Origin of the sequence: Streptomyces sp. SM10 (genome assembly GCF_002910915.1) — a bacterium.
Classification (GTDB): domain Bacteria; phylum Actinomycetota; class Actinomycetes; order Streptomycetales; family Streptomycetaceae; genus Streptomyces.
Map to the genome: position 1 here is coordinate 1 of NZ_NEUF01000128.1, position 50979 is coordinate 50979.

General features: G+C 71.9%; 49 protein-coding genes and 1 pseudogene. 32 read left to right on the forward strand and 18 right to left on the reverse strand.

What is annotated here, in order from left to right; translation table 11 throughout:
- On the forward strand, positions 1-1241 hold a 1241-nt coding region (locus B9S57_RS20240), incomplete at its 5' end, for an alpha-lytic protease prodomain-containing protein (RefSeq protein WP_103516971.1).
- Positions 1242-1379: 138 nt separating this feature from the next.
- On the opposite strand, the gene B9S57_RS20245 is transcribed toward B9S57_RS20240, so the two are convergent.
- The gene (locus B9S57_RS20245; protein WP_103516972.1) at positions 1380-3086 is read right to left on the reverse strand and encodes a bifunctional 3'-5' exonuclease/DNA polymerase; all 1707 of its coding nucleotides are present in this window, start codon (positions 3084-3086) and stop codon (positions 1380-1382) included.
- Positions 3087-3218: 132 nt separating this feature from the next.
- Here B9S57_RS20245 and B9S57_RS20250 point away from each other — a divergent pair, with 132 nt between their 5' ends.
- The 3 genes from B9S57_RS20250 to B9S57_RS20260 are packed head-to-tail and all read left to right on the forward strand — an operon-like array spanning position 3219 to position 7489.
- On the forward strand, positions 3219-4148 hold the full coding sequence (locus tag B9S57_RS20250) for an NADP-dependent oxidoreductase (protein WP_103516973.1): 930 nt from the start codon (positions 3219-3221) through the stop codon (positions 4146-4148).
- Between the two features lie 28 nt (positions 4149-4176).
- Positions 4177-5352, forward strand: a complete 1176-nt coding sequence (locus tag B9S57_RS20255; RefSeq protein ID WP_103516974.1) for a DUF2786 domain-containing protein — start codon at positions 4177-4179, stop codon at positions 5350-5352.
- A gap of 55 nt (positions 5353-5407) precedes the next feature.
- Positions 5408-7489 carry an FUSC family protein gene (locus B9S57_RS20260; RefSeq protein ID WP_103516975.1) on the forward strand — a complete coding sequence of 694 codons (2082 nt, stop codon included), beginning with the start codon at positions 5408-5410 and terminating at the stop codon, positions 7487-7489.
- A gap of 9 nt (positions 7490-7498) precedes the next feature.
- Here B9S57_RS20260 and B9S57_RS20265 read toward each other — a convergent pair whose 3' ends face one another.
- On the reverse strand, positions 7499-7984 hold the full coding sequence (locus B9S57_RS20265) for a hypothetical protein (protein WP_103516976.1): 486 nt from the start codon (positions 7982-7984) through the stop codon (positions 7499-7501).
- 276 nt (positions 7985-8260) lie between these two features.
- Between B9S57_RS20265 and B9S57_RS20270 the strand changes: the two genes are divergently transcribed.
- On the forward strand, positions 8261-8503 hold the full coding sequence (locus B9S57_RS20270) for a DUF397 domain-containing protein (protein WP_099173559.1): 243 nt from the start codon (positions 8261-8263) through the stop codon (positions 8501-8503).
- Between the two features lie 118 nt (positions 8504-8621).
- Here B9S57_RS20270 and B9S57_RS20275 read toward each other — a convergent pair whose 3' ends face one another.
- Positions 8622-9158, reverse strand: coding sequence for an ATP-binding protein (locus B9S57_RS20275; protein ID WP_103516977.1), 537 nt, complete (start codon positions 9156-9158; stop codon positions 8622-8624).
- Positions 9159-9497: 339 nt separating this feature from the next.
- Between B9S57_RS20275 and B9S57_RS20280 the strand changes: the two genes are divergently transcribed.
- From B9S57_RS20280 to B9S57_RS20305, 6 genes are all read left to right on the forward strand, one after another.
- Entirely contained in the window at positions 9498-10382 is an 885-nt protein-coding gene (locus B9S57_RS20280) for a helix-turn-helix transcriptional regulator (protein WP_103516978.1), read from the forward strand.
- A 54-nt stretch (positions 10383-10436) separates the two neighbouring features.
- The gene (locus B9S57_RS20285; protein WP_103516979.1) at positions 10437-11894 is read left to right on the forward strand and encodes an aldehyde dehydrogenase family protein; all 1458 of its coding nucleotides are present in this window, start codon (positions 10437-10439) and stop codon (positions 11892-11894) included.
- A gap of 96 nt (positions 11895-11990) precedes the next feature.
- Positions 11991-12545 carry a DinB family protein gene (locus B9S57_RS20290; RefSeq protein ID WP_103516980.1) on the forward strand — a complete coding sequence of 185 codons (555 nt, stop codon included), beginning with the start codon at positions 11991-11993 and terminating at the stop codon, positions 12543-12545.
- Positions 12546-12565: 20 nt separating this feature from the next.
- On the forward strand, positions 12566-13207 hold the full coding sequence (locus B9S57_RS20295; protein WP_103516981.1) for a PadR family transcriptional regulator: 642 nt from the start codon (positions 12566-12568) through the stop codon (positions 13205-13207).
- Between the two features lie 107 nt (positions 13208-13314).
- Positions 13315-14277, forward strand: a complete 963-nt coding sequence (locus tag B9S57_RS20300) for an ATP-binding cassette domain-containing protein (RefSeq protein WP_181011415.1) — start codon at positions 13315-13317, stop codon at positions 14275-14277.
- A complete protein-coding gene (locus tag B9S57_RS20305; RefSeq protein WP_103516983.1) occupies positions 14274-15080 on the forward strand; it encodes an ABC transporter permease in 807 nt (268 codons plus the stop codon). Before B9S57_RS20300 ends, B9S57_RS20305 begins: the two co-directional genes overlap by 4 nt.
- Positions 15081-15097: 17 nt before the next feature.
- Here the strand turns inward: B9S57_RS20305 and B9S57_RS20310 are convergent, their stop codons facing one another.
- From B9S57_RS20310 to B9S57_RS20320, 3 genes are read right to left on the reverse strand one after another with little or no spacing between them, the layout of a single operon-like run.
- A complete protein-coding gene (locus B9S57_RS20310; protein ID WP_103516984.1) occupies positions 15098-16522 on the reverse strand; it encodes a glutamate decarboxylase in 1425 nt (474 codons plus the stop codon).
- A 15-nt stretch (positions 16523-16537) separates the two neighbouring features.
- On the reverse strand, positions 16538-17161 hold the full coding sequence (wrbA, locus tag B9S57_RS20315; protein ID WP_103516985.1) for an NAD(P)H:quinone oxidoreductase: 624 nt from the start codon (positions 17159-17161) through the stop codon (positions 16538-16540).
- Between the two features lie 40 nt (positions 17162-17201).
- Complete coding sequence (locus B9S57_RS20320; RefSeq protein ID WP_103516986.1) at positions 17202-17567, reverse strand: YbjQ family protein; 366 nt, start codon at positions 17565-17567, stop codon at positions 17202-17204.
- Positions 17568-17717: 150 nt separating this feature from the next.
- Here B9S57_RS20320 and B9S57_RS20325 point away from each other — a divergent pair, with 150 nt between their 5' ends.
- Positions 17718-19100 (forward strand): DedA family protein, encoded by a 1383-nt coding sequence (locus B9S57_RS20325; protein WP_103516987.1) that lies wholly within the window; start codon positions 17718-17720, stop codon positions 19098-19100.
- Between the two features lie 63 nt (positions 19101-19163).
- Here B9S57_RS20325 and B9S57_RS20330 read toward each other — a convergent pair whose 3' ends face one another.
- Both B9S57_RS20330 and B9S57_RS20340 read right to left on the reverse strand, forming a co-directional pair.
- Positions 19164-20879 (reverse strand): threonine/serine exporter ThrE family protein, encoded by a 1716-nt coding sequence (locus B9S57_RS20330; RefSeq protein ID WP_103516988.1) that lies wholly within the window; start codon positions 20877-20879, stop codon positions 19164-19166.
- A gap of 201 nt (positions 20880-21080) precedes the next feature.
- Entirely contained in the window at positions 21081-21575 is a 495-nt protein-coding gene (locus tag B9S57_RS20340; protein WP_103516989.1) for an inorganic diphosphatase, read from the reverse strand.
- Positions 21576-21631: 56 nt separating this feature from the next.
- Between B9S57_RS20340 and dacB the strand changes: the two genes are divergently transcribed.
- From dacB to B9S57_RS20375, 7 genes are all read left to right on the forward strand, one after another.
- Positions 21632-23146, forward strand: coding sequence for a D-alanyl-D-alanine carboxypeptidase/D-alanyl-D-alanine-endopeptidase (dacB, locus tag B9S57_RS20345; protein ID WP_374935970.1), 1515 nt, complete (start codon positions 21632-21634; stop codon positions 23144-23146).
- A 48-nt stretch (positions 23147-23194) separates the two neighbouring features.
- Positions 23195-24340: a zinc-dependent metalloprotease gene (locus B9S57_RS20350; RefSeq protein WP_103516991.1), complete on the forward strand. Its 1146-nt coding sequence runs from the start codon at positions 23195-23197 to the stop codon at positions 24338-24340.
- Positions 24341-24529: 189 nt separating this feature from the next.
- Entirely contained in the window at positions 24530-25603 is a 1074-nt protein-coding gene (gene tilS / locus B9S57_RS20355; protein ID WP_103516992.1) for a tRNA lysidine(34) synthetase TilS, read from the forward strand.
- A 98-nt stretch (positions 25604-25701) separates the two neighbouring features.
- Positions 25702-26241, forward strand: a complete 540-nt coding sequence (gene hpt / locus B9S57_RS20360; protein ID WP_014155504.1) for a hypoxanthine phosphoribosyltransferase — start codon at positions 25702-25704, stop codon at positions 26239-26241.
- A gap of 201 nt (positions 26242-26442) precedes the next feature.
- Positions 26443-28491 carry an ATP-dependent zinc metalloprotease FtsH gene (gene ftsH, locus B9S57_RS20365; protein ID WP_103516993.1) on the forward strand — a complete coding sequence of 683 codons (2049 nt, stop codon included), beginning with the start codon at positions 26443-26445 and terminating at the stop codon, positions 28489-28491.
- Positions 28492-28675: 184 nt separating this feature from the next.
- The gene (gene folE, locus B9S57_RS20370) at positions 28676-29281 is read left to right on the forward strand and encodes a GTP cyclohydrolase I FolE (RefSeq protein WP_103516994.1); all 606 of its coding nucleotides are present in this window, start codon (positions 28676-28678) and stop codon (positions 29279-29281) included.
- Between the two features lie 107 nt (positions 29282-29388).
- Entirely contained in the window at positions 29389-29739 is a 351-nt protein-coding gene (locus B9S57_RS20375; RefSeq protein WP_103516995.1) for a VOC family protein, read from the forward strand.
- Between the two features lie 67 nt (positions 29740-29806).
- On the opposite strand, the gene B9S57_RS20380 is transcribed toward B9S57_RS20375, so the two are convergent.
- From B9S57_RS20380 to B9S57_RS20405, 6 genes are all read right to left on the reverse strand, one after another.
- Entirely contained in the window at positions 29807-30292 is a 486-nt protein-coding gene (locus tag B9S57_RS20380) for a DUF3180 domain-containing protein (RefSeq protein ID WP_103516996.1), read from the reverse strand.
- A gap of 65 nt (positions 30293-30357) precedes the next feature.
- Positions 30358-30969 carry a 2-amino-4-hydroxy-6-hydroxymethyldihydropteridine diphosphokinase gene (gene folK, locus B9S57_RS20385; protein ID WP_103516997.1) on the reverse strand — a complete coding sequence of 204 codons (612 nt, stop codon included), beginning with the start codon at positions 30967-30969 and terminating at the stop codon, positions 30358-30360.
- Positions 30966-31325 (reverse strand): dihydroneopterin aldolase, encoded by a 360-nt coding sequence (folB, locus tag B9S57_RS20390; protein ID WP_103516998.1) that lies wholly within the window; start codon positions 31323-31325, stop codon positions 30966-30968. The genes folK and folB overlap by 4 nt, the downstream gene beginning before the upstream one ends.
- 192 nt (positions 31326-31517) lie before the next feature.
- Complete coding sequence (locus B9S57_RS20395) at positions 31518-32000, reverse strand: nuclear transport factor 2 family protein (RefSeq protein ID WP_103516999.1); 483 nt, start codon at positions 31998-32000, stop codon at positions 31518-31520.
- Positions 31997-32857 (reverse strand): dihydropteroate synthase, encoded by an 861-nt coding sequence (folP, locus tag B9S57_RS20400; RefSeq protein ID WP_103517000.1) that lies wholly within the window; start codon positions 32855-32857, stop codon positions 31997-31999. The genes B9S57_RS20395 and folP overlap by 4 nt, the downstream gene beginning before the upstream one ends.
- A gap of 236 nt (positions 32858-33093) precedes the next feature.
- A complete protein-coding gene (locus tag B9S57_RS20405) occupies positions 33094-34269 on the reverse strand; it encodes an ABC transporter ATP-binding protein (protein ID WP_103517001.1) in 1176 nt (391 codons plus the stop codon).
- Positions 34270-34410: 141 nt separating this feature from the next.
- Between B9S57_RS20405 and B9S57_RS20410 the strand changes: the two genes are divergently transcribed.
- From B9S57_RS20410 to B9S57_RS20425, 4 genes are all read left to right on the forward strand, one after another.
- Positions 34411-35130 carry an ABC transporter permease gene (locus B9S57_RS20410; protein WP_103517002.1) on the forward strand — a complete coding sequence of 240 codons (720 nt, stop codon included), beginning with the start codon at positions 34411-34413 and terminating at the stop codon, positions 35128-35130.
- 3 nt (positions 35131-35133) lie between these two features.
- Positions 35134-35808, forward strand: coding sequence for an ABC transporter permease (locus B9S57_RS20415; protein WP_103517003.1), 675 nt, complete (start codon positions 35134-35136; stop codon positions 35806-35808).
- 68 nt (positions 35809-35876) lie between these two features.
- Complete coding sequence (locus B9S57_RS20420) at positions 35877-36854, forward strand: ABC transporter substrate-binding protein (RefSeq protein WP_103517004.1); 978 nt, start codon at positions 35877-35879, stop codon at positions 36852-36854.
- 115 nt (positions 36855-36969) lie between these two features.
- The gene (locus B9S57_RS20425; RefSeq protein WP_103517005.1) at positions 36970-37998 is read left to right on the forward strand and encodes a hypothetical protein; all 1029 of its coding nucleotides are present in this window, start codon (positions 36970-36972) and stop codon (positions 37996-37998) included.
- Between the two features lie 46 nt (positions 37999-38044).
- Here B9S57_RS20425 and B9S57_RS20430 read toward each other — a convergent pair whose 3' ends face one another.
- Together B9S57_RS20430 and B9S57_RS20435 are read right to left on the reverse strand one after the other, a co-directional pair.
- A complete protein-coding gene (locus tag B9S57_RS20430; RefSeq protein ID WP_103517006.1) occupies positions 38045-39187 on the reverse strand; it encodes an NADH-quinone oxidoreductase subunit D in 1143 nt (380 codons plus the stop codon).
- Positions 39184-40185 carry an SAM-dependent methyltransferase gene (locus B9S57_RS20435; RefSeq protein WP_103517007.1) on the reverse strand — a complete coding sequence of 334 codons (1002 nt, stop codon included), beginning with the start codon at positions 40183-40185 and terminating at the stop codon, positions 39184-39186. Before B9S57_RS20435 ends, B9S57_RS20430 begins: the two co-directional genes overlap by 4 nt.
- Before the next feature lie 96 nt (positions 40186-40281).
- Here B9S57_RS20435 and B9S57_RS20440 point away from each other — a divergent pair, with 96 nt between their 5' ends.
- Both B9S57_RS20440 and B9S57_RS20445 read left to right on the forward strand, forming a co-directional pair.
- The gene (locus tag B9S57_RS20440; RefSeq protein ID WP_103517008.1) at positions 40282-41490 is read left to right on the forward strand and encodes a sensor histidine kinase; all 1209 of its coding nucleotides are present in this window, start codon (positions 40282-40284) and stop codon (positions 41488-41490) included.
- 20 nt (positions 41491-41510) lie between these two features.
- On the forward strand, positions 41511-42185 hold the full coding sequence (locus B9S57_RS20445) for a response regulator transcription factor (RefSeq protein ID WP_103517009.1): 675 nt from the start codon (positions 41511-41513) through the stop codon (positions 42183-42185).
- A gap of 27 nt (positions 42186-42212) precedes the next feature.
- Here B9S57_RS20445 and B9S57_RS20450 read toward each other — a convergent pair whose 3' ends face one another.
- Positions 42213-43325, reverse strand: a complete 1113-nt coding sequence (locus B9S57_RS20450) for a DUF5937 family protein (protein WP_103517010.1) — start codon at positions 43323-43325, stop codon at positions 42213-42215.
- Between the two features lie 104 nt (positions 43326-43429).
- Between B9S57_RS20450 and B9S57_RS34540 the strand changes: the two genes are divergently transcribed.
- Positions 43430-43588, forward strand: coding sequence for a hypothetical protein (locus B9S57_RS34540; RefSeq protein ID WP_181011416.1), 159 nt, complete (start codon positions 43430-43432; stop codon positions 43586-43588).
- A gap of 8 nt (positions 43589-43596) precedes the next feature.
- On the opposite strand, the gene B9S57_RS20455 is transcribed toward B9S57_RS34540, so the two are convergent.
- Positions 43597-44742 (reverse strand): low specificity L-threonine aldolase, encoded by a 1146-nt coding sequence (locus B9S57_RS20455; protein ID WP_103517011.1) that lies wholly within the window; start codon positions 44740-44742, stop codon positions 43597-43599.
- Positions 44743-44908: 166 nt separating this feature from the next.
- Here B9S57_RS20455 and B9S57_RS20460 point away from each other — a divergent pair, with 166 nt between their 5' ends.
- The 6 genes and pseudogenes from B9S57_RS20460 to B9S57_RS20485 form a co-directional block, all read left to right on the forward strand.
- Positions 44909-45883, forward strand: a complete 975-nt coding sequence (locus tag B9S57_RS20460; RefSeq protein ID WP_103517012.1) for a Rossmann-like and DUF2520 domain-containing protein — start codon at positions 44909-44911, stop codon at positions 45881-45883.
- A complete protein-coding gene (gene panC / locus B9S57_RS20465) occupies positions 45880-46893 on the forward strand; it encodes a pantoate--beta-alanine ligase (protein ID WP_103517013.1) in 1014 nt (337 codons plus the stop codon). Before B9S57_RS20460 ends, panC begins: the two co-directional genes overlap by 4 nt.
- A complete protein-coding gene (locus B9S57_RS20470) occupies positions 46890-48653 on the forward strand; it encodes an L-aspartate oxidase (RefSeq protein ID WP_103517014.1) in 1764 nt (587 codons plus the stop codon). The genes panC and B9S57_RS20470 overlap by 4 nt, the downstream gene beginning before the upstream one ends.
- Before the next feature lie 2 nt (positions 48654-48655).
- A complete protein-coding gene (gene nadC, locus B9S57_RS20475) occupies positions 48656-49699 on the forward strand; it encodes a carboxylating nicotinate-nucleotide diphosphorylase (RefSeq protein ID WP_103517015.1) in 1044 nt (347 codons plus the stop codon).
- Positions 49699-50496 carry a type III pantothenate kinase gene (locus B9S57_RS20480; protein ID WP_103517016.1) on the forward strand — a complete coding sequence of 266 codons (798 nt, stop codon included), beginning with the start codon at positions 49699-49701 and terminating at the stop codon, positions 50494-50496. The genes nadC and B9S57_RS20480 overlap by 1 nt, the downstream gene beginning before the upstream one ends.
- A gap of 140 nt (positions 50497-50636) precedes the next feature.
- Positions 50637-50979, forward strand: a pseudogene (locus tag B9S57_RS20485) (hypothetical protein); the annotation flags it as partial.

Sequence of the window (50979 nt, forward strand, 5' to 3'; positions counted from 1 at the left end):
CCGCGGACCGGCTCTCGCCGGGCCTGGCCGAAGCCATGCGGCGCGACCTCGGCCTCGACGCCGGCGAGGCGAGGGCCCGCATAGCCGGCGAGTACCGGGCGGCGGCCGTGGCGGCGGCGCTGGAGAAGTCGCTCGGCGCGGACTTCGCCAGCGCCCGGCTGAGCGGCCCCGCCGCCGTCCTCACCGTCGCCACCACCGATCGGGCCGACGTCGCCCGGATCACCGCCGCCGGGGCCCGCGCCGAGGTCGTCGGCCACAGCCTGGACCGCCTCGAAGCGGCCAAGGCGGCGCTGGACGAGGTGGCACTGCGCAAGGCGCCGAAGGACGTGCCGTCCTGGTACGTGGACGTCCGCACCAACCGGCTGGTCGTCAACGCCACCCGTACGGAGGCGGCGGACGTCTTCCTCGCCGCCTCGGGCGTCTCCGGTGACCTCGTGCGGATCGACCGCTCGGCCGAACAGCCCCGCGCCTACGCGGATCTGCGCGGCGGCGACGCGTACTACATGAACGGTTCGGGCCGCTGTTCCATCGGCTTCCCCGTCAGGCGCGGCACCCAGAACGGCTTCGTGACCGCCGGGCACTGCGGGACGCCCGGCGTCACCACCAGCGGGGTCAACCAGCAGGCGCAGGGGTCCTTCCAGGGCTCCACCTTCCCCGGCCGCGACTACGCCTGGGTCGCGGTCAACGCCAACTGGACCCCGCGCGCCCTGGTGAACGGATACGGCAACGGCGATGTGACCGTGACCGGATCCACCCAGGCCGTGGCCGGCTCCTCGGTCTGCCGCTCCGGCTCCACCACGGGCTGGCACTGCGGCACGATCCAGCAGCACGGCAGCAGCGTCACCTACCCGGAGGGCACCATCACCGGCGTGACGCGCACCAGTGTCTGTGCCGAACCCGGTGACTCCGGCGGCTCGTTCATCTCCGGCAGCCAGGCGCAGGGCGTCACCTCCGGCGGCTCCGGGAACTGCTCCCAGGGCGGTACGACGTACTACCAGCCGGTGAACCCGGCCCTGGCCGCGTACGGGCTGACCCTCGTCACCAGCGGTACGCCGACCGATCCGCCCACCGATCCCACGGACCCGCCGACCGAGCCGGGCGGCACATGGGCGGCGGGCACGACGTACGCCACCGGCGCGGTGGTGACGTACGGCGGCGCGAGCTACCGCTGCCTTCAGGGACACCGGGCCCAGGCGGGGTGGCAGCCGCCGAACGTGCCCGCGCTCTGGCAGCGGATCTGACGGGCCGCCGCATCCTGTCTTCCCGCCCGGCCCCGTGGTGGCGGCTCCCCGGGCGGGAAGGCCCTTCCGGGCCGGGCGGGGAGACCCTTCCGGCCCGGGCACCCGCCGCCGTCCGGGCCGCCCACCGGTCCGGGCGGGTTACTTGGCGTCCGAGTAGCGCTCCACGACCGCCGTGCTGAACGGGAAGCGCACCGGCGTCTCCCCGAACGCGACCCGTCCGGCCAGCTCCCCGGCCTCACGGATCGCCTCGACCACCGCGGGGGCCTCCTCGGCCGGGCAGTGCACGATCACCTCGTCGTGCTGGAAGAAGACCAGCTCGGCCCGCATCCCGGCGGAGGCGAGCGTCCGCCGCAGCGCCGCCAGGAGCAGCAGGGCCCACTCCGCGGCACTGCCCTGGACGACGAAATTGCGGGTGAAGCGGCCCCGCGCGCGGGCGTTCGAAGAGGCGTAGCCCGGGGTGAAGCCGGAGGTGTCGGCGCTCTCCCCGGCCGTCGGCTCCTCGCTCTCCTGAGGGATGCCCGCCTCGCCGTCCTCGCCCGCCCCGGCGGCCGGCGGGCTCGTGCGGCCCAGCCAGGTGCGGACGAGCCGCCCCTCCTCGCCGGCCCTCGCCGCGTCGTCGACGTACTCCACGGCGCGGGGGAAGCGCCGTCGCAGCGCCGCCAGGTTCTTCAGGCCGTCGCCCGAGGTCTGCCCGTAGACCGCGCCCAGCAGCGCGAGCTTGGCGTGGTCGCGGTCGCCGTGGAACGCCCGGTCGGAGAGAGCCTTGTAGAGGTCGCCCTCGTGTCCGGCCACCTCCATCAGGCCGCGGTCGCGCGAGATCGCGGCCAGCACCCGCGGCTCCATCTGGTCGGCGTCCGCCACGACCAGCCGCCAGCCCTCGTCGGCGACGACCGCCCGGCGGATCACCTTGGGGATCTGCAGGGCCCCGCCGCCGTTGGTCGTCCAGCGCCCGCTGACCGTGCCTCCCGGCTGGTACCCGGGGCGGAAGCGGCCCTCGCGCACCCAGTCCTGGAGCCAGCTCCAGCCGTGTGCCGTCCAGACGCGGTACAGCTTCTTGTAGCGGACGAGCGGTTCCACGGCCGGGTGGTCGAGCTCCTCCAGCTCCCAGCGCCGGGTCGATCTCACCTTGATCCCGGCCTGGGCGAACGCCTTCACGACATCGGCCGGCAGGTCGGGGCGCACGCGTCTGCCGAAGGCCGCCGACACCTCTTCCGCGGCCTCGGCGAGCCGGCGGGGCTCGCCGCCGCCGGCGTAACGCTCGCCGAGCAGCTCGTCCAGCACCGCGCGGTGCACATCGGCCCGCCAGGGGAGTCCGGACCGGTTCATCTCGGCGGCCACCAGCATGCCCGCGGACTCCGCCGCCGTGAGCAGCCGCATCCTGCCGGGGTGCTCCGTCCCCTCGTGGCGGCGCAGCTGATCCGCGTAGACCTCCAGGAGCGCGCCGAACGGCAGGTCGGTGCCGGAGCGGGGCTCGAAGAGGGAGGACTGGTATCCCGGCTCGGCCGACCGCGGCGGCGGATCGGGGGGCACCGGGGCGTTGCGCAGCCGGGCCCAGGCCGCAGCCGCGGAACGGGGCTCCCCGAGCCGACCCTCGTGACCGAGGAGCAGCAGCTCGGCGCACTCGATGTCGTAGCACCGCTCGACCCGCACGCCCGCCGCGAGCAGCCGGGGATAGATCCCGGCGGTCGAACGCCAGACCCAGCGGACCACCTCGGGGCGGGAGCGGACGGACTCGACGAGGTCCGGCTCGGCCAGGACGGGGCCGTCGGGCAGGCCGTCGCGCGCCAGCGGCACGAGGAGTGCGCCGCCGTCCTCCGCGCCGGCGAGTGCCCAACGTTCGGTCATGGGCCGAGTCTTGCATCCGGCACTGACAGCGGGCCCGGCTCGCCGGGCGGGCGCGCCCGTCCGGCGCGAGGATCGAGGTGCGGGGCGCGGCTGCGCGCGCCGGGAACACGGCAGGCGGCGGAGGAGACGGTGATGGAAGCGATCGTGTACGAGGAGTTCGGCGGCCCCGAGGTCCTGCGCCAGGTCCGGGTCGAGGACGTCCACGCCGGCCCCGGTCAGATCCGGGTGGCGGTCAGGGCCGCCGGGGTCAATCCGGTCGATCACAAGATCCGCAACGGCTGGATGGAGGCGGCCTTTCCCACCCCGCTGCCCGCCACACCCGGAGTCGAGTTCGCCGGAGTCGTCGACGAGACGGGAGCGGGCGTCACGGAGTTCGCGGTGGGCGACGAGGTCCTCGGGCGGAGCGCCACCGGGGCGTACGCGGAGTACGTCCTGGCGGACGTGGGCGTGGTGGCCCGCAAACCGGAGGTCCTGGGGTGGGCGGAGGCGGCCGCGCTGCCCCTCGCGACGGCCACCGCGGTCCGGGTGCTGGACGAACTGGAGGTCTCCGAGGGCGAGACCCTGCTGCTGCACGGTGCGTCCGGAGCCGTCGGTTCCGCCGCGGTCCAGCTGGCCGTGGCCCGGGGCGCCACCGTCGTCGGGACCGCTTCACCGGCCAACCACGACTACCTGCGGGTGCTGGGCGCGGTCCCGGTGGCCTACGGGGAGGGGCTGGTGAAGCGGGTGCGGGAGGCCGCGCCCCAGGGCGTGGACGCGGTGTTCGACGTCGTCGGCAAGGGGGCGCTCGCCGACTCGGTGGAGTTGCGCGGGGGCACGGCGGACCGGATCGCCACCATCTCCGACCCGGACGCGGCGCACTTCGGCGTGGCCTTCTCCGCGGGCGGCGGGAACAGTCCCGACGAGGGCAGGCGGCTCGGAGGGTACGCGCAGGCGGCGTCGGTCGGCGGACTGCGTATCCCGGTCGAACGGACCTTCCCGCTCCGTGAGGCGGCGCGCGCCCAGGAGCTGAGCGAGGCCGGGCACGTGCGCGGCAAGCTGGTGCTGCTCCCCGGGGAGCACTGAGCGGCGGGGCGCCGCCTACCCTGGCCGCATGGAATCGGTGATCGACCGGGCGTGCGCCGCGGCCCTCTACTCGGACGGCGACGCGGGCCTGGACACCGGCGCCTCCCTGCTCGCCGCGGATCCGTCCGCCGACGAGGAGCTGCACCGCCGGGGCGAGGAGTTCGTCCGGCGGGCCTGGGCACGGGGCTGGCAGCCCGCCGACGTCGTCCGGGCCGTCCGGCGTGAGCTGGAGGAGCCGGGCGGCGCGCTGGTCTCGGCCCTGATCACGGCGGAGACGGCGGGGTACGGTCAGCTGCCCCCGCGCTGGGCCGACCAGCTCGCCGCGATGCCCGTCCCGGCGCCGCGCAACCGTCCCGACCGCTTCACCTACGCCTCCGCGCTCCTGGAGCTGTACCGGCTGCTGCTGAGGCTGCCGGTGATCGAGCCGGTCGGGCCGCAGCCCGGCACCTCCGCCGCGGGCGCACCGCACGGCCCGCCCGCGCACGGCGAGCCCCGCATGCTCACCCGCATCAGGGCGCTGCTCGCCAAGGCGGAGGCGACCGGTTTCCCCGAGGAGGCCGAGGCGCTGACGACCAAGGCGCAGGAGCTGATGGCCCGGCACAGCATCGACGAGGCGCTCCTCGCGGCCCGTACCCGGAGTGCCGGGACGCCGGGCGCCGTCCGGATCGGGGTCGACGCGCCGTACGAGAGCGCGAAGGCGGTCCTGCTCGACTCGGTCGCGTCGGCGAACCGTTGCCGGGCGGTGTGGAACAGCGACCTCGGCTTCACCACGGTCGTCGGCTTCGAGCCCGACCTGGAGGCCGTGGAGCTGCTCTTCACCTCTCTGCTGGTCCAGGGGACCTCCGCGATGACCAAGGCGGAGGCCGGGCAGCGGGCGGGCGGGCGTAAGCGGACCAAGACCTTCCGGCAGTCCTTCCTGATGGCGTACGCCCAGCGGCTGGGCAGTCGTCTCACGGCGGACACCGCGCGGGTCACCGCCGCGGCGGGATCCGAGGGCTCCGACAGCACCGACGGCGGATCCGGAGCGCTGCTGCCCGTCCTGGCCGCCCGGGACGTCGCTGTGACCGACACCGCGGAGCGGATGTTCCCCCGGACCACCACGACGCGGTTGCGCGGGGCGACGGACGCCGAGGGCTGGAACCACGGAACGGCTGCGGCCGACCGGGCCAGGATGGGCGGAAGCGGGCCCGGAATCCGCCCATAGATCGGGTGGTGCGGCATAAGCCGGAGTTGCAGGGGAATCCGGCTAGGCTCGGTCCATGAGCTGGCTCCGGGCGCTGAGGGAGACCGCCCGCTCGGGGCTGACGATCGAGCGGCGGCGTCTCGAACCGCTCATCGCGCTGCGCGGCGCCGCGGGGCTCGCCCTCGTGATCGGGGTGAGCCTGGCGTTCTTCGGGCCGGTGATCGCCGCCGGCTCCGCCTTCGGCGCGTTCCAGGCGGCCATCGCCACGTTCCAGCGCAGCTGGCGACCCCGGCCCGTGCTCGCCCTGGTCTCCGGAGCCAGCCTGGCCGTGTCGACGTTCGTCGGCTACGTCACCGCCTCGCACATCGTGGTGTTCCTCCCCCTCCTGGTCCTCTGGACGTTCGCCGCCGGGATGACCTGGGCGGCGGGACCGACGGGCGGCATCATCGCCGGATCCAACGTCGCGATCATGCTGGTCACGATCACCCTGCCCACCTCGGTGGCGGACGCCGCCACACACGCCGGGATGATGGCGTTCGGCGGACTGGTGCAGGCGGCGCTGATCGTGCTGTTCCCGGTGCGCAGATGGGGGGCCCAGCGCGACGCGCTCGCCGACGCACTCGAGGGCGAGGCCGACTACGCCCGCAGACTCCGGCACGACCCGGTCGCGCCCTTCGACCCCGTACCGCTGATGACCGCGCGCAACGCCGCAGCCGTCACCCCGCGCCAGGCCCGGCGGCGCCCCGCCGACCTGCACGGAGCGCGCGGGGTCGCCGAACGGCTGCGGCCGGTCCTCGCCTCGCTGGCGGACCCCGCCCTGGGGGTTCCGGCCGAGGGCCCGGAGCGCTACTGGGCGCAGGAGATCCTCGGCGCCGCCGGGTCCCTGCTCGACTCCGCGGCCCGGGCGGTGCGTCACGGCGACCCCGTCCGCCTGGACGAGACGGCGCTCTCGGTGCTGAAGTCCCCCGACACCGAGGTCATCCTCACCGGCCCGCCCAAGCGGGCCGCCGACCGGCTGGCCTCCCTGCTGGGTGACGTCATCGAGATCGCCGAGGGCACCGGTACGGACGACAGGACGCCGGGGGAGCCGCTCGTCCCGCACCGCCGCCGGCCGACCCTGCTGCGGCTGATCCCCGTCGTCTACCGCTCCATGCGCCGCGAACTGCGGCGCGGGTCGATGATCCTGCGCCACGCGATCCGGGTGTCGGCGGTGTCCGGCGCGGGCTACCTCATGGGGGTGGCCCTGCCGTTCGGCCACGGCTACTGGGCGCCGATGACCGCAGTGATGGTGATGCGCCCCGAGTTCACCCAGACGTACTCACGCTCCGTGGCCCGCTTCATGGGCACGGTGATCGGTGTGGCCGTCGCCACCGGGATCGTCCAGGCCGCCCATCCGGGCGTGGCGTTCTCCGCCCTGCTCGCCGTGGTGAGCGCGGGGGTGATGTACCTGCTGATGCGGACGGGATACGCGGTCAGCCAGATCGGTGCCTCGGCCTATGTGGTCTTCCTGCTCGGCATGGCCGGCGACGACTGGTCGCAGACCGTGCCCGAGCGGGTCGTCCTGACCCTCGTCGGGGGGCTCCTCGCGATGATCTCGTACGCGGTCTACCCGGCCTGGGAGACCCCGCGACTGCGCGATCGGCTGGCCGGCTGGGTGACCACGGACGGGCGTTACGCCGCCACGGTCCTCGACCGGTACGCCGATCCCGCGTCCAGGACCCTGGAGGACGTGCGCACCGCCCTGCTCACCACCCGGGAGGCCCGCGTCGCCTGGCAGGAGGCGCTGGACAGGGCCCAGTACGAGCCCGTCCGCCACCGCGGCATCTCCCGGACCTCCGCCGCGGACGCGCAGGACGCGCTCGCCCAGTTCGGCCGGGTCGCGATGCTGATGGAGGCCCACCTGCCCGCCGCGTCCGCCACTCCCGTCCCCGAGGCGGCCGAGCTGGCCGACGTGGTGCGCCGGGTCACCGAGGAGGGTGCGAAGGCGGTACGGGAGCGTCGCGTCCCGGACTGGGAGGAGTTCAGGCAGACGCTGGCGCGCAGGGACGCCGCCCCGGGTCCGCCGCCCGACTCCTTCGTACGCAACGGAGCCACCCTGCTGCTCCGCGCCCTGGAGGACTTCTCGCGGGCGCTGGAGATCAGCAGCGGGCGGGCGTAGGGAGCGGAGTCAGGCCGAGGGCGCCTCGGGCGGGCCGGTCGGCAGCTTGTCGGGATCGGTCCTGGCGAGGGTGTCCTCGGCCCCGGCGCCCCAGGAGACGACGAGCTTGTCGCCGTCGACGGACTCGACGGCCCCCTTCGTCCGGTCGGTGTTCCCGTCGAGGCACTTGAGGGTGAGCGTCACCTCGCCGGTGTCCTTCACCTCGCCCTGGCAGACGTGCTGGTCGGCGACGAGCGCCACCTTGCCGGAGGTGACCGACAGGACGACGGGCGAGCCGTCGGACGTGCTCGTCCAGGTGCCATCGAGGGCCGCGACGCCCGGACCCGGGGTTCCCGTGTCCTGGCCGTCGCCGGTGGGCGGCGCGCTCTGTCCCGTGCGCCGTCCGGCGGCCGGCGCGTCGTCCGGGGCGGGGCCGTCACCACTGCAGGCGGCCAGTACACACATGGCTGCGAGACCGGCTGCGGCGAGAGCGCCGGAGCGCGGAAGCCTGTCCATATGGAGTTCCCCTTGTGGATTCACGGCCGGAAGTCCGCGCCAAACTACCAGGACCGCACAGAACAACTCCGCGAAACGGGAGCCAAATTGGCGTGCCGTTCGTCTGTTCCTCATAGAGGTTGGGGGAAGGGTGGACGGACCGCCCGGGCGGATCAGGGGAAACTGTAATCGCGTGCGCACCCGGCGTGCACGTGCATCTGCTCATGCATTGGCATATGAACACAGCTATGATCCGAGCTAGTTGACACTTGCACCTTGCAACTCGGGGAGCGTCCTGTGCACCACGTGTACAACGGCATGGCGGCCACAGAGCTTCGCGGGGTCGTCTGGCAGAAGAGCAGACACAGCAACTCCCAGGGATCATGCGTGGAGTTCGCGAAACTGCCCGGAGGGAATGTGGCGATGCGGAACTCGCGCCATCCCGACGGGCCCGCACTCGTCTATACGCCGGCCGAGATCGAGGCGTTGCTGCTGGGCGTCAAGGACGGGGAGTTCGACCACCTGGCCGCGGGCGCCTGACCGCGCGTCCGTCTGACCGCGTGTCCTGACCGCGGGACCGCCCGCCCTGGGCACGCGTCCGCCCGGCCGGTCGCACACCGAAGGCGAGCTCCGTACCCGTCCGGTGCCGGGGGCGCGCCTAGAGGCTGTCGGGGAACGCGTCGAGCGGAACGGGCTCCGGGGCCGCGTGGTCCGTCAGCCGGAACAGGGCCCAGACCACCTTGCCGAAGCCTCCGTCGGGTGTCGTGTCACCGACCGGTACGGGGGAGGGGTGCCAGCCCCAGCAGTCGCTGAACGACTCGACGAGGAACAGGCCCCGGCCGGATTCGGCCGAATCCGGAGCCTGGCCCGCCACCGGCCCCTTCTCGCTCGGGTCGCGCACCGCGCACACCAGGCGCGAGGCCCAGCGCATCAGGTGCAGCCGCACGGTGGTGTCCTGCCGCTCCCGCGCGGCATCGGCCGGCAGGGCGTGCCGCAACGCGTTGGTGACCAGCTCCGACACGACCAGGGCGACGTCGTCGAAGTGGTCGCCCAGGTCCCAGGAGGTCAGCGTCGTACGGGTGAACCGCCGTGCCCCGCCCACCGCTTCGTACCGGGCCGGCAGCGCGCAGGTGGCCGAGCCCGCGACCGCCGAGGGGTCGATGGGTGGAAGCCCCTGCCGTAACGGCTCGAGCATCGTCGATCCATTCGTCCCCATGCGAGGCACTCCCGGGATTCGCGGCTGTAGCGGCATTGCTTGATGCGGGCACTGCGGGTACAGCGGCACAACACGAACGAGCACGCAGGTGCGCGAGGACCATGGTTCCCAATGCGCACGGCAGATGCAAGGGCAGATGCACGTGCACGCGCCTGATCTGACCGGTAGCGTGCTGGTTCGGACTCATTTCTTCCGCTTCATAGTTTTGGAGCTTTCGGAAAGTCTTGCCATTTCTGTAATCGAATGAGTACGGGCTGAAGCGTTTTGGTGGCAGAATCCGCCTCCGGGGTTCGGGGGAGCTCCGGAGTACGGGAAGCGATGGGGAGGGCTGGGAAGCCGGTGTCGGCAGGCGAGTCGAGTGGTTCCGTGGTGCGGCGCATCCTGCTGGGCTCACAGCTCAGGCGCCTGCGCGAGTCGCGAGGCATCACCCGTGAGGCGGCCGGCTACTCCATCCGCGCCTCCGAATCGAAGATCAGCCGCATGGAGTTGGGACGGGTGAGCTTCAAGGCCAGGGACGTCGAGGACCTGCTCACGCTGTACGGAGTCACGGACGAGGTGGAGCGGGACTCGCTCCTCGGCCTGGCCCGTGAGGCCAACGTGGCGGGCTGGTGGCACAGTTACGGCGATGTGCTGCCCGGCTGGTTCCAGACGTATATCGGTCTGGAGGGGGCGGCTTCGCTCATCCGGATCTATGAAGTCCAGTTCGTCCACGGTCTGTTGCAGACCGAGGCCTACGCCCACGCGGTCGTCGCGCGCGGCATGCCGGGTGCACCGGCGGCCGAGATCGACCGGAGGGTCGCGCTGCGGCTTGCGCGGCAGAAGGCGCTCGTCTCCGAGCGTGCCCCCCGCTTCCACGCCGTGCTGGACGAGGCGGCATTGCGCCGTCCGTACGGCGGCCGCGAAGTGATGCGTGCGCAGTTGCGGCACCTGATCGACATGTCGGAGCAGCCGAACATCACCCTCCAGGTGATGCCCTTCAGTTTCGGCGGCCACGCCGGTGAAAGCGGGGCATTCACGATGCTGCGCTTCCCCGAATCCGACCTGTCGGACATTGTCTATCTGGAGCAGCTGACAAGTGCGCTCTATCTGGACAAGGCAGAAGAAGTCGCCCAGTACGAAAAGGCCATGGTCCGGCTCCACGAGGACAGCCCGGGCCCGGAGGAGAGCCGGGATCTTCTCCGGGGACTCCTTCAACTGACTTGAATCGACAGTACGATGACAGACCGACAGGAGTCTGCGCCTGCAGTAAGGGATTGCATGTCCTTCCTCAGTGAACTGGCCCACCAGTACATCGACGGCGAGTGGCTGACCGGCAACGGTGAGTGGGACATCATTGATTTCAATCCCTACAACGGCGAAAAACTCTGCTCGATCACCGTGGCCACCGCGGCGGAAGTCGACCGTGCCTATCGGGCGGCCGAACGGGCGCAGCGGGAATGGGCGACGGTCGGTCCTCATGAGCGGCGGGCGGTTCTGGAGAACGCCGTACGGCTCGTCGGGGAACGCCGGGACGACATAGCCGAGCTGATCGTCGAGGAACTCGGCGGCACCCGTCCGAGGGCCGAGTACGAGGTGCGTGCCGCGCAGGAGTTCCTGCGGGAGGCAGCAGGGCGGGCGACGCGCCCCCTGGCCGGACTGCTGCCCTCGCTGGCCGACGGCAAGGAGAACCGTGTCTACCGGCTGCCCGTCGGGGTCGTCGGTGTGATCAGCGCCTTCGACTTCCCCTTCCTGGTGACGGTGAAGACGGTCGCACCCGCGCTCGCCCTCGGGAACGCGGTGGTGGTGAAGCCCCATCAGAACGCGCCGATCGCCGGCGGCGCCCTGGTGGCCCGGATCTTCGAGGACGCGGGCCTGCCCGCCGGACTCCTCAACGTCGTGGTCACCGACAGCGCCGAGATCGGTGACGGATTCATCGAGCACCCCGTGCCCAAGGTGATCTCGTTCACCGGCTCCGACCGGGTCGGCCGTCATGTGGCCGCCGTCGCCGCCGGGCTGTTCAAGCGGACGATCCTCGAACTGGGCGGCAACAGCGCCCTGGTCGTGCTGGAGGACGCCGACCTCGAACACGCGGTCCGGGCGGCCGTCTACAGCCGCTTCCTGTTCCAGGGGCAGGTCGGCATGGCCGCCAACCGCATCCTGGTGGACCGTTCGGTGGAGAAGGAGTTCACCGAGCGTTTCACGGCCGCGGTCTCCGCCCTGCCGACGGGAGACCCACGGGACCCCGGTACCCGTATCGGCCCTGTCATCAGCGCCTTCCAGGCCGAGGCGCTCACCGCGCTGGTCGACGGGGCGATCGCGGAGGGCGCCACCGCGCTCGTCCGGGGCCGCACGCGCGGCAACCTCGTCGAACCCACCGTGCTGACGGGGCTGCCCGAAGGGTCACCGCTGCTCGAGCAGGAGATCTTCGGGCCCGTGGCGCTGCTGCTGCCCTTCGACGGCGAGGACGACGCCGTGCGCCTCGTCAACGACAGCCCCTACGGCCTGAGCGGCGCCGTCCACACGGCGGACGCCGAGCGCGGTGTGCGGTTCGCGCGGCGCATCACCGGGGGGATGTTCCACGTCAACGGTGCCACCGTGCAGGACGATCCGGCGGTCGCCTTCGGGGGCGAGAAGAGCTCCGGCATGGGGCGGCTGAACGGTGAGGCGGCGGTGGAGGCGTTCACCACCCGGAAGTGGATCTCCGTGCAGCACGGGCGCACGGTCTTTCCCTTCTGACGCGGTCCGTGGCGGACAGGATCCGACCTGATGGATCGCTACGTTGACGTCAGCAGGCAGGCGAGCAGACGTCCAGCCCGACCGAAGGCAGGCACCATGGTCACCCACGTTCCCTCGGAGGCTCCCGGCGACGAGCGCGGTGCGCTCCTGGCCTTCGTCGAGGCACAGCGGGGCGCGGTCCGACGCTCCGTGCTCGGCCTCTCCGAGAAGGAGGCCGCGAGCCGTCCCGGCGTCAGCGATCTCTCGCTCTCCGGGCTGCTCAAGCACGTCGCCGAGACGGAGCTGAACTGGCTGCGGATGGCGCAGCGGCGTCCGAACGACAAGGCCCGGAATGCCGAGACCTGGGCCGACGGCTTCCGGCTCGTGGGCGACGAGACGGTCCCGCAGATGCTGGAGTTCTGGGCGAAGGTCGCCGTGGAGACGGAGGAGTTCATCCGCCGTGACGTCGGCAGCATGGACGACACCTTCCCGCTGCCCCAGGCGCCCTGGTTCCCCGAGGACGCGCGATGCTCCATGCGCTGGCTGCTGATCCACCTCGTCGAGGAGATCGGCCGTCACGCGGGACACGCCGACATCCTCAGGGAGACGCTCGACGGCAGGACGGCCCGCGATCTCGTCGCCGAAGAGGCGGGCTACCCTAGTCAAAGTTGATTACAAAGGGTAGGGGTGCTATGTCGGCGATCCGTCTCCTGGTCCTGGGGGCCGTGCGCCAGCACGGCCGCGCGCACGGCTACCAGGTGCGCAACGACCTGGAGTACTGGGGCGCCCACGAGTGGTCCAACGCCAAGCCCGGATCGATCTACCACGCGCTCAAGCAGATGGCGAAGCAGGGACTGCTGATCGCCCATGAGGTCGCCCCGTCCACGGCCGGCGGCCCGCCCCGCACCGAGTACGAGATCACCGACCGGGGAGCCGAGGAGTACTTCACCCTGCTGCGCGCCTCTCTGACCGCGTACGACGAGGGTGTGGACGTGCTCTCGGCGGGCATCGGCTTCATCGTCGACCTGGAGCGGGCCGAGGCGGTGGCGCTCCTGAGGGCGCGCATCGTGGCCATCGAGGGGTGGAGGGCCTCGGTGACGGAGCACTACACCCCGGCCGAGGGGCCGGAGGCGCTCGGCCACATCGGCGAGATCATGAACATGTGGGTCCACTCGGCGGATGCGGGGGCGGAGTGGACCCGGGGTCTGATCGCGCGGATCGAGGCCGGGGCGTACACCTTCTCGGGCGAGGGGGAGCCCTTCGTCGGAGTGCTCTCCGAGGGGCAGGAGAACCCCTACGCGACAGGGGTCACCGACCCGGGGGACTCCAAGTAATCAAGTTTGACGAATGGCATCGGCGGGTCTACTTTTGCCCTGCTAGTCAAGTTTGACTACATCGTTGCGGCTCTGAGGCCGTGAGGCGGGGAGGACGGGTGGACAGCGTGAGCGACGCGATCGTCGTCGAGGCAGTGCACAAGCGGTACGGAGGGAAACCCGCCCTGGACGGGCTGGACCTCGCGGTCCGCAAGGGGGCGGTCCACGGGGTCCTCGGGCCGAACGGGGCGGGCAAGACCACCGCCGTACGGGTGCTGACGACCCTGCTGCGGCACGACGAGGGGCGTGTGGAGGTGGCGGGGTTCGACGTGAGGTCCGAGGCCGCCGAGGTCAGGCGGCGGATCGGGCTGCTCGGCCAGCACGCGGCAGTGGACGAGGAGCTCGGCGGCCGGCAGAACCTGGAGATGTTCGGCCGCCTGTACCACCTGGGCGCACGCCGGGCGGGCCTGCGGGCCGACGAGCTCCTGGAGAGGTTCGGACTGGCGGACACCGGCCGCACGGCGGTCAAGCGGTACAGCGGGGGCATGCGCCGGCGCCTCGACCTGGCCGCCTCCCTGATCACCGACCCGGAGGTGCTCTTCCTGGACGAGCCCACCACCGGGCTCGATCCCCGGGGGCGGGCCGAGGTGTGGAGCGCGGTCCGCTCCCTGGCGGCCGGGGGCACCACCGTCCTGCTGACCACGCAGTACCTGGAGGAGGCGGACCAGCTGGCCGACAGGATCTCGGTGATCGACGGCGGCCGGGTCATCGCGGAGGGCACGGCCGACCGGCTCAAGGCGAGGGTCGGCGGTGACCGCATCGACGTCGTCGTCCGCGACGCGGGCCGGCTCGGTGAAGCGGCCGCTCTGTTCGGCGAGGGCGTCATCACCGACGCGGACCGGCGGCTGCTCCGCGCACCCGCCCCGGACCGCATGGCGGCCCTGACCCGGACCGTGCGGGCGCTGGAGGAGGCGGGCATCGAGGCGGAGGACATCGCGGTGCGCCGGCCGACGCTGGACGAGGTGTTCCTCTCCCTCACCGGGGGCGGCGCCGGGGCAGGCGCACCCACGGGAGTGGAGGTGGCGGCATGAGTACGGCGACGGCGGGACAGGGACGTGTCGGATGGGCGCTGGCCGACTCCTGGACGATGACCCGGCGCGAGCTGGCGCACTGGGCGCGGCAGCCGGTCCAGGTGCTCGTCGGCCTGGTCTTCCCGGTGATGCTGCTCCTGATGTTCAACTACCTGGTGGGCGGCGGTTCCGGGGTCGACGGGGACCACACCGACTTCCTGGTGCCCGGCATGCTCGCGCTGACCATGGCCTTCGGCCTGGAGGGCACGATGCTGGCCGTCACCCAGGACCTGAACAAGGGCGTCATCGACCGTTTCCGCTCCATGCCGATGGTCTCGGGTGCGGTCCTGGTCGGGCGGAGCGCCGCCGACATGCTCCAGTCGGTGGCCGCGCTGGCCGTGATGACGGGAGTCGGACTCGCCCTCGGCTGGCGCTGGCACGAGGGCACGGCTGCCGCCCTGGCCGCGCTGGGCCTGCTGCTCCTGCTGCGGTTCGCGATGCTCTGGATCGGCATCCACCTCGCGATGGTGGCGGGCCGTCCGGAGATGGTGCAGGCCGTGCAGATCCTGGTCTGGCCGGTGGGCTTCCTCTCCAACGTCTTCGCCTCGCCGGGGTCGATGCCGGGCTGGCTGGGAGTCACCGTCGAGTGGAACCCGATGTCCGCCACGGCCGCAGCGGTCCGGGGCCTGTTCGGCAACCCGGGCGGAGCCTCGGGCTCCTGGGCCGCCGAACACGCCGGACTGCTCGCCGTGGTCTGGCCGGTGGCACTGCTCGCGGTGTTCCTCCCCCTGGCGGTGCGGAGGTTCGCGCGGCTCAGCCGCTGACCGGAGCCCTGGCGCCCTCAGTGGTGGAAGGCCGTCTGGACCCCCCGGTCCCGGTGCAACGGGTGCGCCTGGGAGCGTAGTTCGGGCAGCAGCCTGCGCAGATCGTCCAGCAGTAGCTCCGCGAGGTCCGAGGAGAAGCCGTTGCGGCAGACGACGCGCAGCACCGAGAGGTCCTGGCGGTTGGCGGGGAAGGTGTAGGCGGGCACCAGCCAGCCGCGCTCCCGCAGCCGCCTCGACACGTCGAAGACGTCGTACGACGTCACCTCGGGGGCCGTCGTCACGGCGAAGACCGGAAGCTCGTCGCCCCGGGTCAGGAGCCTGAAGTCCTCCAGGGCCTCGAACGCCCCGGCGAGCCGTCGCGCGATGTCCCTGGACGTCTGCTGGACGGCCCGGTAGCCCTCCCGGCCCAGCCGCAGGAACGTGTAGTACTGCGCCACCACCTGCGCGCCGGGCCGGGAGAAGTTCAGCGCGAAGGTCGGCATGTCACCGCCCAGGTAGTTCACCCGGAAGACCAGCTCCTCCGGCAGCTCGGCCGGTGAACGCCACAGCGCCCACCCCACCCCCGGGTAGACCAGTCCGTACTTGTGCCCGGAGGTGTTGATCGAGGACACCCGGGGGAGCCGGAAGTCCCACACCACGTCCGGGTCGAGGAACGGTGCCACCATCGCCCCGGACGCCCCGTCCACATGGACCGGGATGTCGAGCCCGGTGCGCTCCTGGAGGTCGTCCAGCGCCGCACACAGCTCCGCGATCGGCTCGTAGGAACCGTCGAAGGTGGAGCCGAGGATCCCGATCACGCCGATGGTGTTCTCGTCGCACAGCTCGGCGGCCGCCCGCGGGTCCAGATGGAAGCGCTCGCCCTCCATCGGGACCAGGCGGGGCTCCACCTCCCAGAACGTGCAGAACTTGTCCCAGCAGACCTGCACGTTGACGCCCATCACCAGGTTGGGCCGGGCGGTCGCCGGATACCGGTCGGCGTTCCTGGCCGCCCAGCGCCGCTTGAGGGCCATCCCCGCCAGCATGCAGGCCTCGCTCGACCCCGTGGTCGAGCAGCCCACCGTCGTCGCGGGATCGGGGGCGTTCCAGAGGTCGGCGAGCATCGCCACACAGCGCCGTTCCAGCTCGGCGGTGCGCGGGTACTCGTCCTTGTCGATCATGTTCTTGTCCCGGCACTCGGCCATCAGCACACCGGCCTGGGGCTCCATCCAGGTGGTGACGAAGGTCGCGAGGTTGAGCCGGGAGTTCCCGTCGAGCATCAGCTCGTCATGGACGAGCCGGTACGCGGTCGACGGCGGCAGCGGGCCGTCCGGGAGGACGTGTGTCGGCGGCGCCGCGACCATCGGTGCGGTCGGGTCGGCCTCCCCGAAGAACGGGTTGAGGGCGAGTCTGCGGTGCTCCTCGGACGGGGCGGGCCTGCCGTGCGAACCCTGGTGGAGTGGCATCGGTCGGCGGTCCCCTCAGTTCTCGGCCGCGAGTCCGGCCTTGATGGCCCGGGTGAATCTCACGACGCGCTCGGCCTGGACCCGTGCGGCGGTCAGGGTCTGCTCGGCGACCGGGATGTCGCCCTGCCCGGAGACGTGGGAGGTGCCGTACGGATTGCCGTCGACGAATTTCGTCGGGTCCGTGTAGCCGGGAGGGACCAGGATGCCGCCGAAGTGGTGGATCGTGTTGTACAGGGCCAGCAGGGTGGACTCCTGACCGCCGTGGGTGGTGCTGCTGGCGGTGAAGCCGCTGTAGACCTTGTCGGCGAGCTGTCCCGCCTGCCAGAGGCCTCCCAGGGTGTCGAGGAACTGCTTGAGCTGGGCGGCGACGTTGCCGTACCGGGTGGGCGTGCCGAGGATCACCGCGTCCGCCCAGACCATGTCGTCGGGCGAGACCTCGGGGATGTCCGCGGTCGCCTCCGCATGCTCGGCCCAGGCCGGATTGGAGTCGATGGCCGCCTGCGGGGCGAGCTCTGCGACCTTCCGCAGCCGCACCTGCGCACCGGCGTTCTCGGCGTCCCGCGCGATGGCCTTCGCGATCGTCGAGATGGTGCCGGTGGACGAGTAGTAGATGACGGCGACGTTGACGGACGTGGGCATGCGGGAACCTCCGGGGGGGGTGAGGGGAAAAGGGTGCCGGTCAGGCCTTGCTGATCACGGCCGCCGTTCCGTAGGCGCACACCTCGGTGCCCACCTCGGCCGCCTCGCTCACGTCGAAGCGCATCATCAGCACCGCGTTCGCGCCGCGCGCCCTGGCCTGGTCGACGAGCCGCTCCATCGCCTGGTTGCGGGTCTCGACGAGTGTCTTGGTCAGCCCTTTCAGCTCACCGCCGATCATCGACTTCAGACCGGCGCCGATCTGGCTGCCGAGATGGCGGGAGCGGACCGTGAGCCCGAAGACCTCGCCGATGACCTGTGTCACCTGGTATCCGGGTACGTCGTTCGTGGTGACGACCAGGACGTCCGCCTGGGGTGTCTGTCCGCCGCCGAAGTCCTCAATGCCCATGGTGTGGCACCTCCTGCGGAAAGCTTTGCCCTGCTTCGGGCCGTGCGCATCCGCGCTTACGCCAGTGGAACCCAGCCGTCCTCCCCGGCGTTGATAGCTTGGGACGGCCACGCAGCCGCCGCACATCGACCCACCCTGGAGCCCGGACCCTTGAATACGCTTGCGCTCGGCCCGAGCTGGCTGGACCCGGATTACCTGCTCAACACCTTCGGGCTGCCCGGCCTCCTGCTCATCGTGTTCGCCGAGTCCGGGCTGCTCATCGGCTTCTTCCTCCCCGGTGACTCCCTGCTGTTCACCACGGGTCTCCTGGTCACCACCGGCGACCTGAAGTACCCCCTGTGGCTCGTCTGCCTCCTGGTCGCGCTGGCGGCGATCATCGGCGACCAGGTCGGCTATCTCTTCGGACGCAAGGTGGGGCCGTCCCTCTTCAAGCGCCCGGACTCCCGGCTCTTCAAGCAGGAGAACGTCGAGAAGGCGCACGAGTTCTTCGAGAAGTACGGCCCGAAGTCGCTGGTGCTCGCCCGCTTCGTGCCCGTCGTCCGGACCTTCACGCCGATCATCGCCGGTGTGAGCCGGATGGAGTACCGCTCGTTCATCACGTTCAACATCATCGGCGGCGTGCTCTGGGGCGTCGGGGTGACGCTGCTCGGGGCGGCGCTCGGCAACATCGCCTTCGTGCACGAGAACATCGAGATGATCCTCATCCTGATCGTGCTGATCTCGGTGGTGCCGATCCTGATCGAGTTCCTGCGGGCGCGCGGCAAGTCGAAGAAGGAAGGCGCTGCTGAGCAGGGCGACGACCGGTCTCCCTCCGACCCGGGCCCGGGCGAGGGCCCGCACGGCGGAGCGGGCCGGGGCGGCCCTGCCGCCCACCGGTACGCGGACGACCAGGCAGCCCCGTACGACGGCGGCGGCCAGTACGGCACCGGCCAGGCCGGCCGGTACGAGCAGGGCGCGCAGTACGGCGGCGGTCAGTACGGCGCGCCCCAGGGCGTCGGCGAGTACGGCGATCAGGGTCAGTACGGCGCGCCCCAGTACGGCGGCGGGCAGGCCGGCGGTCAGTACGGCGCGCCTCGGGGCGGCCAGTACGACCAGGCGGGTCCGTACGGCGCGCCTCAGGGCGGCGGCGGGTACGACCAGGGCGCCGCGTACGGCGACGGCCAGGCAGGTCGGTACGGCGGCAACCAGGCAGATCAGTACGACCAGGGCGGTCAGTACGGCGGCGACGCGGCGGGTCAGTACGGCCGGCCGGGCCAGTACGACCAAGGCGCGCGGTACGGCGCCGGCCAGTACGGCGCACCTCAGGGCGGCGGTCAGTACGGCGGTCAGGGCGGCCGGTACGACCAGGCCGGCCAGTACGGCGCCGGACAGGCCGCCCCGTACGACGGCGGACACGACGGCCGGTACGACGGTGCTCAGCCCGGTCCGTACGACGACGGTGGCGCAGGCCCCTACGGCGACCGGCCCGCGGCCGGCCGGGGCGAGGACAGGGACGACGACCCGGGTCAGTACGGGTGGCAGAACAGGCGCTGACCCGCGAGCGCGCGCACGAGAAGGCGCCCCGGTCCCTGCGAGGGGCCGGGGCGCCCTCTCGTGTCAGAAGCCCCGGGTCCGCTTGGCCGCCCGGCGGGCTCCGCCCTCGACCGCGCCCGGCACCCGCATGAAGAGCCGGGAGATCTCGCTCCCCAGATTGACCCCGATGGCGATCGCCAGGGCCGTGGCCACAGCGGTGGAGAGCGAGGTGAGCCCGGTCTCCACCTCGTTCTGCGCGATGCCCAGCAGACCGAAGTAGGTCGCCGAACCGGGCAGCAGCGGGCCGATCGCGGCCGTGATGTAGGGCAACGACGAGCTGTAGTGGTAGCGCGAGAAGAGCTGGCCGAACAGCCCCACCAGACCGGCCGCGACCGCCGTGGCGGCCACCGGTGAGATACCGCCCTCGCGGGCCATCGCCCCGTAGATGACCCAGGCCACGCCCCCGTTGATGGTCACGGCGAGCACCGTGGACCGCTCCTGCTGGAGCAGGATGGCGAACGCCAGCGTCAGGCTCATCGAGACCAGGATCTGGAGAACCGGCCGGTCGTTGGCGATGAACCGTGCCTCCGGGTTCAGCTCGGCGCCGAGCTGGACCCCCAGGTAGAGCATCAGCAGCACGCCCGCCACGATGCCGATGAAGAAGTACATGACCTCCAGGAGCCGGGCTCCCGCGGTGATGTAGTAGCCGGTCAGGCCGTCCTGCACCCCGGCGACGAGTGCCCTTCCGGGCAGCAGCGCGAAGAGCCCACCGGTGATCACCGCGGAGGGCCGCACATCCGTCGGATGGGTGAGGGTCAGAGCGATGCCCATCGCGGCGGGGGGCATGGCCGCCACCGTGAACTGGTAGAACTCGGGCAGCCCGCGTCCGGCACAGAGCCAGGCGAGCCGGTCGCCGAGCATCGCGCCCGCCGCCGCCACGAGGAAGACCAGCACACCACCGCCGACCAGCACCGACGCGGAGCCGGCCAGCAGACCGGCGGCGGCCGTCAGCACCCAGCCCGGATAGGGGTGGCGGTTACGGCGGATCTCGGCGAGGCGCCGGTAGGCCTCCTCCAGCGAGACCTCGACGTGCTCCGCCGTGGTGATGTCGTCGATCAGCCGGAACACGGCGGCCAGCCGCGTGTAGTCGGTGCCCCGGCGGCGCACGGTCCGGCTCGCCGTCACGGGGTCGTCGACCAGGGACGGCTGGTAGGAGATGGAGATCAGCGTGAAGGTGACCGTCGGCTCGCTGCGGTCGAGCCCGTACGAACGCGACACCGCGAACATCGCCGCCTCGACGTCCTCGGCGCCCTCACCGCCCGCGAGCAGCAGCTCCCCGATACGGAGCGTCAGGTCGAGCACACGCGGAACCGCGGGCCCCGAGTCATCGGTCTTCTGCACGATCTCGGGTGCCGGACGTTCGAACACCGGCATCCGCAGCATCGTGCGCATCCGGTCCTGCCACGGCGCTTCCTTGGTGAGCCGGACCATCGGGATGCCGTGCGCGGGAGTGAACGCGGGCGGCTGCTGCTGGGCGGTGTACCCGCTCGGCGGGACGAAGGCGGACGACAGGGTGTCGGCGCCCGAACCGCCCCCCGGGCCGGAAGCGGAACCCTGGCCGGAGCCGGACGACGCCGGGGTGTCGGGGTGCACCCCGGCCGGAAGAGCGAATTCCGATGTCGGATGGTCGTCCTCGGGCGGAGTCGTCGGCTGCCCCACACCGGTCGGCGGGACGAAGGCGCTGCGTACCTCGTCGGACTGGGGCTTCTGGTCCTCGGGGCCGCCCTGTTCCGCCACCACTCGACCTCGTTCCTCCTCGACTGCTCGTTCGTTCCGGGAGCGCTTCTGCCCAGTATGAGCACGGTCATGGGCCGCACACGCCACGGGCGGCACACCGGTGAAGGTGTGCCGCCCGTTGTCCGTACGCCTCGCTGGGCCGCTCGGCCCCATGCGCCGTCATCCGCGGCTCCCGCCCGTAAGCGGAAGCCGGAGGGAATCAGGTCAGTGCTTGCCGCCCTGTGCCTCGAGGCGCTTGCGGGAGGCCTCGATCTCGGCCTCGGCCTCGGTGCGGCCGACCCAGTCGGCGCCCTCGACGGACTTGCCGGGCTCCAGGTCCTTGTAGACCTCGAAGAAGTGCTGGATCTCGAGGCGGTCGAACTCCGACACGTGGTGGATGTCGCGCAGGTGCTCCACCCGGGGGTCGGACGCCGGGACGCACAGCAGCTTGTCGTCGCCGCCGGCCTCGTCGGTCATCCGGAACATGCCGATGGCACGGCACTTGATGAGGCAGCCGGGGAAGGTCGGCTCCTCCAGGATGACCAGCGCGTCCAGCGGGTCGCCGTCCTCGCCGAGGGTGTTCTCGACGAAACCGTAGTCCGCCGGGTAGCTGGTCGAGGTGAAGAGTCGACGGTCCAGACGGATCCGACCGGTCTCGTGGTCCACCTCGTACTTGTTCCGCGAACCCTTCGGGATCTCGATAACGACGTCGAACTCCACGGGTGGCTCCTCCATGATCAACACATACGACTGGTGGTTAAGTGTCCCTCACGCAGATGAGTGCTCGCGAAAGGGGCTGGTCGACGGTGGCCGAGCCGGTGCAGAGACCGACGGACGAACCGTTGACCGGGTGGGGCAAGTGGAAAGCCCCCAAGTACCTGAAGCGTGGGAGTGGGCCGGGCGATCTCCGGCTCGTCGCAGGCTCCGCGGTGCTCGGCCTGGTGGTCGCCGCCGGTGCCGTCCTCGCCGCCGGTCCCTGGGACTCCGGTCAGCGTAAGGCCGAGCGGGACCGGGTGGCCGCCCAGCAGCGCGCAGGTGGTGCACATCACGAAGGGACCACCTCGGACGGGCCGGCGCCCGCGCCCAGCGCGCCCGCCGTCCTGAAGGCACTGGGAGCCACGACCGGCCTCACGGCCCCGGCGGGCACGAGCGGTCTGGAAGCCGCCCTCGCGCCCCTGTTGGACGTGCCCGCCCTCGGCTCCGTACGCACCGCCGTGGTCGTCGACACGGCCACCGGCAAGCAGCTGTACGCGCGGGGAGCCGGGACCCCCATGACCCCCGCGTCCACCGTGAAGATCGCCACCACCGTGGCCGCGCTCTCCGCTCTCGGCCCCGACCACCGCATCGCGACGACGGTCACGCTCTCCCCGGACTCCCGGACGCTCACCCTCGTGGGCGGGGGCGACCCCACCCTGGACGAGCGGGCCCTGCGCGCCCTGGCGGCCGACACGGCACGCTCCCTGCGTGACGGCGGCACCGGCACCGTGCGGCTGACGTATGACACCTCGCGCTACTCCGGACCGGCCCTTCACCCCATCGGCCCCAACGAGAACATCGCACCCGTCAGCGCCCTCATGGCCGGTGAGGGCCGTCTCGACGCGAGCGACAAGGGACCGGCCCCCCGTACCGACGACCCCGCGGGCGATGCCGCACGCACCTTCGCCGGGCTGCTCGGCGACGCGGGCGTCTCCACCCGGTCCGCCCCCTCGTCCGGGCGGTCGGCGGCCGGCTCCCGCACGGTGGCGACGCACCTGTCGAAGCCGCTCTCCGCGCTCGTCGAACGGGCCCTGACCAACAGCGACAACGACATCGCCGAGGCCCTGGCCCGGCAGACCGCGCTGAAGGCGGGGGAGCCCGCGTCCTTCGCCGGGAGCCGCCGTGCCGTCACCGCCCGGCTGAAGGCGCTCGGCCTGCCGCTGAACGGTGCCCGGCTCTCCGACGGCAGCGGCCTCGACCGCGCGGACAAGGTGACGGCGGGTCTCCTGGCCCGGCTGCTCGCGCTCGCCGCCGCACCGGACCACCCCGAACTCCGGCACGTCCTCACCGGCCTGCCGATCGCCGGATTCAGCGGCACGCTCGACGACCGCTACTCACAGACGTCGCCCGCTACCGGCCTGATCAGGGCCAAGACGGGCACCCTCACCGGGGTGAACAGCCTCGCCGGAACCGCGGTCGACGCGCGGGGTCGACTCCTCGCCTTCGCCTTCCTGGCCTCGGGCACCACCTCCCCGGGCGAGGCGGAAGCCTCACTGGACGCCCTGGCCGCCACACTCACCGAAGCCACCCGGTGAGCGGCTGACACCCCACCACGGAGCGACCACCTCACGTACGGTTGACGCATGACGAGCATCGGTGGTGCCGAGATGGTCGACTGGAATCTCGCGGTCGCGACTGCGACCCGGTTCGTGCGGCCGGGTCCCGAGATCAGCCGCGAGGAGGCCCGCGCCGTCGTCGCGGAGCTCCGCCGGCATGCCAAGGCCTCGGAGGAGCACGTCCGTTCGTTCACCCGAATGATCCCGGAGGGCCACGAACCCGAGGACACCCCCGTCCTGGTCGTCGACCGGGCGGGGTGGATCAGGGCCAACGTCGCAGGCTTCCGCGAGCTCCTGGGTCCACTCCTCGGAAAGATGCAGGACCGCCGCGGCGGCGGCCCGGGCAACGCCGTGCTCGGCGCCGTCGGCGGCAAGGTGACCGGCGTGGAGCTGGGCATGCTCCTGTCGTTCCTGGCCTCCCGCGTACTCGGCCAGTACGAGACCTTCGCCCCCGCCACCCGGGAGTTCCCCGCGTCCTCCAAGGGCGGCGGGAGGCTGCTGCTGGTCGCCCCCAACATCGTCCACGTCGAACGCGAACTCGAGGTCGACCCGCACGACTTCCGGCTCTGGGTGGCCCTCCACGAGGAGACGCACCGCACCCAGTTCACCGGGGTCCCCTGGCTCCGTGACCATCTGCAGGGCGAGATCCAGACGTTCCTCGACGAGACCGACATCGACCCCATGACCGTGCTGGAGCGCCTCCGTGAGGCCGCGCAGGCCTTCTCCGGAGGCAGCCGCCCCGAGGGGGAGCGGGGCGAGGAGGGTGACGACGGCGGGCGCAGCCTCGTCGAGATCGTCCAGACGCCCTCGCAGAGGGAGATCCTGGGTCGCCTCACCGCCGTGATGTCCCTGCTCGAAGGGCACGCGGACTTCGTGATGGACGGGGTGGGCCCCGACGTGGTGGCCTCCGTCGCCGAGATCCGGGAGAAGTTCCAGCGGCGCAGGGCGCGCGGCGCGAGCCGGCTGGACCTGGCGCTGCGCAAGCTGCTGGGGCTCGACGCGAAACTACGGCAGTACCGCGACGGCGAGAAGTTCGTCCGGGCCGTGGTCGACGAGGTCGGGATGGACGGGTTCAACCGGGTGTGGACCTCGCCCAACACCCTTCCCACCAAGGCCGAGATCGCCGCCCCGGCGGACTGGGTGGCGCGGGTGCACCGTAAGGCAGATTCGTGATCTCGGCCGGTCCTGCGGCAGAAGATTGCCTCGCCAATCACCCATCCGAGGGACCATAGGGGCATGGGAAGGCGTGCAATGCTCGATGAACAGCTTGGCTCTGTCACCATCGACGCACTCTGAGTGACGGGACTCCGTCCCGTCCTCTCCGAGGCACCCCCCAAAACTTCACCCCGAAGGGCACCGGACATGGGTCCCCATCCTGCGGTCGCGGCGATACGCCTGGCGGTCCGCCGCGTACTCCACGACGTCGTCACCGAACACCACCGTCACACCGAACAGGCCGGACGCGCCGAGTTCGCCGAAGCAGGGGCGGGCGGGCGGTGTTCGACGCTCCCGGAACGGCCGGACACCCCGCTGGTGCTCGTCGCGTGCTCCGGGGGCGCCGACTCCATGGCCCTCGCCTCCGCCCTCGCCTTCGAGTCGCGCAAGCTCCCTGTCCGCGCCGGCGGCATCACCGTCGACCACAACCTCCAGCCCGGCTCCGGACTCCGCGCCGACGAGGTCGTCGCCCGCCTCGCCGAGATGCACCTCGACCCGGTCGAGGCCGTCGCCGTGCACGTCGGCCGGGACGGCGGGCCCGAAGCCGCCGCCCGCGACGCCCGCTACGCCGCCCTCGACGCGGCGGCGGAGCGCCACGGCGCCGCAGCCGTCCTCCTCGGCCACACGCGCGACGACCAGGCCGAGACCGTCCTGCTGGGCCTCGCCCGCGGTTCCGGCATCCGCTCCCTCTCCGGGATGGCCGCCGCCTCCGGCCCCGCCGGCCGCTACCGCCGGCCCTTCCTCCAGCTCGACCGGCAGACCGCCCGCAAGGCCTGCCTGGTCCAGTCGATCCCCGTGTGGGACGACCCCCACAACGTCGACCCCGCCTACACCCGCTCCCGGCTGCGCCACGAGGGCCTGCCCGCCCTGGAGAAGGCGCTGGGCAAAGGCGTGGTGGAAGCCCTCGCCCGTACGGCGCAGCTCTCCCGCGACGATGCCGACGCGCTCGACACCTGGGCCGCCGAGGCCGCCGGATCGGTCCGTGACGACGACGGACGGCTGGAGTGCGCCAAGCTCTCCGTCCTGCCGCCCGCGGTGCGCCGCCGGGTGCTGCGCCGGGCCGTGATCGATTCCGGGTCTCCCGCGGGTTCGCTCTTCGCCCGCCACATCGAGGAAGTCGACCGGCTCATCACCGGATGGCGGGGCCAGGGCGCCATCAACCTGCCCGGCCGCGTCGAGGTCCGGCGGCAGGGTGGCAGACTGGTGATTCGGCAGAGCTGAAGCGCAAGCGGCTGAAGAGCAGGCGAAACGCCGGTCCGGCCCGGGCAGCGGCCCGGTCCGGCAGGGCAGAGAAAGAGACGCTGGTGAACGAGAAGGACATGGGCACCGACCTTCAGTCGGTGCTCCTCACCAAGGAAGAGATCGACGCGAAGCTCGTCGAGCTGGCAGCGAAGATCGACGCGGAGTACGCGGGCAAGGACCTGCTCATCGTCGGCGTGCTCAAGGGCGCGGTGATGGTGATGGCGGACCTGGCCCGCGCACTGTCCACCCCCGTCACCATGGACTGGATGGCCGTCTCGTCGTACGGCGCCGGCACCCAGTCCTCGGGCGTCGTCCGGATCCTCAAGGACCTCGACACCGACATCAAGGGCAAGCACGTCCTGATCGTCGAGGACATCATCGACTCCGGTCTGACGCTGTCCTGGCTGCTGACCAACCTCGGCTCGCGCGAACCCGCGAGCCTGGAGGTCTGCACGCTGCTCCGCAAGCCGGATGCCGCCAAGGTCGCGATCGACGTGAAGTGGGTCGGCTTCGACATCCCCAACGAGTTCGTCGTCGGCTACGGGCTGGACTACGCGGAGAAGTACCGCAACCTTCCCTTCGTCGGTACGCTCGCCCCCCACGTCTACGGCGGCTGAGGCGACCCGGCCCGGCCCAACCCGGCCGGACTCCCGGGAACCCTCATGGCGTTCGGGCCGTTGGAGCCTTCGAAGACGGGTTTGTCGTACCTCCCCTGCGGTCACGGGTGACAATGCTGGGGTACCGTCCGAAGAACAGTCTTTTCTCACAGCAGCATTTACCTACGGGCAGGAGGGACGGGGCGACTTCGCTCCGTATGGATGGACGTGAAGCGATACTTCCGTGGGCCGGTCATGTGGATCGTGCTGGCCGTCCTCGCCGTGGTCGTGTTGATGCAGGTCGTCGGCTCGTCCGGCGGCTACAAGACGGTGGACACCGGCAAGGTGATCCAGGCGATCAGCAAGAACCAGGTGGAGCAGGCCAAGCTGACCACCGGTGACGAACAGATCCTGAAGATCGAGCTGAAGGACAAGCAGAAACTCGAGGGCGAGTCCGGCAGCAAGTTCCAGGCGAGCTACATCGGCAACCAGGGTGTCGAGCTCGCCGACACGCTGCAGAAGAAGTTCGAGAGCGGTGACATCGAGAAGGGTTACACCGTCTCGCCGTCGAAGCAGTCCCCGTTCGTCTCGATCCTTCTCTCGCTGCTGCCCTTCGTCCTGATCGTGGTCGTGTTCCTGTTTCTGATGAATCAGATGCAGGGCGGCGGCTCCAAGGTCATGCAGTTCGGCAAGTCCAAGGCCAAGCTGATCACCAAGGACACGCCGAAGACGACGTTCACCGATGTGGCGGGGTCGGACGAGGCCGTCGAGGAACTGTACGAGATCAAGGAATTCCTCCAGGAGCCGGCGAAGTTCCAGGCCGTCGGAGCCAAGATCCCCAAGGGCGTCCTGCTGTACGGGCCGCCCGGTACGGGTAAGACGCTGCTCGCACGCGCCGTCGCGGGCGAGGCGGGTGTCCCGTTCTACTCGATCTCCGGTTCCGACTTCGTCGAGATGTTCGTCGGTGTCGGTGCCTCCCGTGTCCGTGACCTCTTCGAGCAGGCCAAGGCGAACGCTCCGGCGATCGTCTTCGTCGACGAGATCGACGCCGTCGGACGCCACCGCGGTGCCGGTATGGGCGGCGGTCACGACGAGCGCGAGCAGACGCTCAACCAGCTGCTCGTCGAGATGGACGGCTTCGACGTGAAGGGCGGCGTCATCCTGATCGCCGCCACGAACCGGCCGGACATCCTGGACCCGGCGCTGCTGCGTCCCGGGCGTTTCGACCGGCAGATCGCCGTCGACCGACCGGACATGCAGGGCCGCCTCGAGATCCTCAAGGTGCACCAGAAGGGCAAGCCGGTAGCGGAGGACGTCGACCTCAACGCGGTCGCCCGTCGTACGCCCGGCTTCACCGGTGCCGACCTGTCGAACGTGCTGAACGAGGCCGCGCTCCTCACGGCGCGCAGCAACAAGAAGCTGATCGACAATCACATGCTCGACGAGGCCATCGACCGCGTCGTGGCGGGTCCGCAGAAGCGGACCCGGATCATGTCCGAGAAGGAAAAGAAGATCACCGCGTACCACGAGGGCGGACACGCCCTGGTCGCGGCGGCCTCACCCCAGTCGGACCCGGTCCACAAGATCACGATCCTCTCCCGCGGCCGTGCCCTCGGTTACACGATGGTGCTCCCGGAGGAGGACAAGTACTCCACGACGCGCAACGAGATGCTCGACCAGCTGGCGTACATGCTGGGCGGGCGCGCGGCCGAGGAGCTGGTCTTCCACGACCCGACCACCGGTGCTGCGAACGACATCGAGAAGGCCACCGCAACGGCCCGCGCGATGGTCACGCAGTACGGCATGACCGAGCGCCTCGGTGCGATCAAGTTCGGTGGAGACAACACCGAGCCGTTCGTGGGCCGGGAGATGGGCCATCAGCGCGACTACTCGGAAGAGGTCGCGGCGCTCGTCGACGAAGAGGTCAAGAAGCTCATCGAGACCGCCCACAACGACGCGTGGGAGATCCTCGTCGAGAACCGGGACATCCTCGATGCCCTGGTCCTCGAGCTTCTCGAGAAGGAGACCCTCGGCAAGGAGCAGATCGCCGAGATCTTCGCCCCGATCGTGAAGCGCCCGGCCCGTCCGGCGTGGACCGGTTCCGCCCGGCGTACTCCGTCGACGCGTCCGCCCGTGCTCTCTCCCAAGGAGCTGGCCCTCACCAACGGCAGCGCCAATGGTTCGGGAACTCCGGAGATCGCTCCGACGGACATGACGAAGAACACCGGCACCTCCACGGAGGCGCTCCCCGAGGATCGCCCCGAGAGCTAGCCCCCTGCCCGACCTGGTGTGGCCCCTGTCACGGGGGCTCCACCAGGCCCGGAATGGATGCCGCGCCCCCCAGGTTCTAGCCTGTGGGGGCGCGGCTATTTCGTATGCCTGCGCTGTGCCCGCCGTATGTCCGTGAGGTCCTGGTGGGCCCGCGCGTGTGACTGCACAGAGGAACGAGGCACAGATGACCGACCCGGTGACGCTGGACGGCCAGGGCTCGATCGGCGTATTCGACGAGAAGCGGGCCGAGTCCGCCGTACGCGAGCTCCTCATCGCGGTCGGCGAGGACCCCGACCGTGAGGGACTGCGTGAGACCCCGGGGCGAGTGGCGCGGGCGTACAAGGAGATCTTCGCGGGCCTCCACCAGGAGCCCGAGGACGTCCTGACGACCACGTTCGACCTCGGCCACGACGAGATGGTGCTGGTCAAGGACATCGAGGTGTACAGCACCTGTGAACATCACCTGGTGCCGTTCCACGGTGTCGCGCACGTCGGGTACATCCCGGCGACCTCCGGCAAGATCACGGGGCTCTCGAAGCTGGCGCGGCTGGTCGATGTCTACGCCCGCCGTCCCCAGGTCCAGGAGCGGCTCACCACACAGGTCGCCGAGTCCCTGATGGCGATACTGGAGCCGCGCGGGGTCATCGTGGTCGTCGAGTGCGAGCACATGTGCATGTCGATGCGCGGAATCCGCAAGCCCGGGGCCAAGACGCTCACGTCCGCGGTGCGCGGACAGCTGCGCGATCCGGCGACGCGCGCCGAGGCGATGAGCCTCATCATGGCGCGCTGAGAAGACGGACGGGAGCCGGTGCGGGAGCGATGAGTTCGCGGGGCGGGGAGAGTCGACCGTAGGGGAAGAGGCCGGACGGCCGGATCCACGAGGAAAGGAGCTTCCCGATGTCCTACACCCATGTGCTGGCCGTTGCGCCCGTGATGGCCATCGAGCCGGCGGTGGAGTGGTACGAGCGGCTTCTCGGCCGCCCTGCCGACACCAGGCCCATGGACGGGCTGGCCGACTGGCACATCTCCCCGCACGCCTGGCTCCAGGTGTTCCGGGCGCCCGAGCAGGCCGGAGGAGCGCTGGTGAATCTGGTCGTCGACGACCTGGACCGGACGCTCTCGGACCTCGCGGAGCGGGGGATCACGGCCGGGGAGACCCAGCCCGGGTCGCGCGGTGTGCGGTTCGCCGCCGTCCATGACCCCGACGGCAACCGGGTCACCCTGATCGAGAACCCGGTGGCCGACTGACGGGGCCGGACTGCGGGGCCGGACTGCGGGGCCCGGCTGACGGGTCCGGCTCGCGGCGCCCGACGGGTCAGGCGGCCTGGGCCGAGTTCCTGTCCTCGTCGCCGTCCTCCGGGAGGCGGCAGACGCGCTCCAGGAACAGGGCGGCCGCGATGACGCCGATGCCCGCGAGCACGGCCGCGCCCGCGTAGATGGCCTGGTCGCGGCGGGGCGGGATGTCGAGGAAGCCGAGCAGGAAGATGCCCGTGCCGCCGTACATCCCGGCGACCAGTGCCGCGACCAGTGCGCTCGCCTGGCCGAAGACCAGGGCGCGGGCCGCCATCAGCGGCTCCACGCCCTTCGCCCCGGGGCGACGCTCCCGCTGGGCGCGCAGCCGTGCCCGGATCGACAGGGCCGTGGCCAGCAGGACGACGGCGATCACGGCCAGCACGATGGGTGCGGCGAGCGGCACGCTCGGGAGTGTCCCCAGGGAGTCCCAGAGGCGGGCCGCGCCCCAGGACAGCACGCCGGCTCCCACGAGGAGTCCGGCGAGGAGCCCGAGCCGTAGTTGCTTCACCGAGAGTGCCGCCCTTCGCCGCCGTGTCCGTGTCGTTCGCCCGTAGTGGCTCCTGAGCCTAACGACTACTCGGGGAGACGGAGTTCCAGGTCGGGGCGGGGAAGCACTCCGTCGCGGCCCAGGCCGGCCAGCAGGTCGGCGACCGGGCCGGCGCCGGGGAGCTGGGCCTCCGGGTCCACGTCCTGCCAGGGGGCGAGCACGAAGGCTCGCTCGCGGGCGCGCGGGTGCGGAAGGGTCAGCAGCGGGTCGTCGGAGACCACGTCGGCGTACGACACGATGTCGACGTCGATGGTGCGGGGACCCCAGCGCTCCTCACGGACCCGGTCGAACGCCTCCTCGATGGCCTGGCCGCGCTCCAGCAGGGAGGAGGGGGGCAGGGTCGTCTTCACGACGATCACCGCGTTGAAGTACGACGGCTGGGTGCCCGGGTCGACGCCCCAGGGCTCCGTCTCGTAGACGGGGGAGACCGCCTTGACCCGGAGGCCGGGGGTGTCCTCCAGGGCGTCGATGGCCCCCTGGAGCGTCTCCAGCCGGTTGCCGAGGTTCGAGCCGAGGGAGATCACGGCCCGTTTGGGGTTGGACAGCGTGACATCGGCGGCGTCGACCTGCTCGACCACGGCCGCGGGAACCGGCTGTACGGTCGGGTCGCTCTGACCCTCGGTGGAAAATGCGGTCATGCTCGGCTCCGGGTGATGGTGATGGTCACGTCGTCGAAGGGGACGGTGATCGGTGCGTCCGGCTTGTGGACGACGACCTCGACCTCCTGGACACCTTCGTGCTTGAGGCACTGCTGCGCGATGCGTTCCGCGAGGGTCTCGATCAGGTCCACCGGCTCACCCTTGACGACATCGACGACCTCCTCCGCGACCACGCCGTAGTGAACGGTCTTCGACAGGTCGTCGGCGGCTGCCGCGGGTCGGGTGTCGAGGACGAGCACCAGGTCCACGATGAAGGTCTGGCCCTCTTCCCGTTCTCTGGGGAAGACACCGTGGTGCCCACGGGCCTTGAGGCCGCGCAGCGCGACACGATCCACGCGAATCACTCCTGCTTTTCGTCGTCTCCGGAGACACCTGACCGCGTGCGGGCGGTGAAGTGCCGTCTTTCGAATCTACCCGCGAGCACCGACAGCACCCGCCCGCGGGGGCGCGGCCCGGCCCGGCAGGGGCTGGTAGCCGCGTATACCCCGGGATCGGGGAGCCCAATCCCCGCAGTCCGCTCCGTCCGCTCAGGCGGTCGGTTCCTCGTCCTCTTCCTCACCGGCTTCGGCCAGTACGGGGGAGCCGTGGTGGGACCAGAGCTTCCAGCCGTCCGGTGTGCGCCGGAACACATTGGTGGCGACGACGAGCTGGCCGACGAGCGGGCCGAGCGCGTTGCCGTCCTCCGCCGGGCCCCCGCTGAGGATGTTCTCGGTGCAGGTCACCAGGGCGGTGTCACCGGTCATGGCGACGCCGACATCGGTCAGGAAGAACTGGATGTACTCGGTGTTCGCCATGATCAGGGCGTAGCTCCGCAGCACCTCGCCGCGGCCGGTGAGCACGGGCCAGCCGGGGTGGACACAGGAGACGGTGAGGTCCTCGCCGGGCAGCCACAGGCCGGAGAGCTCGTCGAGGTCGCCGCGTTCCATCGCCTCGTAGAAGGCGGTGTTGGCCTGTTCGACCGAGGCGATGTCGGCGGCCGCCTCCTCGTGCTCGTCGCGCGGGGGGCTCACGCGGCTCCCTCGACGGCGCGGGCGACGCGTACCGCGTCCGCCGTGGGCCGCACCGCGTGCACGCGGACGGCCCAGGCGCCCGCGGCGGCCGCGAGGGCGGAGATCGCCGCCGTGGCGGCGTCACGTTCCCGGGCGGGTGGCGGGGCGGCGCCCTCGCCTGCCAGGACATGGCCGAGGAACCGCTTGCGGGAGGCGGCGACGAGCAGGGGCCTGCCCAGATCGTGCAGCCGGTCGAGGTGGGCGACGAGCGCGAGGTCCTGGGCGGCGTCCTTGGCGAAGCCCAGCCCCGGGTCTATCACCAGCTTCTCGGGGTCCACCCCGCCGTCGATCACTGCCTCCACGCGCGCACGGAGTTCCGTGACGACCTCGCCGACGACGTCCGCGTAGACGGCGCGGCTGTTCATCGACTCGCTGAAGCCGCGCCAGTGCATGACGACGAAGGGCACTCCCGCGTCGGCCACGACCCGGATCATGGCCGGGTCGGCGAGGCCCCCGCTCACGTCGTTGACCAGCGTGGCGCCGGCGGCGACGGACTGCTCGGCGACGCCGGCCCGCATGGTGTCGACGGAGACGGTGACGCCTTCCGCGGCCAGCCCCCGCACCACGGGGATCACCCGCCGCAGCTCCTCCGCCTCGTCCACCCTGCTCGCTCCCGGGCGGGTCGACTCACCGCCGACGTCGATCAGGTCCGCGCCCTCGGCCGCCAGTTCGAGGCCATGCTTGATCGCCGCCGTGGTGTCGAACCAGTGGCCTCCGTCGGAGAAGGAGTCGGGCGTCACATTGACGACTCCCATGACCGCGCAGCGGTCCCACTCCGGCAGACCCCGCACCGTGCCCCGTCCTCGCAACGTACTCATGCGACCAGCCTAGGCCCGTGAAGGGCGGGGCCGGGCCGCTCCCGCGTGGCCGTCGCCGCCGGATCCGCCGCCGGCGGCGCGGCACCGTCCCCGGGAGGGCCCTGCGGGGGGTCCGCCGCTCCGGGATCCGTCCGCGCCCCGTTCGGCCGGACGGATGCCGAGGGCCGGGAGGGAGCGTCGGCGGCTGGGAGGCGGGGGGGCCGGGCGGGAGCGCCCGGGCCGGGAGGCGGCGGCCCTCAGGGGGAGCCGACGCCCGCCACCGTCTCCACCGCGACCTCGGCGCGCGACACGTCCTGGGCATCCGCGTCGATCGAGCGGCGCAGCGCCTCGTGGAGCCGGGCCGGGGTGAGGACACCGAGGAAGCGGCCGGAGCCCTCCTTGTCGATGACGGCGATCCACCCCGCGTCGTGCTGGAGCATGGTGGCGAAGGCCTGCTTGAGCGGTGCGCCGAGCGGGAGCCAGGCCTCCATGCGCCGGGCTTGCTCACGGACCGTGCCTTCGGCGGACACCCCGTCGTCCGCGGGGATCCAGCCGTGCAGCTTGTCCTGGCCGTCCAGGACGACCGCCCAGCGCGCGCCGTCGGCCCGGAGCCGCTCGGTGGCCCTGGCCAGCGGATCGTCGAGGTGGACGACCGGCGGCTGGTCCAGGTCGCTCTCCTCGATGGGCGTGACCGAGAGCCGCTTCAGGCCGCGGTCCGCCCCGACGAAGTCGGCGACGTACGGCGTGGCCGGAGCCCCGAGCACCGTGGCTGGGGTGTCGAACTGCTCGACGCGGCCCCGGCCGTACACTGCGATCCGGTCGCCGAGACGGACGGCTTCCTCGATGTCGTGGGTGACGAACAGCACGGTCTTGTGCACCTGCGCCTGCAGTTTCAGGAATTCGTTCTGCAGCCTTTCCCGTACGACCGGGTCCACCGCGCCGAAAGGCTCGTCCATCAGCAGGACCGGGGGATCGGCGGCCAGGGCGCGGGCCACGCCGACCCGTTGGCGCTGACCGCCGGAAAGCTGCTCGGGATAGCGGCCGCCATAAACGGAAGGATCCAGTCCGACAAGATCGAGCAGTTCGGCCGCTCGCTTCCTGCCCTTTTCCCTTCCCCAGCCGAGGAGATGGGGAACGGTTCCCGTGTTCTCCAGGACCGTTCGGTGCGGGAAGAGGCCGACCTGCTGGATCACGTAGCCGATTCGGCGGCGGAGTCTGACGGGGTCCATGGCGGATATGTCGTCCCCGTCGAGGAATATCCGGCCGTCGGTCGGTTCGATCAGGCGGTTCACCATTTTCATGGTGGTGGTCTTGCCGCATCCGGAAGGCCCGACGAGCGTGACCAGTTCACCCTCGGCGACCTCGAAGGAAAGGTCGTCGACGGCGGTGGTGCCGTCCGCGTACCGCTTGGTGACGTGCTCGAAACGGATCATGATTCCCCAGTGTGACGCGGGTTCTGTGAAGGCCATGTTGCCGGAATACGACAGCCTCGGCGATTGTCGGTGGTCGAGGATAGGGTCATCCAGGACCGGACCCGGGGCGGCGTCGCGAGGGCACACAGGAGGTGGGGGCGGATGGCCGAGCAGAACTGCCTGGTGGCGAACGACTGGATCTGCGGAGAGTATCTGCGCTCCCGCAGCCACGAGTTGACCGAAGCGACCGTCCAGCACATCTGGATCACGGTGGTCTCCGTGCTGATAGGGCTCGCGGTGGCCTTTCCGCTCGCGCTGCTCGCGCGCCGCGGACGGGGTTTCGCGGGCCCGGTGCTGGGCCTGACCACGGTGCTCTACACCGTGCCGTCGCTGGCGATGTTCTCGCTGCTGCTGCCGCTCTTCGGGCTGTCGGCCGCGCTCGTCGTCACCGGCCTGGTGCTCTACTCGCTGACGATTCTCGTACGCAACATCCTGGCGGGCCTCGAAGCGGTCCCGCAGGAGGCCAAGGAGGCCGCCAGGGGCATGGGCTACGGCCCCGTCCGCCTCCTCTGGGAGGTCGAACTCCCGCTCGCGCTCCCCGCGCTGATGGCCGGGCTCCGCATCGCCACGGTGTCGACGGTCGCGCTGACCACGGTCGGCTCCCTCGTCGGCAAGGGCGGGCTCGGCAATCTCATCGAGGACGCCCTGCCCAGCTTCTTCAAGGCCCAGGTGCTCACCGCGTCCGTGCTCTGCGTGCTGCTCGCGGTGGCCGCGGACCTGCTGCTGCTCGGTGTGCAACGCCTGCTCACGCCCTGGACCCGGATACGGACGCCCGCCGTGGCATCCGCCGGTGAGGGCATCGCGAAGACGGAGGCCGGCTGATCCATGGGAGTCGTCGAAGAGGCGTGGGTCTGGCTCACCACCGGCGCGAACTGGTCGGGGGACGGCGGGGCGGCACACCGGCTTGCCGAGCACCTGTACGTCAGCGGGATCGCGCTCGCGGCGGCCTGCGCCATCGCTCTGCCGGTCGCGCTGTATCTGGGGCACGTGGGCAAGGGCGGCGGGCTCGCCGTCAACATCTCCAACGTGGGGCGGGCGGTCCCGGTCTTCGCGGTGCTGGCGCTCTTCATGATGACGCCCCTGAGGAACTCCGGCTATCTGCCCACCGTCATCGCCCTGGTGCTGTTCGCCGTGCCCCCGCTGCTGACCAACGCCTACGTCGGGATGAGAGAGGTGGACCGGTCGGTGCTGGAGGCCGCGCGCGGCATGGGGATGTCCGGCGTGCAGCTCTTCGTCCGGGTCGAGCTCCCGCTCGCCTACCCGATGATCATGACGGGTCTCCGGTCCGCCGCCGTGCAGGTGATCGCCACCGCCTCGATCGCGGCGATGGTCGGTCTCGGGGGTCTGGGCCGGATCATCACCGCCGGATTCAACACCTACGACACCGCCCAGGTCTTCGCGGGCGCCGTGCTGGTCGCCCTGCTGGCCCTGGTGGTGGAGGGCGTCCTCGTGGCGCTGGACCGGCTGCTGTCGCCCCTGCGCCGCCGCCGGACGGTATGAGCGGGCGGACTTCTCGGACTGTGGACCTTTCGGACTGTGCACACCATTTTTCTCGGACGGAGAACAAAATGAGCAGGACCTCGCGCATAGCGGGTGCGGTCATCGGAGCGGTCGCGCTGGCAGGGTCGCTCGCCGCCTGCGGCGGCGACAGCCTGGAGAAGGAGGGCGGCTCCGACACGGGCGCCGCCTCCGACTCCAAGAAGGGCTCGCTCGTCGTGGGCGCCGCCGGCTTCACCGAGTCCAAGGTGCTCGCCGAGCTGTACGCCCAGGTCCTGGGCGACGCCGGGTACGACACCTCGATCACCACGGTGAAGAACCGCGAACTGTACGAGCCCTCCCTGGAGAAGGGCGAGATCGACGTCGTCCCGGAATACGCGGCGACCCTCGCGGAATTCCTCAACGCCAAGGTCAACGGCGCGGCGGCGGCGGAGAAGAAGCCGGTCGCCTCGGGTGACGTGGCGGCGACCGTCACCGCTCTCGAGAAGCTCGCCGGCCCGCTCGGACTGAAGGTCCTCCCGGCGGGCGGCGCGGTCGACCAGAACGCCTTCGCGGTGTCGAAGGAATTCGCCGAGAAGAACAGCCTCACGACGCTTTCCGATCTCGGCAACTCGAAGATCAAGGTGAAGATCGCGGCGGGCGACGAGTGCGAGGTCCGCCCCTTCTGCGCACCCGGACTGAAGAAGACGTACGGCATCGACGTCACCGGTATCGACCCCAAGGGCGTCGGCACACCGCAGTCCAAGCAGGCCGTCAAGGACGGCAAGGACCAGCTGGTCCTGACCACCACCACGGACGCGGTGCTCGACTCCTACGGGCTGGTGTTCCTGGAGGACGACAAGAAGCTGCAGAACGCGGACAACGTCCTTCCGGTACTCAATGCCAAGGACGCGGGTTCGCCGGAGATCGCGGAGGCGCTCGGGAAGCTCACCGACGCACTCACCACCGAGGACCTCGCGGAACTGAACCGCAAGGTCGACGCGGAGCGCGCCAAGCCCGCGGACGCGGCCGGGGAGTATCTCCGGTCGAAGGGTCTGGTCAAGAAGTAGAAAGGCCTCCGGAAGGGGCACTTGGGAGGCCGCGGGCGCCCGGTCAGGTAACCGGCGGGGAACAGATTGCCGGGCGGCCTCCCAAGTGACTCGTACACACGGTAAATTTCGGGCCATGCCACGAGGACGCCACCGCCATTCGCCGCCCCTCCACAGAATCCTGCCTCCCGCCGTGGTGGCCGGAGTGCCGGTCGTCTGTGCCGCCGGAGCCTGGCTCCTCGCGGAACCTCTGGCCCTGCGCGCCCTGGTGGCGGTGACGGCGGCCGCCGCCGCCACCGGCGCCTGCATGATGCGGAGCTGGGACCGGGCCGCGGGGCTGCGCGTCGCGGAGCTGACCCGTGCCCGGGTGAGCGACGAGTGGAAGACCGAGGAGCGCATAGCCGAACTCGAGGCGGACCTCGAGGAATCACGGGAACTGCGCACCCGGCTGGAGACCAAGCTGCGCCGCAAGCGCGTGGAGCTCGCCGGTCTGCGGGGCGAGCACGCCGCGCTGCTGCGCCGCTACGCCAACGCCGAGACGGAGCGGGCCAGCGCGCTGGAGGGCCGCAGGCAGCTCGCCATCGAGGCGTCCTCGCCGCGCGAACTCCTCCCCGCGCGTTCCACGCCCACCCCGGCCTCCTATCTGCGTGCCGCCCAGGCGCTGCAGGACCTGACGCGCAACGCCGCGCTCCAGGAGGCCCGCCGCACGGCCGAGCTGGCCAGGAGGCGCGACATCGCCGAGCGCTCGGCGGAGCGGGACCCGGAGGGCGACGGCCCCAAGGGGAAGCACGCGGCGGTCGGCGGAGCGGGTGACCTCCAGCACCGCCGTTCGCAGGCAGCCCTCCCCGCACCTCAGCTCTCTCCCGCCGCCGTTCGCCCGCCCCGCGCGGTCCCGGCTGCCTCCGCGGTCGCCCCGTACGCCGCGGCCCGCCGCCACCTCGTGCCGCAGGGCAGCTTCGACTTCTTCGGCGCGCAGAAGGCGGACGCCGCGATCGAGTCCGTGCAGAACGAGGACCTCGCGGACGTGGTCGGCGAGGAGGCGCTGGCGGCGCACCGTACGGGTGCGATCGAGAACCGCGCCGTCGGCAAGGTCATCGACCTCACCGCGCACGACGAGACCGAGCAGCTGGACGTCGTCGAGCTGCGGAGCGCGATCTCCTCGTAGCCGCGAGGGGCCTTCGGCGTGCGGTCGCCGGCCCGCCGGGTCCTCTCTACTTGTCGATGTCGCCGACGACGAAGAACAGCGAGCCCAGGATCGCCACCATGTCGGCGACGAGCGTGCCGGGCAGCAGTTCGGTGAGCGCCTGGATGTTGTTGAACGAGGCGGAGCGCAGCTTCAGCCGGTACGGCGTCTTCTCGCCCGTGGACACCAGGTAGTAGCCGTTGATGCCCAGCGGGTTCTCGGTCCAGGCGTAGGTGTGGCCCTCCGGGGCCTTGAGGACCTTCGGCAGCCGCTGGTTGATGGGTCCGGGCGGCAGCTCTCCCATCCGGTCCAGGCAGGCGTCGGCGAGGTCCAGGGCGTTGTGCGTCTGCTCCAGGAGGCATTCGAAGCGGGCCAGGCAGTCGCCCTCGGTCCGGGTGACGACCTTCAGGGTGTCCCGCAGCTCCCCGTACGCCAGGTACGGCTCGTCGCGCCGCAGGTCGAAGTCGACCCCGGAGGCCCTGGCGATCGGACCGGACACCCCGTAGGCGTGGACGGCCTCCGCGGAGAGCACGCCCACCCCCCGGGTGCGGCCGCGGAAGATCTCGTTGCCGAGCACCAGCCGGTCGTACACGTCCATCCGTGAACGCACGGACGCCACGGCGTCCCTGGCCCGGCCGAGCCACCCCGCGGGCAGGTCCTCCTTGAGGCCGCCGACCCGGTTGAACATGTAGTGCATCCGACCGCCGGAGACCTCCTCCATCACGGCCTGGAGCTCCTCGCGCTCGCGGAAGGCGTGGAACATCGGGGTGATCCCGCCGAGTTCGAGCGGGTAGGAGCCGAGGAACATCAGGTGGTTCAGGACCCGGTTCAGCTCCGCGAGCAGCGTCCTCGTCCAGACGGCGCGCTCCGGGACCTCCATGCCGAGCATCCGTTCGACGGCCATGACGACCCCGAGCTCGTTGGAGAACGCCGACAGCCAGTCGTGGCGGTTGGCGAGCATGATGATCTGCCGGTAGTCCCTGGCCTCGAAGAGCTTCTCCGCTCCCCGGTGCATGTAGCCGATGACGGGCTCGGCCTGCTGGATCCGCTCGCCGTCCAGGACGAGCCGCAGCCGGAGCACACCGTGGGTGGAGGGGTGCTGCGGGCCGATGTTCAACACCATGTCGGTGCTCTCCGCCGCGCCGCCGATGCCGATCGTCGTCTCCGTCATGCGGGACAGTATCCCCCCTCGCCATCGGGGACCCGATGGCGCAGCCAGCCGAAGTCGCCCAGCCCGCCGCGCGCCGTGAGCTCCGCCGCCTCGCCGGCCGACGCGAGCGCCCGCACATAGCCGGCCGGGTCGGTCGACGCCTGCGTCAGCGGCGGGCGTTCGCCGCTGATCCCCAGCTCCCGCAGCGCCGTCCGCTGGTCCAGCAGCTCGGCCTCGCCGTCCGCCGCGGCCGCGCAGGCGTCCAGAGCCACGTGCGCGGTCAGGTCGCAGCTCCCGTCGGGCACCGGCGGGACCTCGCGGCCTCCCCTGAATCCGGTCAGCGTCCCGAACGGGGGCCTCGCGCCCCGCGCATGCGCGTAGTCCACGGCCACCGCGGTGCCGCCGGCCAGCGAGGCGACGGCGCCGGCCCAGGCCTCGTCGCGCGGGCGGCCGATCTCCGCACGGTCCCCGGGCCGGGAGAGCGGCCACCAGCGGCTCAGCCACCGGGCGTCCTCGCCGGTCACCGGGTCGCCCAGCCGCTCGGTGCCGTCCGCCCTCCGTACGAGGACGTAGCGCGGCACCCCGTCCGCGTCGGCCTCGGCGATGTCCGTCGGGACGTTGTCCAGCCACTCGTTGGCGAACAGCAGCCCGCGTACGCCCCGCGGTGGTTCGGCGCACCACTCGACGGCCGGGTCGAGGCCCGCCGGCCGCGGGGCGACCTCGACGGCGTACACGCGCGCGGTGAGGCCGGGAGCCACCGTCCCGTCCCGCAGTGCCGCCAGCACCCCGGCCGCCAACTCGCCGCGGCCGGCTCCCACATCCACCAGACCGACCGAGTCCGTCCCCAGCTCGCGTGCCGTCCGGGCCAGCAGCCGGGCGACGGCGGTGGCGAACAGCGGGGAGGCGTGCACCGAGGTACGGAAATGGCCGGCGGGGCCCTCCGGGCGCCGGTAGAACCCCTCTTCCCCGTACAAAGCGGTCTCTGCGGCTTCCCGCCAGCGGCACCAGTCATACGTCACGTAGGCAAGTCTCCACCTTGGGGAGTACGGTCCCAGGACCCGGATCGGCCCTTCGGCTGACCCGAGCACCGATCGGCTGTCCCTACGCTGGGTAACGTGCAGCGCTTCTACGATTTCATCCGCAGACACCCGACGGGCGTCGACATCCTCTGGGCTGTCCTCCTCCTCGGGTTCTCCGGCGTGTCCATCGTGGCCGAGCAGGCCGGCGGAGGCCGTGAGCGCGTCGCTGCCGTGCCGATCGCCGTCGGCCTGTCCGTCGTGGTCGCGTTGCGCCGCCGCCTCCCGGAGAGGATGCTGCTGCTCGCCATCCTGATGGGACTCGCCCAACTCCTCCTCGGGGTGCGGCCGGGCGTGGCCGACTTCGCCCTGCTGGTGATCACGTACACCGTGGCCACGGTGGGGGAGCGCAGGGCGTCCCGCCTCGCCCTCGGATGCAGCCTGTCCGCGGCCGGGCTGTCCCGGCTGCGGTGGCCCGACGAGGCGCCCGGCGGCGGCTGGGTGCAGTCGGTCGGCTACGTCGTCATCATGACGGTGCCCTTCGTCCTGGCCTGGGTGCTCGGCGACTCGATACGCACCCGGCGGGCCTACTTCAGCCAGCTGGAGGAGCGGGCCGCCCGGCTGGAGCGGGAGCGCGAGGCGCAGTCGAAGGTCGCCGTGGCCGCCGAACGGGCCCGGATCGCCCGCGAACTGCACGACGTCGTCGCGCACAACGTCTCCGTGATGGTGGTCCAGGCCGACGGCGCCGCATATGTCATGGACGCGTCCCCGGATCAGGCCCGGCAGGCGCTGGAGACCATCTCGGGCACCGGCCGCCAGGCGCTCGCCGAGATGCGGCGGCTGCTCGGAGTGCTCAGGACCGGCGACTCCCAGGAGAGCGGGGAGTACGTCCCCCAGCCCGACGTCGAGCAGATCGAGGAGCTCGTCGGCAAGGTCAGGGAGACCGGCCTCGCGGTGGACTTCAAGATCGAGGGCACTCCCCGTCCGCTGCCCAGCGGGGTCGAGCTGACCGCGTACCGCATCGTCCAGGAGGCGCTCACCAACACCCGCAAGCACGGCGGCCCGGACGCGGGAGCGAGCGTGCGGCTGGTCTACTTCGACGACGGGCTGGGCCTGCTGGTCGAGGACGACGGCCGAGGCTCCCCGCACGAGCTGTACGAGGACGGCGGGGCCGACGGGGCGGGGCAGGGAATGATCGGCATGCGCGAGCGGGTCGGCATGGTCGGCGGCACCCTGGACGCGGGCCCGCGTCAGGGCGGCGGCTTCAGGATCAGCGCGCTGCTCCCGCTCAAGCCGGCCAACCAGTGACAGAAGGACGGGACCCCCTCATGGCGATCCGCGTAATGCTCGTCGACGACCAGGCGCTGCTGCGCACCGGGTTCCGGATGGTGCTCGCAGCCCAGCCGGACATGGAGGTCGTCGCGGAGGCGGGCGACGGGGCCGAGGCGATCGAGGTACTGGGCTCGACCGCCGTCGACGTCGTGCTGATGGACGTACGCATGCCCCGGCTGGACGGCGTCGAGGCGACCCGGCGCATCCGCGCGCGGACCGATCCGCCCAAGGTGCTGATCCTGACCACGTTCGACCTGGACGAGTACGCCTTCTCCGGTCTGAAGGCGGGCGCCAGCGGCTTCATGCTCAAGGACGTGCCGCCCGGCGAGCTCCTCTCGGCCATCCGGTCCGTGCACAGCGGTGACGCCGTCGTCGCGCCGTCCACCACCCGCAGGCTGCTCGACCGGTTCTCCCCGATGCTGCCGAGCGGCACGCGGGAACCGGGGCACAAGCACGTCGAGAAGCTGACCGGGCGCGAGCGGGAAGTGATGCTGCTGGTCGCCCAGGGGCTGTCGAACGGCGAGATCGCGGGCCGGCTGGTGCTGTCCGAGGCGACGGTGAAGACCCATGTCGGCCGCATCCTCACCAAGCTGGGCCTGCGCGACCGGGTCCAGGTCGTCGTCCTCGCCTACGAGACGGGGCTGGTCAGGGCCGGCGGCGGGGCGGGCTGAACGGCCGCCTCCGGGACGCGTCACCGGTCACCGCAGCACGCCCTCCAGGAAGTCGCTGCCCAGGCGGGCGACGACGGTCAGGTCCAGGGAGTGCAGGACGTACCGGCCGCGGCGCCGGGTGGTGGCCAGTCCCGCCTTCTTGAGCACCCCCAGGTGCCGGGAGACCTCGGGGGGTGTGATGCCGAGCGAGTCGGCGAGTTCACCCGTGCTGTACGGCGAACGGGCCAGGTTGCGGCAGATCCGCATCCGCAGGGGGTGGGCCAGCGCCTCCATCCGGAGACGGAGCAGCTCGACGGAGGCGGGGGAGGGCAGCTCGGGGCGGTGCACCGGGTAGTGGATCACCGGGCGCCAGCCCGGGGCGTGCAGCACCATCAGATGCGGCCAGCCGAAGCTGGTCGGGATGAGGGTGAGGCCGGTGCCCGCGGAAGAGCCCGTGGCCTCGGTCCGGCCCGTGGTCAGCTTGTCGACGCTGATCCTGCCGGTCTGCTCGTCCAGTGACAGGGCGGCGGAGACCGAGCTCAGAGCCGCTCCGATCCCCCTGTGCCGCAGCACCTCGGTCTTGTGCCGGGCGTCGGCGGCCAGCTGGACCCGGGCCCGCCGCCAGGTGTCGGCGAAGAACGCCTGGTCGCAGTCCTCGAAGAGGCGGCGGACCCAGCTGCGCACCGAGCCGGGGTCGGCGAGGAGCAGCCGGGTGAAGTCCAGCTGTTTCGGTCCCCTGGCCGCGGCCATGTCGAGCGCGCGGGCCCGCATCCCGGGGTCGGCGAGCGGTGAGGGCGCCCCCGTGCCGTAGAGGCTCGAACAGGTGAACTCCAGGGCGGCCGACACGAACCGTTCGTCGTCGAGCCGGTCCAGCATGTCCAGGTCCTCGGCAAGGGTGGCACCGGTCCTGCCGTCCCCGCCGCGCACTCCGGCGAACGGCATGAAGACGTCGGAGAAGGTGTTCCGCCACAGGAACTCCGCCTCGTCGAGCCGGTCCGCGAGGTCCGGCTCCAGGGCCGCGGAGGTCGCGGTCGCCCAGCCGTGCAGGCCGGGGTGGTGTCCGGGCTCGGAGAGCGCATGCAGGGCCAGCCCCAGCTCGGCGAGGGGGGAGGTCTCGAAAACCATGCGCTCGGGGGGCAGGCCCGCGATGTCGATGTGCACGCTCACCCCTCCATGGTGCGGGGTGCGGGGGCCCGAGCCGTCGCCACTTGACCGCAGCCGTCAATCCGCGGGCGGACCTGCCGGGACGGGGTCAGGCTGGATCCATGGACATCGTTCAGCAGCACATGCTCGACAGCTATCGGGCCGCTCGGCACGGTGAGGTGCCGCCCCCGCTGCCCGGCCGCCACGACCGGGAGGTCCTGCGCGGATTCCGCAGGCGCATCCGCGCCTGGACGGCAGCCCACCTGCCGCCCCTGCCCTGAGGCGGCGCCTATGTCAGCCGCGCCACGAACTGCGCCACCGCCTCCTTCACGTCGCCGGCCGTCCAGCCGAGAGCCGGCGCCGCCACCGTGACCTCGGTGAAGGAGAGTCCGGGAGGCCCCGCCGGACCCGCGAACCAGCGGCGGAAGAGGGCCACGCCCGTCTCCTCGGCCTGCCGCACCGACGCCTCGTCCAGCACGTCCGCGGCGTAGGGGAGCCAGACCTGGAACTGGTGGGTGTGCGGCGGCTCGGGGTGCACCCGGAACCACGGCACCGGGGAGTCGGCGAACCCCTCCGCCAGGGCGCCGGCGACCACCTTCGCCTGTGCGACGTACGACGGGAGCCGCGGCAGCTCGCGCTCCAGGCCCAGCAGGGCGGAGAGAGCGGCCGGATGCTGCTGGAAGACCTGTCCGCCGTACCGGTGGCGCCAGGTCCGAGCCTGTTCGACCAGCGTTTCGGGACCGGCCAGCACCGCCCCGGACAGTCCGTCCAGGGACTTGTAGAACGACACGTACACGCTGTCGGCGAGTGCCGCGATCTCCTGCAGTCCGCGCCCGAAGTGGGAGGTGCACTCCCACAGCCGTGCCCCGTCCAGATGCACCACCGCGTCCCGCTCGCGGGCGGCGGCCACGACGGCCTCCAGCTCCTCCCAGGTGGGCAGGACGAATCCGGCGTCGCGCAGCGGCAGCTCCACCATCAGCGTGCCGAACGGCTCGGGGAAGTCCCTGATCTCGTCGGCCGTCGCCTGCCGGGGCGCGCTCGTCGGGTGCACCGTGCGCAGGCCGCTCACCGAGGTGAGCGCTCCGCGTTCGTGCACCTCGGGGTGGGAGAGCGGGTGCAGCGCCACGGTCCGGTCGCCGGTGCGCCCGGCCCAGCACCGCAACGCGATCTGCTGGGCCATCGTCCCGGTCGGGAAGAACGCCGCGGCCTCCATGCCGAGCAGGTCAGCCGTGCGCCGCTCGACCTCGGCGACGACCCCGTCGCCGTAGACATCCGTCCACTCGTCCAGGTCGTGGACGGTGCCGGCGTCGGCCGCCAGCGCCGTCAGACGTTCGGCCAGGGTGTGGTCCGCGGACGCCCGCGCCAGCACCTTCGCGGAGCGCTGCCATGCGGTCAGCCTGCGGTGTCGCTGCTTCTGCTCATCGGTGTCTCCCATGGGACGATCATCACCCGGGCCGCCGGCACCGCCCACCCCGGGTTCTCCCTGCCGTCCGAAGTTATCCACAGGGTGTGGACAGTCGGGGATGAGGCGAAACGCTGGCGTAGCATGCAGAGGAATCGTCCGGTACCCCCCGCGGACTGGAACGGAAGGCCATCGCCGCGTGAATGCTTCAGTTTCCAAGGAAACCCTCGACGCGAGGGACCGCCCCGCCCGCCTCACCGTCGGAGTCGTCGGTGCGGGACGGGTCGGCCCCGCCCTCGCCGCCTCGCTGCAGCTCGCCGGGCACCGCCCTGTCGCGGTGTCGGGCGTCTCCGACGCATCCGTGCGCCGGGCCGCCGCGCTGCTCCCCGACGTCCCCATGGTCACCCCCGCCGAGGTCCTCGCACGGGCCGAGCTCGTGCTGCTGACCGTCCCCGACGACGCGCTGCCCGGTCTGGTCGACGGCCTCGCCGAGACCGGCGCCGTCCGGCCGGGCCAGCTGCTCGTCCACACCTCCGGGCGGTACGGGACGAAGGTGCTCGACCCCGCGCTGCGGGCCGGGGCGCTCCCGCTCGCCCTGCATCCGGCGATGACCTTCACCGGCAGCTCGGTCGACGTGCAGCGGCTGGCGGGCTGTTCGTTCGGGGTCACCGCCCCGGAGGAGCTCAGGCTCGCCGCCGAGGCACTCGTCATCGAGATGGGCGGCGAGCCCGAATGGATCGCCGAGGAGTCCCGTCCGCTCTACCACGCGGCACTCGCCCTCGGCGCGAACCACCTGGTCACGCTCGTTGCCCAGTCCATGGAGCTGCTCCGCACGGCGGGCGTCGGCGCACCGGACCGGATGCTCGGCCCGCTGCTCGGAGCCGCCCTCGACAACGCCCTGCGCTCCGGGGACGCGGCCCTGACCGGGCCCGTCGCCCGGGGGGACGCGGGCACGGTGTCCGCGCACATCAGGGAGCTGCGCGCGCACGCCCCGCAGACAGTGGCCGGATATCTCGCCATGGCCCGCGCGACGGCCGACCGGGCGCTGGACCAGGGCCTGCTGAAGCCGGAGCTCGCGGAGGACCTCCTCGGCGTCCTGTCGGACACCGACGCCGTGCACGGACCGAACGGAACACACGGCCCGGACGACTCCGGGCCGGGGGAGAAGCGATGACCACCGCACCCGCCACCCTGCTGCGCTCCGCCGCGGAGCTGGACGCCCTCGGCCGGGGAGCCGGGGCCCGCCGCAGCGTCGTGATGACGATGGGCGCGCTCCACGACGGCCACGCCACCCTGATCCGAGCGGCACGGACCGCCGCGGGGCCCGGTGGCCAGGTCGTGGTCACCGTCTTCGTCAACCCGCTCCAGTTCGGGGAGGCAGCCGACCTCGACCGCTACCCCCGCACCCTGGAGGCCGACCTCGCGGTCGCCTCGGAGGCCGGCGCGGACGCGGTCTTCGCCCCGGCCGTCGAGGAGGTCTACCCCGGCGGCGAGCCCCAGGTCAGGATCACGGCGGGCCCCATGGGCGAGCGGCTCGAAGGCTCCTCACGCCCCGGGCACTTCGACGGCATGCTCACCGTCGTCGCCAAGCTCCTCCACCTCACCCGGCCGGACGCCGCGTTCTTCGGGCAGAAGGACGCCCAGCAGCTGGCCCTGGTCCGCCGCATGGTGCGCGATCTCAACTTCGGCATCGACATCGTCGCGGTACCGACGGTCCGCGATCCGGACGGTCTCGCGCTCTCCAGCCGCAACCGCTTCCTCTCCGCGGAGGAGCGCCGCACCGCGCTCGCCCTGCCCAGAGCCCTGTTCGCCGCGCGCGACCGGCTGGTCGCCCAGCAGACACTGCACGCCCGCGCCCGGGCGCTGCCGGAGAGCGAAGGCCGGGCCGCCGGGCTCAACCGGCTCGGAGAGGCCCGCGCGGCCGCCGACACCCAGGCCGTCGCGCTGGCCCGGCCGACCGTCGCCCCCTCCGCGGTGCTGGCCGCCGCCCGTGCCGTCCTGGACGACGCGGCCGGGGAGGAGGTGCCGCTCACCCTGGACTACGTGGCCCTCGTGGACCCGGCGGACTTCACCGAGGTCCCCGACGACCGTGTCAGCGGCGAGGCGGTCCTCGCCGTCGCGGCGCGGGTGGGGGCCACCCGACTGATCGACAACATCCCGCTGACCCTCGGAGCCCTCACGTGACCGGAATACGGCTGACCGCCCCCGCCCCCGGCTGGGCCATCGACGCGGACGTCGTCGTGGTCGGCTCCGGCGTGGCCGGTCTCACCACCGCCCTGCGCTGCGCCGCTGCGGGCCTCGCGACCGTGGTCGTCACCAAGGCGCGGCTCGACGACGGCTCCACCCGCTGGGCGCAGGGCGGCATCGCCGCGGCGCTCGACGAGGGCGACACCCCCGAACAGCACCTCGACGACACCCTGGTCGCCGGGGCCGGCCTGTGCGACGAGGCGGCGGTGCGCGCCCTGGTCACCGAGGGCCCCGACGCCGTACGCCGGCTGATCGACACCGGCGCGCACTTCGACACCACCGACACGGGTGCGATCGCCCTGACCCGTGAGGGCGGCCACCACCGCCGCCGCATCGCCCACGCGGGCGGCGACGCGACGGGCGCCGAGATCTCCCGCGCCCTCGTCGGGGCGGTCCGCTCGGCCGCCCTGCGCACCATCGAGAACGCGCTGGTCCTGGACCTGCTCACGGACGCGGACGGCCGGACCCGGGGCGTCACCCTGCACGTCATGGGCGAGGGGCAGCACGACGGCGTGGGCGCCGTCCACGCCCCCGCGGTGGTGCTCGCCACCGGCGGCATGGGCCAGGTCTTCTCCGCCACCACCAACCCGCCGGTCTCCACCGGCGACGGGGTGGCGCTCGCGCTGCGGGCGGGCGCGGAGGTGTCGGACCTCGAGTTCGTCCAGTTCCACCCGACCGTCCTGTTTCTGGGCGCCGATTCCGAGGGCCAGCAGCCGCTGGTCTCCGAGGCGGTACGGGGCGAGGGAGCCCATCTCGTCGACGCGTCCGGCACCCGCTTCATGCTCGGGCAGCACGAGCTGGCCGAGCTGGCGCCCCGCGACATCGTCGCCAAGGCGATCACCCGCCAGATGCACCTCCGGGGCGCCGAGCACATGTACCTCGACGCCCGGCACTTCGGTTCCGCGATGTGGGAGCAGCGCTTCCCGACGATCCTCGCGGCCTGCCGCGCCCACGGCATCGACCCCGTCACCGAGCCGATCCCGGTGGCCCCCGCCGCGCACTACGCCTCGGGCGGCGTGCGTACGGACCTGCGGGGCCGCACGACGGTGCCCGGTCTGTACGCCTGTGGAGAGGTGGCCTGCACGGGCGTGCACGGCGCGAACCGGCTGGCGTCCAACTCCCTCCTGGAGGGTTTGGTCTTCGCCGAGCGCATCGCGGCCGACATCGTGGAGGGCCCCCGCGCCGAGCCCCGCCGTGCGCCTGCCGAGGACGCCGCCGGAGCCCCCACCGTCCCCCTGCTGACCGCGGAGTCCCGGATCTCGATCCAGCGGATCATGAGCAGGGGCGCCGGAGTCATCCGGTCCGCCGACAGCCTCACCACCGCGGCCGGCGAGCTGGAGGCCCTCCAGCGGGCCGCGGCCGCCGCCGAGGAGGAGGGTCCCAAGGACGCCGTGCCCGGGGTGGACGCGTGGGAGGCCACCAACCTGCTCCTCGTCTCGAGGGTCCTGGTCGCCGCCGCCCGGAAGCGTGAGGAGACCCGCGGCTGCCACTGGCGCGAGGACCGGCCCGACCGCGACGACGCCGCCTGGCGCCGCCACCTCGTCGTACGCGTCACGCCGGAGCGGCAGCCCGTCGTCCGCGCGACGGACGGTGCCGCGTTCCCGCCCGTACGCCCCGGGGACCCCGCGGACCCCGTGGTCACAGCACCGCCCACCCGTCTTCGCACCGACCCCGCCGACGCCCCCGAGGAGCCGTAACCGTGAGCACGCCCGAAGAGAATCCGCGCCCCACGCCCGTGGACGTACCGCTGATCCACATCGGCGCACCCGCCGAGTCCGGGGGCTGCGGCGACGGCTGCGGCTGCGGTGACGGCTACGACCCCGACGGCCTGGAGTGCGGCCTCGACCCCGCCCTGGCCCAGCTCCTGGCCGACGCCGGGCTGGACCCCGTCCAGGTCGAGGACATCGCCCACGTCGCGATCGAGGAGGACCTCGACGGGGGCGAGGACGTCACCACCGTGGCGACCGTCCCTGAGGACTCCGTCGCCACCGGCGACTTCACCGCGCGTGAGGCGGGCGTCGTCGCCGGTCTGCGCGTCGCCGAGGCGGTCCTCTCCATCGTCTGCACCGACGAGTTCGAGGTGGAGCGCCACGTCGAGGACGGCGACCGCGTCGCCGCCGGCCAGAAGCTGCTCACGGTCACCACCCGCACGCGTGACCTGCTCACCGGTGAGCGCAGCGCACTCAACCTGCTCTGCAGGCTCTCCGGGATCGCGACCGCGACCCGTGCCTGGGCCGATGTCCTCGAAGGCACGAAGGCGGCGGTCCGCGACACCCGTAAGACCACCCCGGGGCTGCGCGCGCTGGAGAAGTACGCGGTGCGCTGCGGCGGCGGGGTCAACCACCGGATGTCGCTCGTGGACGCGGCGCTGGTCAAGGACAACCACGTGATCGCGGCAGGAGGCGTGGCCGAGGCCTTCCGGCGGGTCAGGAAGGCCTGTCCCGAGCTCGCGATCGAGGTCGAGGTCGACACCCTGGAGCAGGTCCGCGAGGTCCTCGACGCCGGCGCCGACCTGATCCTCCTGGACAACTTCACGCCCTCCGGGACCGCCGAGGCGGTCGCCCTCGTCGGCGGCCGCGCGGCGCTGGAGTCCTCGGGCCGGCTCACCCTCGACTCCGCCCGCGCCTACGCGGAGGCGGGCGTCGACTACCTGGCGGTCGGAGCGCTCACGCACTCCTCGCCGATCCTCGACATCGGCCTGGACTTCCGTGAGGCGGCGCAGACCGACGGGGCCGACGCCTGATGCTGCTCACCATCGACGTCGGCAACTCCCACACCGTCCTCGGGCTCTTCGACGGCGAGGAGATCGTCGAGCACTGGCGGATCTCCACCGACGCCCGCCGCACCGCCGACGAGCTGGCCGTGCTGCTCCAGGGCCTGATGGGCATGCACCCGCTGCTCGGCGTCGAACTCGGCGACGGCATCGAGGGCATCGCGATCTGCTCGACCGTCCCGGCCGTACTGCACGAGCTCCGGGAGGTCACCCGCCGGTACTACGGCGACGTTCCCGCGGTCCTCGTGGAGCCGGGTGTGAAGACCGGGGTGCCGGTCCTGACCGACAACCCGAAGGAGGTGGGCGCGGACCGCATCATCAACGCGGTCGCCGCCGTCGAGCTCTACGGCGGCCCGGCCATCGTCGTCGACCTCGGCACGGCCACCACCTTCGACGCGGTATCGGCGCGCGGTGAGTACACGGGCGGGGTGATCGCGCCGGGCATCGAGATCTCGGTGGAGGCCCTCGGGGTCAAGGGGGCCCAGCTCCGCAAGATCGAGCTGGCCAGGCCGCGCAGCGTCATCGGCAAGAACACCGTCGAGGCCATGCAGTCCGGCATCGTGTACGGCTTCGCGGGCCAGATCGACGGCGTGGTCGAGCGCATGAAGAAGGAGCTGTCGGCCGACCCGGACGAGGTCACCGTCATCGCGACCGGGGGCCTTGCTCCGATGGTGTTGGGGGAGTCCTCCGTCATCGACGAGCACGAGCCCTGGCTGACGCTCATCGGGCTGCGCCTCGTGTACGAGCGCAACATGGCCCGGCTGTAGGGCGCGCCTGCGGTCACCTGCGGGAACAGCCCGGCGGCGAGGCGTCCTGCGCCGCGCCGCCGGGCGGTTAGTTAAGCGGATTTTGTCCATTTAGCACGTATTGTCGCGTCATGCCCACGCCCTACGGATCACGCGGCGGCATGGCGTTCAGCGCGGACGAGCTCCGGGTGCTCCGACGTGCCCTCGCCAACGCCCTCCACCCCACGCCCCTGCCGGAAGAGGATGTCCAGGACTGCCTGCGCCTGGCGGGCGCGGTGGACGAGGTGGTGAGTGAGGCGGGCCGGCTGCGCGCCTTCCTCCTCGCCGATCTCGCCCGCTACCGCGACGCCCTCCCCGGCTCGCTCAGCGGCTATCTGGAGCTCCTCCAGGACGCCCTCGCGGCCGGTTACGACCCCCGCCCCGACGACCTCGCGGCCCTGCGTGCCCTGCGTGCCGGGCCGGTCGCGGCGGCGCTCCTGGAGCGCTGCCAGGTGCTCGCCGAGC

What these genes read in the sequence shown, in the direction of transcription:
- B9S57_RS20305 (WP_103516983.1), top strand. Translation starts at nt 14,274, where the DNA reads ATGAGTACGGCGACGGCGGGACAGGGACGTGTCGGATGGGCGCTGGCC.
- B9S57_RS20480 (WP_103517016.1), top strand. Translation starts at nt 49,699, where the DNA reads ATGCTGCTCACCATCGACGTCGGCAACTCCCACACCGTCCTCGGGCTC.
- B9S57_RS20295 (WP_103516981.1), top strand. Translation starts at nt 12,566, where the DNA reads ATGTCGGCGATCCGTCTCCTGGTCCTGGGGGCCGTGCGCCAGCACGGC.
- B9S57_RS20405 (WP_103517001.1), bottom strand. Translation starts at nt 34,269, where the DNA reads ATGATCCGTTTCGAGCACGTCACCAAGCGGTACGCGGACGGCACCACC.
- B9S57_RS20375 (WP_103516995.1), top strand. Translation starts at nt 29,389, where the DNA reads ATGTCCTACACCCATGTGCTGGCCGTTGCGCCCGTGATGGCCATCGAG.
- B9S57_RS20280 (WP_103516978.1), top strand. Translation starts at nt 9,498, where the DNA reads ATGGGGAGGGCTGGGAAGCCGGTGTCGGCAGGCGAGTCGAGTGGTTCC.
- dacB (WP_374935970.1), top strand. Translation starts at nt 21,632, where the DNA reads ATGAGTGCTCGCGAAAGGGGCTGGTCGACGGTGGCCGAGCCGGTGCAG.
- B9S57_RS20455 (WP_103517011.1), bottom strand. Translation starts at nt 44,742, where the DNA reads ATGGGAGACACCGATGAGCAGAAGCAGCGACACCGCAGGCTGACCGCA.
- B9S57_RS20290 (WP_103516980.1), top strand. Translation starts at nt 11,991, where the DNA reads ATGGTCACCCACGTTCCCTCGGAGGCTCCCGGCGACGAGCGCGGTGCG.
- B9S57_RS20430 (WP_103517006.1), bottom strand. Translation starts at nt 39,187, where the DNA reads ATGACGGAGACGACGATCGGCATCGGCGGCGCGGCGGAGAGCACCGAC.
- B9S57_RS20255 (WP_103516974.1), top strand. Translation starts at nt 4,177, where the DNA reads ATGGAATCGGTGATCGACCGGGCGTGCGCCGCGGCCCTCTACTCGGAC.
- B9S57_RS20445 (WP_103517009.1), top strand. Translation starts at nt 41,511, where the DNA reads ATGGCGATCCGCGTAATGCTCGTCGACGACCAGGCGCTGCTGCGCACC.
- B9S57_RS34540 (WP_181011416.1), top strand. Translation starts at nt 43,430, where the DNA reads ATGGACATCGTTCAGCAGCACATGCTCGACAGCTATCGGGCCGCTCGG.
- tilS (WP_103516992.1), top strand. Translation starts at nt 24,530, where the DNA reads ATGGGTCCCCATCCTGCGGTCGCGGCGATACGCCTGGCGGTCCGCCGC.
- B9S57_RS20420 (WP_103517004.1), top strand. Translation starts at nt 35,877, where the DNA reads ATGAGCAGGACCTCGCGCATAGCGGGTGCGGTCATCGGAGCGGTCGCG.
- B9S57_RS20275 (WP_103516977.1), bottom strand. Translation starts at nt 9,158, where the DNA reads ATGCTCGAGCCGTTACGGCAGGGGCTTCCACCCATCGACCCCTCGGCG.
- folK (WP_103516997.1), bottom strand. Translation starts at nt 30,969, where the DNA reads ATGACCGCATTTTCCACCGAGGGTCAGAGCGACCCGACCGTACAGCCG.
- B9S57_RS20320 (WP_103516986.1), bottom strand. Translation starts at nt 17,567, where the DNA reads ATGGGCATTGAGGACTTCGGCGGCGGACAGACACCCCAGGCGGACGTC.
- B9S57_RS20285 (WP_103516979.1), top strand. Translation starts at nt 10,437, where the DNA reads ATGTCCTTCCTCAGTGAACTGGCCCACCAGTACATCGACGGCGAGTGG.
- B9S57_RS20415 (WP_103517003.1), top strand. Translation starts at nt 35,134, where the DNA reads ATGGGAGTCGTCGAAGAGGCGTGGGTCTGGCTCACCACCGGCGCGAAC.
- ftsH (WP_103516993.1), top strand. Translation starts at nt 26,443, where the DNA reads ATGGACGTGAAGCGATACTTCCGTGGGCCGGTCATGTGGATCGTGCTG.
- hpt (WP_014155504.1), top strand. Translation starts at nt 25,702, where the DNA reads ATGGGCACCGACCTTCAGTCGGTGCTCCTCACCAAGGAAGAGATCGAC.
- B9S57_RS20350 (WP_103516991.1), top strand. Translation starts at nt 23,195, where the DNA reads ATGACGAGCATCGGTGGTGCCGAGATGGTCGACTGGAATCTCGCGGTC.
- B9S57_RS20425 (WP_103517005.1), top strand. Translation starts at nt 36,970, where the DNA reads ATGCCACGAGGACGCCACCGCCATTCGCCGCCCCTCCACAGAATCCTG.
- panC (WP_103517013.1), top strand. Translation starts at nt 45,880, where the DNA reads ATGACCACCGCACCCGCCACCCTGCTGCGCTCCGCCGCGGAGCTGGAC.
- folE (WP_103516994.1), top strand. Translation starts at nt 28,676, where the DNA reads ATGACCGACCCGGTGACGCTGGACGGCCAGGGCTCGATCGGCGTATTC.
- B9S57_RS20245 (WP_103516972.1), bottom strand. Translation starts at nt 3,086, where the DNA reads ATGACCGAACGTTGGGCACTCGCCGGCGCGGAGGACGGCGGCGCACTC.
- wrbA (WP_103516985.1), bottom strand. Translation starts at nt 17,161, where the DNA reads ATGCCCACGTCCGTCAACGTCGCCGTCATCTACTACTCGTCCACCGGC.
- folP (WP_103517000.1), bottom strand. Translation starts at nt 32,857, where the DNA reads ATGAGTACGTTGCGAGGACGGGGCACGGTGCGGGGTCTGCCGGAGTGG.
- B9S57_RS20250 (WP_103516973.1), top strand. Translation starts at nt 3,219, where the DNA reads ATGGAAGCGATCGTGTACGAGGAGTTCGGCGGCCCCGAGGTCCTGCGC.
- B9S57_RS20260 (WP_103516975.1), top strand. Translation starts at nt 5,408, where the DNA reads ATGAGCTGGCTCCGGGCGCTGAGGGAGACCGCCCGCTCGGGGCTGACG.
- B9S57_RS20310 (WP_103516984.1), bottom strand. Translation starts at nt 16,522, where the DNA reads ATGCCACTCCACCAGGGTTCGCACGGCAGGCCCGCCCCGTCCGAGGAG.
- B9S57_RS20410 (WP_103517002.1), top strand. Translation starts at nt 34,411, where the DNA reads ATGGCCGAGCAGAACTGCCTGGTGGCGAACGACTGGATCTGCGGAGAG.
- B9S57_RS20265 (WP_103516976.1), bottom strand. Translation starts at nt 7,984, where the DNA reads ATGGACAGGCTTCCGCGCTCCGGCGCTCTCGCCGCAGCCGGTCTCGCA.